Raw genomic sequence first — 57,671 nt, forward strand, 5'->3', positions numbered from 1 at the left:
AATAATTTCTCTCTGAATGCAGGCGTTTCTTTTATGGGGATTTCTCAGGAGTTAACAGCAGGAAATATCACCTCACCAGACGATTACAATTTTTATGCAGAAGCCAATTTAGCTGCTAATTATACGCTTCCTAAAACAAATACTCTGTTTGCTCTTTATTATAAATATACAGGATCAAGAAAACAGTTTGTTCAGGAATCAAATATCGATCTTTCGGCACCGCCAAAATTTATACTCGGTGAAGTTGGAAGTTTCAGTATGTTAAACTTTACGGTTTCCCAGCCATTCTTTAACAATCATTTTGAAATTGCAGCCGGTATCAAAAATATATTTGATGTCAGCAGTCTGAGAAACTCAATTATACAGAGTGATGCGCACAGTGCAGCAGCAGGAAACCAGAACCTTTTCTATGGCAGAAGCTACTTTGCCAGATTAAATTATAACTTTTAAAATATCGAAAATGAAAAAAATACTTTTTGGATTATTAATGGGAACTCTCACAGTTTCTCAGTCTTGCATCAATGACAACGAAGATATTGTTGCTGTAGCACCAATTGACGGAGATTTAGTGAATGTAAGCGTAGGCGGTGCCACCCAACCCAATCAGGTTTGGTTTGATTTAAGTGAAAATAAATTTGTCTCTACCAAAAGAACAGATTGGGATCTTGCATTTTATTCCGGCAGCCAGTTCAAAGTAGTTTTAAATTCATCCATCATGATGGCAGCAGCTAAAATTCCTAATGCAACCAATATTGATGCTGTAACTCCTGCAAGTGTTCTGTCTCTGCAGACTCAGGTTCAGGTAGCCAATTTTAATCCTGCTAACGAAGTATATATTGATGATGTAAAAGGTGATTTTCCTTCAGGTTATACTGCCATCGGAGAAGTGAAATCTATGGATGCAGACAACGGAATCTATCTCCTTAATTTAGGGAAAGATGTTTATAATGGTCCCGTAGCATTGGGCGCCGTTACATATAGCGGTGATGCCAGAGGTTGGATGAAAATTCAGGTAACCAGATCAGGAGAAGGATATAAGATTAAATATGCTGAGCTTGGTGCAACAAATCACAAAGAGCTTACAGTGGCAAAAAATACTGCTTACAATTACAGTTTTGTAAGTCTTAAAAATAATAAAGAGGTCCTTATTCAGCCTGAAAAAAAGAAGTGGGATCTGTGCTTTTCAGTATTTACCAATATGATACCGGGAGCCGGCAGCTATGCCTACGCAGATTTTGTTAATAACAATAATGTAGGAAATGTTGGTGCTTACGAAGTTACGGTAGCAGCTCCGGCAACAGGTGTAGATGCTTACAACAGCTTTAAAGCTTCAGATATTGATCAGTCTAAATTTATCTTTAACGATCACAGAATTATTGGTTCAAACTGGAGAGGCACCGCTACGGGTCCTGAAATTTTTGGAGACCGTTTTTACGTGATTAAAGATTCAGACGGATATTATTTTAAACTCAGATTTACAAGACTTACAAAAGAAAAAGCAGATGCACAGGGTCTTGCCGGCGAAAGAGGTTTCCCTTCATTTGAATACAAACCTTTGTAATATATAAAAACGATTTAGGAAGCGGAGGCGTTAACATAATTGAACAATAATAAATTAAAATAAAAATGAAAAAATTCATAGTAGCAGCATCCATGCTCATTGCAGTCTATTCTTGCAAAAAAGAAGATACAAAATCAACTGAAAACAATACCGAAGCAAAAGCAGAAGCGCCAAAAACCAACCATAAAATTGTAACCCTAAACGGTGGAATTACAGAAATTGTTGCCGCTTTAGGGCATGAAAAAGAAATCGTTGCAACTGATGTTACCAGCACTTATCCGGAAGGTTTAAAAACTTCTGCTGAAAATTTAGGTCACGTGAGATCAATTACAATTGAGCCAATCATGGCTGTTTCTCCAACTTTGATCTTAGCATCAGACAAAGACATCAACCCTGATTTAATGGGGAAAATAAAGTCTTCAGGAATCAAAACTGAAACTTTCAAGCAGGAATATTCTGTGGAAGGAACCAAAAAATTAATCGCTGACGTGGCAAAAGCCATCGGAAATAATGATTATCAGAAATTAAATGATAAAATCGATTCAGATTTAGCTCAGGTTCAGACGCTGACTAAAAAACCAAAAGTTCTTTTCATCTACGCAAGAGGAAATATGATGATGGTTTCAGGTAGAAATACACCGATGGCAGCACTGATCGGTATTGCAGGCGGTGAAAACGCCGTGAATGATTTTGAAGATTTCAAACCATTGACTCCGGAAGCTGTAGTAAAAGCAAATCCTGACATATTGTTCCTATTCTCAAGCGGACTGGAAAGCTCTGGTGGAATTGAGGGTGTTTTGAAAGCTCCGGGAGTTGCGCAAACCAATGCCGGAAAAAACAAAAAAGTAATTGCTATGGATGGAGGCCTGATTTCAGGTTTCGGACCAAGACTGGGAGAGGCTGCAGTTTCATTAAACAAACTTCTGATTGAAAACGCAAAGTAAACTATATTTTTACATCACACTAAGTACCATACTGCTTGCCTTGATAGCAGTATGGTCTCTCGGCACAGGAGTTTATGATTTCGGAGGGAAATCTGCTTTTGAAGTTTTGGGAAAAGTCATCACCGGAGATTCCACCGTGTCACTGAGCGATAAATATGTAGTCTGGGACGTTCGGGCAGCGAGAATTGTTATGGCAATTCTTATCGGAAGTATGCTTTCGGTTTCAGGAACAAGTCTGCAGGGATTATTCAGAAATCCACTGGCAACAGGAGATTTAATCGGACTTACGGCGGGAGCAACTTTAATGGCAGCCATCACAATTGTTTTAGGAGGATATTTCAAAGACTATCTTCCTGAAGCAGTACAGTTTTCGCTCGTCGGAATTTCGGCTTTCATCGGTTCACTGCTCGCCATGCTTTTGGTGTACAGGATTTCCACCACCGGAGGCAAAACCAATGTAGTGATGATGCTCCTCAGTGGTGTCGCTATTTCTGCCATCGGATTTTCCATTGTTGGTTTTCTTATTTATATTTCAAAAGACGATCAGCTAAGAGATTTAACATTCTGGAACATGGGAAGCCTCGCCGGCGCCACATGGACTAAAAATGCAATTCTGACTACAGTACTTTTATTTTCATTCAGCATCCTTCTTCCGAAAGGAAAGGCGCTCAACGCAATGATGCTGGGCGAAAGAGATGCACAGCATTTGGGAATCAATGTTGAAAGATTAAAAAAGCAGATTGTTATCATCGTTTCATTAATGGTGGGAACATGTGTTGCTTTTTCAGGAACCATAGGGTTTGTTGGCTTGATTGTACCTTATATCCTGAGACTTATATTTAAATCAAATTACGGATTTATAATGCCTTTGTCATCTGTTTTCGGAAGTATTTTGTTGCTCACGGCAGACACTCTTAGCAGAAGTATCGTGGAACCATCTGAATTGCCGATCGGAATTCTTACTGCAATGATGGGTGCACCTATTTTCATCGCCATTTTAATGAAATTTAAAAAGTCAATCTAATGATTAAGGCACAGCAGATCAGTTATAAACACAAAGAATTTCATATTCTCAATAATGTGGATGTGTCTTTGGGCTTTGGCGAATTTTTAGCCATCGTCGGACCCAACGGAGCCGGAAAATCAAGCCTTCTGAGTGTTTTGGCAAATGAAGTGAAGAGTGCACAACAGATTTTATTTAAAGATAAAAACATCACCGACTGGAAAATTACAGAACTTTCTAAACATAAAGCTAAATTTTCCCAGCACAATTCAAACGACATTCCTCTGGAAGTGAAAGATGTAGTGATGATGGGGCGTTATCCCTATTTTGATGCCCAGCCGAAAGAGGAAGATCTTCAGGCAACAGACCAAATGATGCATCAGACCGACGTTTATCATTTAAAAGACAGAGAATACAACACTTTGTCCGGCGGCGAAAAACAGCGTGTTCATTTGTCGAGAGTTTTGGCTCAGTTGCAAAATGAAATCACCCAAAAGCTTCTTTTTCTGGATGAACCTTTGAATAATCTGGATGTAAAACACCAATACAAGGCTCTGGAAATCATTAAAAATTTCACTCAGAATGAAAATTCGGCAGTAGTAGTTCTTCACGATTTAAATTTAGCGGCTCAATACGCAGACAAGATTTTACTGATGAAATCCGGAGAAGTAGCAGCTTACGGAACACCGGAAGAAGTGTTCACAGCAGAAAATATCAGTGAAGCGTACAATTTTCCCTGTACGATTTGCGACCATCCAATCACCAGCAACCCAATGATTATTTTTGGATAATATGGAAGAAAAAGATTTAAAAATATTAGCACAGAATCTCGCCAATCCTGAGGGCGAAACCGGTTTGAAAGTTGCCGAAATGATGAATGCCACCAACATCGGAATGACGGTTGAAAGTATACAAACGCTTTTGATTGAAGATGGCGAAAGCATTCTCGAAATCGGACACGGCAATGCTGCCCATGTCAAAAGCATTTTAAATTTAGCCAAAGATTTAAAATATACAGGAATCGATATTTCCCAAACCATGCACAATGAAGCCCAAAGATTAAATACTGAATTTAAAAATCAGGCAGAATTTGTTTTGTATGAAGGAACGAAATTACCTTTCGAAGATCAGACTTTCGATAAAATATTTACAGTAAATACGGTTTATTTCTGGGAAAATCCTGTAGAATATCTAAATGAAATTTATAGAATTTTAAAAGACAGCGGAACCTTCGTTCTTACTTTCGGGCAGCGTGATTTTATGGAAACTCTGCCTTTCACACAGTATGATTTTAAACTCTACAACTCCGATGAAATGGAAGAAACGGTTTCTAAAAGTCATTTCAAAAGAATGAAAATTTCAGAAAAAGAAGAGCAGGTAAAAAGTAAAGCAGGCGGAGAAACCGTCACAAGATTATACACAGTTTTAACAATCAAAAAATAAATAAATGAGCACTTTAGTTAACGAATTAAAAGAAAAATGGGAAGCTCTGAAAGCTGAAAACCCACATTTAAGAATAAGAAATGCAGCAGATCAGTTAGGCGTAAGCGAAGTTGAATTGTTGGCAACCAACGTTGGAGAAGGCGTTACCGTCCTAAAACCTGAATTTGCAAACATCTTAACCGAAGTTGAGCAGTTAGGAAAAGTAATGGCTTTAACGAGAAACGACGAATGCGTTCACGAAAGAAAAGGCGTTTACAAAAACGGAGATTTCAGCAGCCCGCACGCGCAGCTTTTCGTGAATGAAGATATCGACTTGAGAATTTTCCAGAATCACTGGAGATCTGCTTTCGGAGTAGTGGAAGGCGACAGAAAAAGTCTTCAGTTTTTCGGAAAAGACGGTTTGGCTCTGCACAAAATCTATTTAACGAAAGACAGCAATGCTCAAGCTTTCGATACAATCGTTGAGAAATTTAAAGCTGAAGATCAAAGTGCAGCTTTGGAATTTGAAACTGTTGCTCCAAAAGCAGAAGAAAAAGCTGATTCTGAAATTGATGTGGAAGGTTTCCAAAAGTCATGGACAGAATTAAAAGATACCCACGATTTCTTTATGATGACCAGAAAATTTGGTGTTTCAAGAACTCAGGCTTTGAGACTTGCTCCTGAAGGTTATGCCAGGAAAATCGACAATTCAAAAGTGGTAAATGTATTGGAAGAAGCTTCTGAAAAGAGCTTACCCATCATGATTTTCGTTGGGAACAGAGGAATTATACAGATCCACACCGGTGAAGTGAAGAAAACAATGTGGCACCAGCAATGGTTCAACGTAATGGATCCTGATTTCAATTTACACCTTGATGTAACTAAAATCGCTGAAGCCTGGATTGTAAAAAAACCAACAGAAGATGGTGAAGTTACCGCAATCGAAGTATTCAATAAAGAAGGAGACTTCATCGTACAGTTCTTCGGAAAAAGAAAACCGGGAATCCCTGAACTGCAGGAGTGGAAAGACCTTGTAGCAGGCTTAGAAAACTAAAAAGTTAGATTAATTGATAGGGTCGTCTTGTTTTTGCAGGGCGGCCTTTTTTATCTTAAACAAAATTCTTTTAACACATAGTCACATTAGTATTTAGTTTTAAATATTGAGGATATTTCAGATCACATCAGTTTAAAAATCAAAGATTTTTACGAGCAAATAATATGAAAAAAGTTCAATCATTCATTTTTGAAAATCTTTGATTTTATCTAATGTGATCTAAAATATTCTCAATCATTATCTAAAATCTAATGTGACTCATGTGTTTAAAATTTTTATGTTTAGCTCAATTGTATGATATTTGTAAAAAGCTTCTGCTGTTAAAAAATTAACAATGAAAAACATTTTCTCAATACTGCTGTTGGTTGTTTTTTGTTCGGTATCCGCGCAAAACTTCAAACCCTACCAATTCTACGACAAAAAAGGAAAAGAAATAAAAACCGAAAAGCTGATTAAAGAATTAGCTGAATACGACGTCGTTTTCTTTGGCGAAAACCACAACAATTCCATCAACCACTGGCTTCAGCTCAAAATTACCGAAGCCTTATTTGAAAAGAAAAACGGACAGCTGATTTTAGGCGCGGAAATGTTTGAAAGAGACAATCAAATTCAGTTAGATCAATATTTAAACGGAAAATTTGATGCTAAAACATTGAAAGACTCCGCAAGATTGTGGAATAATTATGCCACAGATTACAAACCTTTGGTAGATTTTGCGAAAGACAAAAAACTGAAATTCATCGCCACCAATGTTCCAAGAAAATACGCTTCCCAAACCTCAAAGGAAGGTCTCGAATCGCTAAACAGATTATCAGCAAAAGAGAAAACCTATATCGCTCAGCTTCCGATAAAAGTTACTTTGGAAACTCCCGGTTATCCAGAAATGAAAAAAATGATGGGCGATCATGCCGACGAAATGAAAGTGATGAATTTCGTCTCAGCCCAAGCCATCAAAGACGCAACCATGGCTGAATCAATTTTAAAAAATTTCCAGTCCGGAAAAACATTCATCCACTACAACGGCAATTACCACAGCAAAGAATATGGCGGCATTTACTGGTACATCAAACAGAAAAACCCAAACCTAAAAATGGCCGTAATCTCAGTCTTCGAATCAGAAGACCCTGAATTAAAAGTTCCTGCGAAAGATTATATCCCAACAGATTTCAATCTGGTTATTCCGGAAGATATGACGAAAACTTATTAGAAAGAGCCAGGTAATAAGTAAAAGGAGCCAAGTAAGAATGTCGCACAAAGTTTGTCATTCCGCAGGAATCTCGGCGTTGTACAATATGAAGAGCCAAAGCCAAAATTAAAAGAGCCAAGCGGGAATGTCGCACAGATTCCACAGATTCCACAGATTTAATCTGCTAAATCTGCCTGATCTGCGTGAGTTAAAAAATACACACAACGTTTGTCATTCCGAAGGAATCTAGGTATGGATATGAAGTTTAGATCCTTTCAGGATGACAAACTTTGTATTTAAAAAAACAGGCTCTATATTTGCTCAACATTCTTCAAAAATGAAAAAAATCTCCTTATTCTTTGTACTTTTCATCGGGTTAATCAACGCCCAGAAATTCACTCCCGATGAACTGAAAATCATCAATCAAGGCGACATTACGACCGCTTTACCTATTTACCAAACAACAGAAGATCATCAACATCAAACATTACTCAATATTTCCGCCGACATCGATCCGCTTGATAAAAATACAGCGGTTTTGGTCAGCAGAATGAAAGCGTCGCTTCAATCCACCGACGGTGGAGTAGGCATTGCCGCACCGCAAGTGGGTATCAACAGAAAAGTAATCTGGGTACAGCGTTTTGACAAAGAAGGCGAACCGTTGGAATACTTCCTAAATCCTATCATCACATGGAAATCTGAACTTCAGAATCTCGGTCCCGAGGGCGATCTTTCCATCTCCGATTTTTACGGTCAGTTTTACCGAAGCAAAGTCATCCAGCTGGAATATGTTGATTTAAAAGGTCAGAAATATACCGAAATAGTTGAAGGTTTCACAGCCGTCATCTTCCAGCACGAAATCGATCATCTTTTCGGAATTTTAATTTCAGATAAAAATGAGAAAGAAAAGAATGATGCTTATTTGAAAGTGGATGCGTTTAAAAGGAGTGATTTTAAAAAATAATTGCTTAGTTTAAAACCTGAAAATGTGAATCTTTTAAAATGAAAAGCTTATCAGATACAACATGATCTCCTTCTTTATTAATTTCGATAATTCTGTTTTTGAGCTTTTCAATATTTTCTAATTCATTACTCCCTGTTATAAAAACCAAATCTCTGGAGGGAATTGCAAGAATAATTTCTCCATTAACCGGAAAATTATCTTCGTTCCAAATGTCGAATAAAATTAAACTCGATTCATAGTTTCCTCCCGCAAGAAGCATAAAAATACCGCTATCTCCGCTTCGTTCAATTTCAAGTAAAGATTCTAAGTTATTTACTGCTAAATCTTGTAAATCTTTTACATTTAAATTTAACACTTCCAAATCATTAGTAGTTAAATAAGAAATACTATCCTCTTTATCTTCTGCGTAGAAAATGTATAAGTCTGTATTATATTTTTCAAAAACGTGATTTTTTAAAAAGTCTTCATAAAGATTAGAGCACTCATCAAAAAATCTTTTATCTTTTATGATAGGAATTATATGATTTGCATCAATTGGTGTTTTTTGATAATATAAGTTCGAAGAAGATGTTGTGTATCTGTCAATTATTTCATCAAGATCTGAAGGTTCATAATTATATTCAGCGAATGCATTATTTAAAAAATGAGTATATATTTCTCCTTCAAGATCTATTATTTTAATTTCAAGTTCTTTGATTTCAAGACAATCAATATTTTTAACTTTTGAGGTTAAATTTTCATAAAATAAATTGGTAAAATCGATTTCCGAAAGCAAATTTTTAGATTGACTCATTTTTTAAAATAAAGAAATTTAATATGAACTCAAAGATAAATTAATTCTTGTCACTATTTAATTTTCAAGTAGAAATTAATACAATAATCAAAAAAAACACGAATCAAAAAATTCGTGTTATTACCTAATTTATATTTAAATTATTCTGTAGAACTGGTTTTCTCCCCATACAAACTCGTCCTGTAATTAATTCCCCAATTCGCCACTTCATCAATAATCGGAGCCAAAGTTTTACCAAACTCAGTGATTTCGTATTCTACCGTGACAGGTTTTGTGTCCAGAACTTCTCTTGTAATCAAATGATTCATCTCCAGATCCTGAAGTTCTTTTGAAAGCATTTTTGCGCCAATTCCGTCCACTTCACGGAGCAGATCCATAAATCTCATCTTATTACTCTGCAAAAGCGTCCCCACAATATGGAATTTCCATTTGCCTGAAAGCAGTTCTACAGTATCTTTTATTGCATTCATGCGATGCTTGCAGATAGCGTTATTGTTGACGGTTGATGTTTTTTTCATATTGTTTTTATTTAGAGTTCAAAGATACAAATTTTCAGATAGGTAGTTTCTTCGAGGAAACCGGTTTCCAAAGTGAAACTCATGGTATTTTAGAATTTTCATTGTCTTAGATTTGCTGAAGTAAGAGAATTTCTAATGAGATTTTATAGAAATTTGATCATCTGCAGCCTGAGCATCCTGTCTTTATCCTGCAGTGGTCAGACCGACAAAAAAAAGAATAAGAAAATGAGTACACAGACAAACAACCCACTTCTTTGCGACCCTGAAACAGGAGTTTGTGGAGTTTCGGGAAGTGAAGAAAACGGTTCAGTAACTATTGATACAACCGAAAAATCTGTCAAAGTAATCTATTTTACAGACCCAATCTGTTCATCCTGCTGGGGAATCGAGCCTCAGTTGAGAAAAATGAAACTCGAATACGGAAAAGAAATCGACGTAGAATACCACATGGGCGGACTTCTGCCAGACTGGAGCTACAATAGTGGAGGCATCAGCAAACCGTCTGATGTCGCCCATCACTGGGATGAAGTAAGCGGTTACTACGACATGCCGATTGATGGTGATGTATGGTTGCAGGATCCTTTGGATTCTTCCTATCCACCATCGATTGCTTTCAAAGCAGCGCAGTTGCAGAGCGAGGAAAAGGCTATTCTTTTTATGAGAGAACTGAGAGAATTGGTTTTCCTAAAAAAGAAGAACATCGCCAAATGGGAAAATATGGCTTTGGCTGCTGAAAAAGTGGGCCTTGATGTAAAACAGTTAAAATCAGATTTTGAAGGTAAAGCAAAAACGCTATTTGAAGATGATCTTAAAATGGCGAGAGAATTGGGTGTAAGAGGATTTCCCACTATCTTTTTTGTGAATAATAAAGGCGAAAAACAAATGGTTTACGGTTCAAAACCTTATCCTTTTTACGAAACTGCAATTCTTACAGTTAATCCAAAAGCTGAAAAATCTGAATTTGCAAAAGACTGGAAATCGTTATTTAAAAAATACAGTTCATTAACTGCAAAAGAGTTTACAGAACTTTCCGGAAACGGAAGAAAAGACAGCGAAAAAATGCTGAACGAACTGACTTCAAAGGGAAAACTGGAGAAGACAACCACAAAAAACGGTTCGATGTGGACCATAAAATAGACCAAACATTTTATTTATATACTTACTAAAAAACATTTCTTTTTTGAACGTCGCAGTTTTTCTGCGACGTTTTTTTCTGGAAAATTGTACTGAGTTTATGTTTAAAAACCTTTTGTATCATTTGTTTTTTGCACAATGAAAACAAAGGTTTTTCACTAAGTTCACAAATTTCCAGTGTTCCTTGTGAAATTCATAGTGCTCTTTGTGGTTAAATGCGCAAAGCCTTTTCGGATATAATAATACACGCAAAAGTTTTGCACTTGCTATGTTGAAAAAATCAAAATATACATCATCTTTTCACTTAAAATTCCGCCAGTTATAGTTTTTAAAACCTCTTTCAATTCTCATCAAAAAATCTTACTTTTGCATATCTATAAAAAAGTAAAAATAAAGAATGAATTCCTACAAAAATCCTTTGGAAGAACGCTATTCAAGCGAAGAGATGTTGTTTAACTTTTCTCACAACAACAAATTCCAGAACTGGAGAAAGCTTTGGATCGCTTTGGCTGAGATTGAAAAAGACCTGGGTCTTGATATTACAGACGAGCAAATTGCAGAGTTGAAGGCCAATGTTGACAATATCGATTACGATAAAGCTGCTGAATACGAGAAGAAATTCCGTCATGATGTGATGGCTCACGTTCACGCTTATGGTGATGTCGCGCCTTCAGCAAAGGGAATTATTCACTTGGGAGCAACTTCAGCGTTTGTAGGAGACAATACAGATTTAATTCAAATCCGTGACGGACTTTTAATTTTAAAGAAAAAGTTGGTCAACGTAATGAAAAATCTTTCTGATTTTGCAATTCAGTACAAAGACCTTCCAACTTTAGGATTCACACATTTTCAGCCGGCTCAGTTAACAACTGTCGGAAAAAGAGCAACACTTTGGCTACAGAGTTTGGTTCTTGACATAGAAGAATTGGATTTTTTCTTAGAAACATTAAGATTCAGAGGGGTAAAAGGAACAACCGGAACGGCTGCAAGTTTTCTTGAGCTTTTCAACGGCGATTATTCTAAAGTAAAACATTTAGATAAAGAATTATCAAAAAGATTCGGTTTCGAAAAAGTTTTCGGAGTTTCGGGTCAGACTTACGACAGAAAAATCGATGCGAAAGTGGTGGCTTTATTAGGAAATATCGCACAATCTGCACATAAGTTTACCAACGATTTGCGTTTGCTTCAAAATTTGAAAGAAGTTGAAGAACCATTCGAGAAAAACCAAATCGGTTCATCTGCAATGGCTTACAAGCGTAATCCAATGAGAAGTGAAAGAATCGGAGCGTTGGCAAAATACGTAATGTCTTTGACAACGAGTTCCGCAATGGTCGCTTCAACACAATGGTTTGAAAGAACATTGGACGATTCTGCAAACAAAAGATTGACAATTCCTCAAGCATTCTTGGCGGTTGATGCAATTTTATTGATTTGGAACAACATTATGAATGGAATCGTGGTGTATCCAAACAGAATCAACAAACATATTATGGAAGAACTTCCTTTCATGGCGACAGAATACATCATCATGGAAGAAGTGAAAGCTGGTGGCGACCGTCAGGAAATCCACGAAGTGATCAGAGTTCACTCTATGGAAGCTTCCAAGCAGGTAAAAGAAGAAGGTAAGGAAAACGATTTGATTGAAAGAATTTTAAACGATAATTCGTTGAAATTAGACAAATCAAAATTAAAAGAAGTTCTCGACCCGAAAAACTTTATCGGTTTTGCACCAATTCAGACTGAAGAATTCATTGCCAATGAAGTTCAGCCGATTCTGGATGTGAACAGAGAATTGATTGGTTTAGAATCTGACCTTAAAGTATAAATATTGTGCAGTCTTTGGGCTGCATATTTAATTTTATAGTAAAGTCTTGTATTTTAGTTGAATAACACTTCAAAATGATAGAAAGATTATAAAGAGACTCTGACCTTAAGAAATTTATGAAAGAAGATAATCATTTGTCTGCCATTGATGAAAATCTGATTGAGAACATTAAATTTATTGTTCTCAAAGCTCGGGCAAATACTTATCAAAGAATAAATAAAGAATTGATCCTTACCTATTGGGAAATTGGGAAAGAAATTGTGGAAGCGGAAAGAAGAAATAATATTGATTATTCCACATCAAGACAGATTATTCTAAAATTATCTAAACTATTGACGAAAGAAATTGGAAAAGGGTTTTCCCGTTCTAATTTATTCAATATGAGGAAGTTTTATTTAGAATACTCAAGTGTCCAGTCAGCGACTGGACAGTCTGAAGAACTCTCATTGTCATCTATACAACTTACCTGGACGCATATTTGTGAATTACTCATCATTGAAGATAAAAACAAAAGAAGTTTTTACGAAAAAGAAACGGTGAATGCGCATTGGTCGATTCGGGAACTGAAAAGACAAATTGACAGTTCTCTTTATGAAAGACTTTTGCTGTCTCAAGGAAAGTCTAACAAAGAAAAGGTTTTTGAGCTTTCAAAAAAGGGACAGGAACTTAATAAGGCTGAAGATATTCTCAAAAGTCCTTATGTTTTTGAGTTTCTCGGAATACCGGAAAATAAACCTTTGCTTGAAAAAGATTTGGAGAAAAAACTCATTCGCCATATAGAAGATTTTCTTTTAGAATTGGGAAAAGGTTTTATGTTCGTAGGTTCGCAGCAACGAGTAACTATCAACAATACACATTATTACGTTGATATGGTTTTCTATAACAAAATTTTGCAATGCTATATTTTAGTAGAATTGAAAACCACAAAATTAAATATTTCAGACGGCGGGCAACTGAATACCTATCTCAATTATTACAAGACAGAAGTGAATGATGAAAATGATAATCCACCCATCGGAATTATTTTGTGTACCGAAAAATATGAAATTACGGCAGAATATATTTTAGGAGGGTGTGAAAATAATCTTTTTGCCTCAAAGTATATTACTGTTTTGCCTGATAAGCAGAAATTAATAGAAGAAGTTGAAAATGTGATGAATGTTACTAAATAAACTTATTTTTCATCTCAATAAAATTAATAAATCTAATAAATGATTTTAGGATGAAAACTAAAATCTCATATCTATAAAAATGAATAAAAGAATTTTCGTAGAAAAAAGAGGAATTTTCGATGTAGAAAGTCCAAAAATTTTTGATGAAGTAAAAGCGGTGGTTCCGTCAATCCAAAGCGTAAAAGTGTACAACGTTTACGATATTTTTGGTTTAAATGATGGTGAATTCGAAAAAGTGGTAAACAGCACATTTGTCGATCCGGTTACTGATATCCTGATCGAAGAAAATCCTGCAAAAGGAACTCATTTCGCACTGGAGTTTTTACCTGGACAGTACGATCAGCGTGCCGATTCTGCTCAGCAATGTATCGCTTTACTGACTGAGAATGAGAAGTCCAAAGTAAGAAGCGGTAAACTCATCGAGTTTGAAGGTGTTTCCGAATCTGACTTGATTAAAATCAAAGATCTTCTCATCAATAAAGTGGAATCTCAGGAGAAAGATTTATCAATTTTAGATATTCCTGCTGAAGAAACCCCATCTAAAGTGATTGTTCACGAAGGTTTTATCAATTTTGATGATGCTCAGCTGGAAGAATTCTTTAACAATCACGGTTTTGCTTTAGGCTTGGATGATTTAAAATTCATTCAGGAATATTTTAAAACTGAACAGAGAAATCCTACGGAAACGGAACTGAAAGTTTTGGATACATACTGGAGCGACCACTGCCGTCACACCACATTTGAAACAGAACTGTCAAATATTGAGTTTGAAGGACAGTTTAAACATACATTGGAAACGATTTTCAATGATTATATCGAAAAAAGAAAATTCTTAGGACGTGAACTGAAGCCCATTTCTCTAATGGATCTGGCAACAGTTTGCGGAAGATATTTTAGTAAAACTGGAAAGCTTGAAAATTTGGTGGTTTCAGATGAAATCAACGCCTGTACCATCCAGATCGAAGCTGAATACGATGGTAAAAAAGAACCTTGGTATTTATTATTTAAGAACGAAACACACAACCACCCAACAGAAATCGAACCATTTGGTGGTGCATCAACGTGTTTAGGTGGTGCGATCAGAGATCCTTTGTCGGGACGTTCTTTCGTTTTCCAGGCGATGAGATTAACTGGAGCTGCTGATGTTTTGGAACCGGTTGACAAAACTTTACCAGGCAAATTACCTCAGAAAACAATCACAAAACAGGCAGCAAACGGATATTCTTCTTACGGTAACCAAATCGGTTTGGCGACTACGATGGTTTCTGAGATTTACGACGAAGGCTACAAAGCAAAAAGAATGGAAGTTGGTTTCGTTGCCGGCGCCGTTCCTGTGGATTGGGTGAGACGTGAAAAGCCTGAAGCTGGCGACTCAATCATTATTTTAGGAGGTGCAACAGGTCGTGACGGTGTTGGCGGAGCAAGCGGAAGTTCAAAAGAGCAGGACGAGACTTCCATTCACACAATGAGTTCTGAAGTTCAGAAAGGAAATGCCGTTGAAGAACGTAAAATCCAAAGACTATTCAGAAATCCTGAAGTAACGAGATTAATCAAAAAATCAAATGACTTTGGAGCTGGAGGTGTTTCTGTTGCTATCGGAGAAATCGCTGATTCTTTGGAAGTTAATCTTGATGTTTTACCTTTAAAATATGAAGGTTTAAATGGAACCGAGCTTGCCATTTCTGAATCTCAGGAAAGAATGGCGGTTGTAGTTGAACCAAAAGACAAAGAACAGTTCATCAAATTCTGTGAAGCTGAAAACATTGTGGCTGTTGAAGTGGCAAAAGTGACAGATTCCGGAAGAATGCAGATGTTCTGGAAAGGAGATAAAATTGTTGATCTTTCAAGAGAATTTCTCGATACGAACGGATGTTCTAAAAGTCAGGAAGTTAAGATCACGCATCTTAATGAATTAAAAGAAGAAGCACAGACTTTTAACGAAGAGAATTTCTTAAAAATATTAAGCGATAAGAATGTAGCCTCTCAAAAAGGTTTATTGGAAATGTTCGATTCTTCTATTGGTGCGACTACGGTTGCGATGCCTTTAGGTGGGAGATACCAGCAGACTTTAATGGAAGGAAGTGCTCAGACGCTGCCGATTTTAGGCGCAAAAGATATCGAAACCGTGTCTTTGGCAAGTTGGGGATTTGATGCTGAAATTTCAAAGCAAAACTCTTTATTGGGAGCTTCTTATGCAGTCGTTGAAAGCGTTGCGAAAATCGTCGCAATGGGTGGCGATTATAAAAATATCAGATTCAGTTTTCAGGAATATTTTGAGAAACTAGGTCAGAATCCTGAAAAATGGGGCAAGCCTTTGGCGTCTCTTTTGGGTGCTTATGATGCTCAGATTAACTTCGGTTTAGCAGCAATCGGAGGTAAAGATTCAATGAGTGGAACATATCAGGATTTGAATGTTCCGCCAACATTGATTTCTTTCGCTTGTGCTAACGGAGAAAAGAAAAATGTCATCTCTCCGGAATTTAAACAGGCAGGAAACAAACTGTATTTCTTCAATCATATTCCGCAGGAAAACGGACTTCCAAACTATGATAAATTGAAAGATGTTTACGAACTTATTTTTGAAAACATCAAGGCTGGAAAAGTGGTTTCTGTGAAGACAATCAAAGAAGGCGGAGTTGCAGTTGCTTTAGCAAAAATGAGTTTCGGAAACAGGTTGGGCGCTGAAATAAATGTTACTGACAAGAGTGTTTTATTAGCTAAAAATATTGGAAGTTTAATCATCGAATCGACCGAAGAAGTTAGTTCTGTTGATCTTCAACTAATCGGTGAAGTTGAAAATTCAAATATTCTCAAAATCAGTGGTTTAAATTTTGAAGTCGAAAAATTACTTGAAGCAAATACAAAAACTTTTGAAAACCTTTTCTCAACAGTTGAAAAAGAAAAAATAACAGTTGAATTGGATTCAAAACTGAACTCAATCAACCCTAGAAATATTCAAATTAAAAAGCACGGAATTGCTCAGCCAAGAGTTTTCTTACCAATTTTCCCAGGAACAAATTGTGAGTATGACACGCTAAATGCTTTCCAAAAAGAAGGTGCAATTGTTAGCAGTTTGCCTCTAATTAATATCAATCATCAGTTGCTTGACGAAAGCATCGATGCGTGGGTAAAAGAAATTAAACAGTCGCAAATTTTAGCTTTCTCTGGAGGCTTCTCTGCGGGTGATGAACCGGATGGTTCTGCTAAGTTTATCGTGAATGTTTTGAAGAATGAAAAGATGAAAAATGCTGTTCACGAACTGCTCGACAGAGACGGAATGATCATCGGAATCTGTAACGGTTTTCAGGCTTTGGTAAAATCAGGATTGTTGCCTTACGGAAGAATTAAGGATCTGGATGAAAATTCTCCGACGTTAGCTCACAACGCGATCAGAAGACACATTTCTCAAATGGTCAATGTGAAAGTATTAAATGACGAATCTCCTTGGTTAAAAGGAATGAAAGATCAGGTTTTTACTATTCCAATTTCTCATGGAGAAGGTCGTTTTATGGCTTCGGAAGCTGAAATTCAGAAGCTGTACGAGAACGGACAGATTGCTACTCAATATTTAGATTTAGATGGAAACATTGCTCACGGAATGCCGTTTAATCCAAACAACTCCTTGTTCGGTATTGAAGGAATAACAAGTCCGTGTGGAAAAATCTATGGTAGAATGGGTCACCCTGAACGTTTTGCAGAAGGCCTAATGAAAAATATTCCATCGGCGAATTATCACAATATCTTTAAAAACGGAGTGGAGTACTTTAAGTAAGCAGACGGCTTTTGGCAATTTGCTTTTGGCTTTAAAAATACTTAGTTTAAATACAACTATCAAACCTAACGGGTTTTCAAAACCCGTTAGGTTTCCAGATAACGACTTGTTGAAATATTTATATTAATTTGGATACTTCAAATAAAAATAACAAAAAACCGGCTGTCATCAATGGCAGCCATTTTTCTGATTTATCAGGTTTCTACGAAGAAGTTTCTCAGATTTTAATAAAAGATGAAGACTGGAAAGTAGGAACGCTCGACGGATTTGATGACATTCTATATGGGTTTCAGGGAGAAATTATCTGGAAAGAATCTGAAAAATCAAAAGCTGATTTAGGTTTTGAAGCAACGAAAGAATTTTATGAAAATAAGATCAAACAGGGAAAGCCTTTCAATATCAATCTGGCTCAACAAAAACTGGATGATTTAATTGCCGGAAAAGGGCAGAGCTTATTTGAAATTTTAATTGAAATTATAGAATCACACAAAAATATTTCGCTGATTTTAGAGTGAATTTTGAAACGAATTTTACCATTTTTATAACGCGATGATCTGTGAAAATCTGTGAAATCTGTGCGACAAAACTTCACGCAAAAATATACTTCCAATACACCAAAATTCCCACAATCACAGAAAGAATAGCCATTAAAACCACTGCACCCGCAGAAATATCTTTTATAAAACCAATCCTCCTGTCAAATTCAGGTTGAATAAAATCACATATTCTCTCAATAGCTGTGTTGAAAATCTCAGCACTCAAAACCCCAAAAGAAACTGAAAGAACCAAAACAGTATCCAGATTGGAAAGTTTCAGATAAAAAATCAAAAAGATATTAATAAGCAACGCCAAAACTTCAAGCTGAAAATTTCTTTCAGATTTCAACATCAGAAAAACACCTCTGAATGCATTTGATAAACTTTTATGGACAGGAGGCTTGCGCATTATTTTAAATTTAAACAAAAATAAGAACTTTAGCCGAAGCATCGATCTTAAAACGAGTATTGCCCGCAATTCCGCATCCAATGAAAGCGAATTATTTGATGTATGTTAATAACTCTGAGAATTATTCTTTTCCATCTGTTTTCTATTTGTTATATTTGTAAAAACTTATTTTAAATCTATGAAATTGCGTTTGTTTTCTAAAATAAACTTTTGTTTTAGTTTTGCGATTACATATGACCTATTAAAAACAATAATAATCTACATATGAAATTTATTATTTCAAGTGGTGAACTTCAGAAAGCATTGCAAACTGTAAGTGGCGTAATATCAAGTTCTCAGTCGAGACCGATTTTAGAAAACTATCTTTTTGAGTTAAACGAAAATAACCTTACCATAACCGCGTCTGACGGCGAAACAACTTTGGTCACTTCATTGGATGTAAAGTCTGATGATTCAGGTAAATTTGCGGTTCCTGCGAAAATTTTTCAGGATTTTATTAAAACGTATGGCGAACAGCCGCTGACGCTTGTTGTAAAAGACAATGCAGAAGGAACTGGCAGCCAACTTGAGATTTTAGATGAGAAAGATAATTTTGCCGTTGCATTAGACAACGCAGACGATTATCCTGAACTTCCGGAATTTGAATCTGCGCAAAGCGTGACTATGCCTGCCGGAGTTTTATCTGAAGCTTTAACCAACACACTCTTTGCAACCAGCAACGATTCTCTCCGTCCGGTAATGACTGGAGTTTTGTTCCAGTTTGGTGAAAACGAAACAAATTTTGTTTCTACAGATTCCCACAGATTGGTTGTTTACAAAAGAACTGATTTGATGAATGCCGAGCCAATGGAATTCATCATGCCTAAAAAACCTCTGAATATTTTCAAAAATATTTTAGCAAGCTCTAACGGAGATGTTGTCATTGAATTTAATGACAATATGGCTAAATTTACTTTTGATAAAAATATCTGGATCTGTAGATTAATCGACGGCAAATACCCAAATTATACTGCGGTAATCCCGAAAGAAAATCCAAATTTACTGACGATCAACAGGAATCTTTTGTTAAGTGCTATCAAAAGAGCTTCGATTATGTCTAATAAATCTACAAACCAGGTTAGATTTAAACTTTCAGGTAACATTTTGCATCTTCACGCAGAAGATACAGAATATGCAAACAAAGCAGACATGCAGATTCCTTGTGACTACAATGGGGAAGACATCAATATCGGTTTCAGTTCAAAATTTTTGACAGAAATGTTGGGGATTTTAAGTGCAGACGATATTACCATGAAAATGTCGCAGCCAAACAGACCTGGAATCATCGAGCCATTGGATGGTTTGGAAGAAAACGAAAATATCTTAATGCTTTCAATGCCGGTGATCGGATTGTAAGATTAAAATTTAATTGAATATAAAAGGTTTTGGTTATCCAAAGCCTTTTTTTTTTGTGTTTTTTTATGAGTTAAATTATTTCGGCAATTCTTAAAAAAACACGATATTTGTTGACATAAAAAATGGCTTTACATTTCTTTTTTTAAAGCTTAAATTTCAAATTCATCATTAATGAAAATATCAAATAACTGGCTTAAAGATTTTATCAAAACAGATATTAAAACCGAGAGAATCGGCGAATTTCTTACCGATATTGGTCTTGAGGTTGAAGGAATAGAAAAATTTGAAAACATTAAAGGCAGCCTTGAAGGAATTGTCGTAGGAAAAGTTTTGACCTGCGAAAAACATCCCAATGCTGACAAATTAAACAAAACCACTGTAGACGTCGGAACAGGAAAAATTCTGAACATCGTTTGTGGTGCTCCAAATGTGGCTGAAGGTCAAACTGTACCTGTGGCTGTTGTGGGAACGAAAATCTACGCCAAAGACGGAAGCTTTTTTGAAATTAAAGAAGCAAAAATCCGTGGTGAAGTTTCACAGGGGATGATTTGTGCTGAAGACGAGCTGGGACTGAGCGATGATCACGGCGGAATCATGGTTTTGGATGAAGCCAAATACGAAGTAGGAAAGAAGTTTGCAGAATATTTCGATCTTGCAAATGATGAAGTTTTTGAAATCGGTTTAACGCCGAACAGAACTGATGCAATGTCACATTACGGCGTGGCGAGAGATCTTTTTGCCTACCTTTCAACCAACCAGCAGAAGTCGGAATTCAATAAAGTTTCTTCTGAAGTATTGAATAATGAAGGTTCACACAGCTTCTCACTTGAAGTTGAAAATACAGAACTCACACCGAGATACATCGGTGCTGTGATTGAAAACGTGAAGGTTGCAGAATCTCCATCGTGGCTGAAAGACAGATTAAAAGCTATCGGACTGAGCCCAATCAACAATATTGTAGATATTACAAATTATATTCTTCATGGCCTTGGACAGCCGCTTCATGCTTTTGATGCTGATAAAATTGAAGGCAAAAAAGTGAAAGTAGGAACCGTTGTTGAAGGGACAAAATTCACGACTTTAGATGGTGTTGAAAGAACTTTAAATGGCTCAGAAATCATCATCAAAGACGGAAATGATAATCCTTTGTGTATTGCCGGAGTGTTCGGAGGTTTAAATTCCGGAGTTTCCGCGGAGACAAAGACAATTTTCCTTGAAAGTGCTTATTTCAATCCGGTTGCGGTAAGAAAAGCAGCAAAAGCACACGGTTTAAACACCGACGCATCATTCAGATTTGAAAGAGGTGTTGATCCGAATATTACAAGAACTGCACTTACGCATGCTGTTAAGTTAATTACTGAATTGGCTGAAGGTAAGTTGGTTGGAGAAATTCTTGAGGAATATCCTGAGAAAATCAAAGACAGTTATGTGATCATCAGATTCTCAAAAATCGAGCAGATTTTAGGAACAAAAATTCACAGAGAAAAAGTAAAAGAGATTTTAAAAGCACTTGATATTCAGGTTTTAAACGAAATTCAGAATGGTTTTGAAGTTTCGGTACCTGCGTACAGAGCCGATGTGACGAGGGAAATCGACATTATTGAAGAACTTTTAAGAATCTACGGTTACAACAAAATTGATGCTCCGCAAAAAATTTCGTTTACTCCTGTTAAATTAAATGCAAAAGATCAGGACGAGCTTGAAAATTCGTGGGCAAGAACGCTTCAGAGCTTAGGTTTCAATGAAGTAATGAACAATTCTTTGACTTCTGTAAAAGATGAAACAGATGCTGTAAAATTATTAAATCCTCTTAGCAACGATTTGGCATTTATGAGAAAGTCTTTACTGGAAGGGCTTTTACAAAATGCAATTTACAATATCAACAGAAAAAATCAGGATATCAAGTTTTTTGAATTTGGTAAAATTTATCATAAAAAGGAGAAATACGAAGAGAGAAAACAGCTTGCGGTTTTAGTTTCGGGAAGAAATGTTGCAGAAAACTGGCTTCAGCCAAAATCAGCGACAGATTTCTATAATCTGAAAGCTTATGTAAAAGTTTTACTTGAAAAATTAGCGATTGATTACAAAGAGATTGCTTCATCTGACGAAAGATTTTCTGATGCTTTGGAATACGAGTGCAATGGCGAAACTTTGGTGAAAATAGGGAAGGTGGCTCATCAGATGCTGAAAGATTTTGATGTCGATCAGGATTGTTTCTACGCAGAAATCGAACTGGAATTGGCTCAAAAATTAAGATCTGAAAACGAACTGAAGTTTAAAGATATTCCGAAATTCAATAAAATAAGAAGAGACTTGGCTTTGCTGATTGATAAAAATGTTCAGTATCAGGATCTTTATCAGACTGCGAAAAAGAATAAGTCGCCGTACATCAAAAACATCAATCTATTTGACGTTTATGAAGGGAAAAATCTTCCTGAAGGCAAGAAATCTTATGCCATGAGTTTTGAACTTTTAAATGAAGAAAAAACTTTGGAAGAAAAAGAAATTGCTTCTGTGATGGATTCTTTAATTAAGTCTTTCCAGAAAGAATTCAATGCAGAATTGAGATCTTAGAAATAAGATTCATATTTAAATACAGGACTGTTCGCAAGAGCAGTCTTTTTTTATGACCAAACACTAAACTTTTAATTATATTTACGTTTTACAAAACTAAATGCAGAAAAAACTAAAACTTTGGGACGCCATCATGCTCGTAATGGGTTCAATGATCGGAAGCGGAATCTTTATCGTCAGCTCAGATATCATGAGAAATCTTGGCTCCGGCTGGTGGCTCGCGATCGTCTGGATTATCACCGGTGTGATGACGGTGGCGGCAGCAATCAGCTATGGCGAACTGTCAGCGATATTTCCGAAAGCCGGCGGACAGTACGTCTATTTAAAAGAAATTTTCGGAAGAAGGATTGGTTTTTTATACGGATGGGGACTTTTTTCTGTGATACAAACCGGAACAATTGCCGCAGTGGCGGTAGCTTTCGGAAAATTTACAGCGTATTTGATTCCTGCTTTAAATAACGCTCAACCCATTTTTCAGCAAGGAGAATTTAAAATCACCTTCATTCAGATTCTGGCGATTGTCGTGATTATGCTGCTCACTTTCATTAATACAAAAGGTGTGGAAAGCGGTAAATTTTTACAAAACCTTTTCACAGGATCAAAAATTTTAGCGTTAATAGGAATTATTGTGGCTGGAATTTTCTTTGTAAGCAACAGTTACTTATCAGAAAATTTCAGTGGAGGCTTAAATGCATTTAATAATTTAGAAAAAGATTCTTTAGGAAATTTTCTTCAAACAGGTTGGAAATCAGTTTCAGGTCTAACGCTTTTTGGTGGAATCGCATCGGCAATGGTGGGAGCCGTCTTCAGTTCTGTGGCTTGGGAAAGCGTGACTTTCGTTTCAGGTGAAATTGAAAATCCAAAGAAAAATGTTGTAAGATCAATGATTTTCGGAACTTCGGCGGTGATGGTGCTTTATCTGGCAGTGAACATGGTTTATCTTTCAACTTTATCACGAGATCAAATCGCTTTTGCAGCGGACGACAGAGTGGCAGTTTCATCAGCACTGGCAATTTTCGGAAATACAGGAACTTTGATTATCGCTTTGCTTGTGATGATTTCAACATTTGGCTGTAATAACGGACTTATTTTATCAGGTGCAAGAGTTTTTCAGACCATGTCAAAAGACGGAATGTTTTTTAAATCGGCTTCCGAAAACAACAAAAATCAGGTGCCGGAAAATGCTTTGTGGATGCAGGGAGTCTGGGCGAGCGTTCTTTGTCTGAGCGGTCAGTACGGGAATCTGCTTGATATGATTTCATTTGTTATCGTTCTTTTCTACATGATTACCGTTTTCGGGGTGATTTATTTAAGATTTAAAAAGCCTGAACTTGAAAGACCATACAAAACATGGCTTTATCCTGTGACACCGCTTGTTTATCTGGTGATTGGTACTGCCTTTTGTGTACTTCTTTTGTTTTTTAAAACCCAGTACACGTGGCCCGGATTGCTTTTGGTGCTGATTGGTCTTCCTATTTATTACTTCATCAATTCCAGCAAAAAGGATGTTTGATTTTTCATAAAAAATGTTTATTTTGGTATAACCAATTCCTTAATAAATATGAAGTCAGTTTATGGATAAAACCAATTACAGAATGCCCTTTTCTCCGGACAGTTTGATGGTAGAGGGCGGAAGTGTGGATACATGCGATGAAGCCGAAAGTATTGCCCACAACATCATGCTGTTGATTACTACAAAAAAAGGCGAAAACCGTTATGATGACAACTACGGAAACGAAGTCTGGAATCTTGAATTTGATAACGGCGTAAGCTCCGGAATGTGGGAAACCATTTTTATCAACAGTCTCAGACAGCAGATCAGAGTCTACGAACCCAGAATTGTAGATGCAAAAGTAGATGCTCACCTCGAATTTGTAGAGCATAATTACGATACCAAAGAGCATACAGAAATCAAAAAGAAGGTGAAAATTGCCGTCAATGCCCGCATGGAGGCCAGTGGCGAGCGCTACAGTTTTGCCACCGAAATTTTTCTCAGCCCGATGTCTATTGACTAAGGCTTTTTCTGTTTAATTATTTTTAATTTTTTTCAAAAACATTTATGAATCTGGATCAAAATATATATTCAAAAGAATCTGTAAAAGCACGAATGTTGCAGAACGCTACCAAAATCTGGGGCGTAAAAAGTCCGCAGTCTCTGGATCCTTTTGTGAAATTGCTGATCGATGCTTTCAGTACCGAAATATTTAAAACCAACAACGAAGTACAGTCGGTGAACAGCCGTATTCTAGAGAAACTTTCCAAACTTCTTACTCCAAATATTTACACCCATCCTTTTCCGGCACACGCGATTGCCTTTGTGAACCCTTCTGAAATTTCGGAAAAACTCTGGGAGCATACCGAGTTTTTTTTCAAGAAAACAATTGCTTCCAGCATCAAAGGCGAGTCTGACAGACAGGTAAGTATTCCGTTTACGCCGATAGATTCTGTTGTTTTAAACAAATTGCAGACTTCAGTGATGATTGTTGGTAACACCTGCTATGGCATCGATGAGAAGCTCAATAAAATCCCAATGGGGAGAATTCAGAGTAAGATTGAAGACTACCGAAAAATCACCATCGGAATCGATGCAAGCCATTTGAAAGGTGAGAAGTTCCCGAAACATTTGAGTCTGTACTGCTCAAATCCTTCTTTTGAGCATCTGGATTATGTTTTTAAACTATTACCGTTTACCGAAATTACTTCCAATGGAAATGAAATTGCCGTGCGTGGCGGTCTTTCCTATGAGAAGAATGTTTCGTATCAGGGTTATGAAGAAATCTTTAACGAACAGTCGATCAGAACTAAAATTAAGACTTCACTTAAGAATATTTACGAACAGAAATTTATAGAAATTATTGGACTTTCTGACAAACTTTTGCTTGAAAATGTTCTTCCTCAGGAAATTCAGCATTTATCTGAACTTGAATCTCTTCAGAATTTTGTTTCAGGTAAAAATATGCTTTGGCTGACCATAAAATTTCCACCACAGTTTACTGCTGAGATTTTAGATAATTTTTCTTTTGTTTTAAATGCTTTTCCGGTGTACAACAGAGGCTGGAAAAAAACCGAATACAGTTTGGATGTGATGGGAAACAATATTCCTCTCATTACCGATGTCGGCGAGCATTTTCTTTACGTAGATGAAGTGCAGGACGGCGATGGAAACTATTATCAGGAAATTCCGTTTACTCCGAATGATCATTTGAAAAAAGGACTTTATACCGTAAGAAAAGGCGGAATGGAGCGTTTCAACAACCGAAATGCTGTCGATATGATTGCCAATGTTCTGGAATTGACAAGAGACGAAATCACGGCATTTTCTCTTTTAAACAGAGACAATGTGAAAACGGTTCTCAATGAAATTTCCGGGCAGATGAAAACCATGATGCAGAAAATCAATAACGTAAGACAAAATACCAGACAGGATTTTAATTACGTGATTCTTGAGCCTCTGGAAAATTCAAAGCATACTTTTGCGGCTTTTTGGTACACCAACTGTACTTTGGCCAATCAAATGAGACCGGGAACAGAACTTTCAAATCAGAAAAAATCACAGTTTATGACGCTTCTCACAGAAAGTTTGGGAGGGGCAGAAGAGCAGACGGGGACAGACAGCATTCAGGCTTTTAAATTTGCTTTAACATCAACCGACAAAATTATTACCATTCAGGATGTGAAAAATTATTGCGAAATGGTATTGAAAGATGAACTGAAGGAAATTCGGGTGACGCGCGGAACGATGATCAGCAGTAAGCCAAAAGAAGGTTTCATCCGAACAGTCCAGATTACAATTATCCCACAGAATTATGCTTTCTACGGCAAAAGATATTGGGATAATATGGCGGGAGTTTTGAAAAATCAAATTATTTCCCGTGCTATCGATGGCTTGGAATACATTTTGGAAGTGAAAGACGAGGATGATTTAATCAACTAAATTTCGGGCAGACAATTTATTTTCCCTAAATTTGAATTAATAAAATTTAAAAAAATGAAAAAGTATATCTTAGGTCTTTTGGGAGCTGCGACGATTGTTTCCTGCGGAACGATGGGAGGAAGTTCTTCTTCATCGAAAGTAGGTAAAACACAGGCTTCTATCTCCAATACCAAATGGGTTTTGGCTGACAAGGTAAAAGGAACGGTGCCAACATTGAACATTGAAGGCAGCAAAATCAACGGAAACGGTGGCTGTAACAGATTTTTCGGAACTGTGGCGATGGATGCACAGTCAGGAACGTTTACACCTTCAGGAGTTGGTTCTACAAAAATGGCCTGCGAAAATATGAGTGTTGAAAACAATTACCTCGGAGCTTTGCAAAAAGTGAATAAATATGTGGTAACAGATTCCAGTTTAGAACTTTATCAGGACAGCTTATTGCTTTTAAAATTCAACAAAGCGGAGTAGGATATTTTCTTATAAAAATAAAAACCTGATTAAATCGATCAGGTTTTTCTGTTTTTATTCGGTAACAATGGCATCTCTTTCACCATCTTCTTTTTTTCCTTCTTCAATCATTTCTTCGGCTTCAGCTTTTTCTTCGGCATCTGCAGAATCAATTCTTTCTTCCTGATCATCATTCACATGATCAATTTTAAATTTACAGTAGACAGGAAGGTGGTCTGAACCAAAATTATCCAGAGTTTTTAAAGTATCAATAAAAATTTCTTCACTGTGAAACATCAGGTCAATCGGAAATCTGAAAAATCTGTATTTTGCATGAAATGTGGAAACAAAGGCGTGCCCGATTCTAGGATCCAGCAGTTCACTTGTTTTCCTGAAGAGAACGGAAGATTTAGACCAAGCCACATTATTAAAATCTCCAACCACGATGACGGGTTTGTGAATTTCCTTCACTCTTTTTGCCGTGCTGAGAAGGTCGCCATCTCTTTCTTTAGATGTTTTTTCTTCTGTAGGACTCGGGGGCGGCGGATGAACTCCGAAAAATACGAATTCAAAACCGTCAGTTGTTTTCAAATGTGCCTCAATGCTCGGAATATCGTCTGCAACAAAAAAATGTGTTTTGGATTCGGAAATTTCAAGTTTGGAATAAAAGTGCATTCCATACGTGTTTTCCAATGTTACTTTGTGCTGAAACGGATAGTCCTTTTCAAGAACTTTAAACGCATTTTCCCAGTCGCCATTGCTTTCCATGGTAAGAAAAACATCCGGTTTACAGTGGTTAATAAGATTGATAAACTGTTTAAAATCTGTATTAAACTGATACACATTTGCCGAAATAAACTGCAGTGGCTTTGAAGCTTTATCTGAAGGTTTATGGTCTTTGATAAGGTAGAGCGGCGTGTATTTAATCAGCACAATTCCGTGATAGATGATGAGAAGCAACAGAATTCCCTGAAATATTTTCCATGTTAAATCTTTTTCAAGGAAAAATCCAAATCCAAACGTGAGTACTGCGATTACAAAAACCTGAATCTTGCCAAAATCCGGAACGCGAAAAACCCAGTAGGTGCTGGGAATTTTTGGAAGAACGGAAAATAAAACGATTAAAATACTCAGTACAAAATATAGTTCCCACATAGTTCATCAAACGAAAGCACTAATTTAGATATAATTAAAAAAGTACCAAAAGAAAACGCATTACATTTAAAATAAAAAAAGCCGCCCATTTCTGAGCGACCTTAGGTATATTACCAAATCTTAATTCTTTCTTCAGGAGCCTTATATAATTTGTCTCCTTTTTTTACGTCAAACGCCTTGTAGAAAGCATCCACATTCATTAAAGGTGCAAAACTTCTGAAATATCCCGGAGAGTGCGGGTCTGTTTTTACCTGATTGATCATGTATTTTTCGCTGGATAAAGTTCTCCAAACGGTTGCCCAGCTCAGGAAAAATCTCTGATCCTGAGTGTAGCCGCTGATGGTTCCCGGATTTCCTTTATCTTTCAGATACATTTGCAATGCATCGTAAGCGATATTTACACCACCTAAATCTGCAATATTTTCACCGTTTGTAAACGTTCCATTCACGAAAGTTCCTTTTACAGGCTCGTATTTATCATATTGAGCAGCCAAAGCTTTTGTTGCTTTTTCAAAATTGGCTTTATCTTCCGGCGTCCACCAGTCTACTAAGTTTCCGTCAGCGTCAAACTGAGCACCTGAATCGTCGAATCCGTGAGAGATTTCGTGACCGATTACAGCACCAATTCCACCAAAATTCACGGCAGCATCTGCTTTAGGATTGAAGAAAGGTGGTTGTAGAATCGCAGCCGGGAAAACGATCTCATTGTTTACCGGATTGTAGTAAGCATTTACCGTTTGTGGCGTCATTCCCCATTCGGTTTTGTCAACCGGTTTTCCTATTTTCTCCAGGCTTTTCCCGTATTGCCATTCTCCAATGTTCTGAAGGTTGGCATAAAGATTTCCACCTTTTGATTCCGGAGTGATTTTCAATTTAGAATAATCTTTCCATTTATCTGGATAAGCCACTTTTACAGTGAATTTATTTAATTTTTCCAAAGCTTTAACCTTCGTTGTAGAAGACATCCAGCTTAGTCCGTTAATGTGAACTACGAAACTTTTCTTTAAATAATCGATCAGTTCAACCATCTGAGCTTTTGCTTCAGCAGGAAAATATTTTTCAACATAAAGTTTACCGAAAGCTTCACCCAAAGAACCATTGATTAATTCAAATCCTCTTTTGTTTAAAGCTCTTTGCTCCTGCTGACCTCTTAAATATTTACCATAAAAAGCAAATTTTGCATTGCCTAATTTTTCACTTAAATAAGATGCATTTCCGCTGATCATGTGGAATTTAAGATAATCTTTGATCACAGGAAGCGTCTTCGCATTTACCAGCTGATCAAAGTTTTTATAATAACCTAATTCACTGATGATTACTCTGTCTGTATTTACACCAACTTTTTTAAGATAAGCAGGAAGATCTACATTTTTTACCAAAGTTTTCAGTTCAGCCATCGTTTTAGGATTGTACTGAAGATTGTTGTCACGGCTTTGCTCGTTGGTCAGTAAGTTTTTGGCAATGCTCTTTTCATACTCCACAATTCCTTTAGCAGCTGCGTCAGCGTTGGTATAACCCAATTCTTTCAGCATGGAAGCAACATACTTTTCGTATTCTGCCAATGCTTCCGTATTTTTTGCATCTACTTTCTGGTAGTAATCTCTTCCCATTCCCAATGAAGCGTCACCAAGGTAAACAGCGTTCATATTTGAGTTTTTAAGGTCAGAATAAACGCCCCATCCGTAGAAATTATTTTCGCCCTCCTTCGTTACAGAAGTTAAATAATTCTGAAGATCAGTAAGATTTTTGATGGCGTCGATTTTAGAAATATTGGCTTGAATAGGCTTTATCCCGTCAGCATTTCTCTTCTCCATGTTCATGTATGTCGCATACAAATCCTGAATTTTTTTGCCTTCACTTCCTTCTGCAAATTTATCCTTCAAAAGAGAATTCAAAATCGTCATCGAATTGTTGTCGGTATCGTCAGCCAGTTTGTTGAAGCTTCCCCACGTTGGTTTATCAGAAGGGATTTTCGCCGTTTTCATCCAGCTTCCGTTTACAAAATTGTAAAAGTCATCCTGCGGACGAACGTTTTTATCCATATAATTCAGTTCCAAACCTGCTTCTGTAACCGGTTTGGCAGACTTCTGTGCATTTACAGCAAAAGTTCCTGCCAATAGAACTAAAGATAATGTCAGTTTTTTCATTTTTTTATAATTTGTACAATAAGTAGATTATGATTAAGAATTGTTACTTTAAAATTCAATTTTTTATTCAGAAATTAAAATTGAAACCAAATCCTGGATCACTTTCTGCGCTGTGAAATGCATAAAATCAAGCCTTTCGAGATGAGGCATAAACAGTTTTGAATTGTGAGTTTTATCGCCGATTTTTATAGAATAATAAACCAAACCAATATCTTTTCCGTCTTCACCTTTTCCCGGACCAGCAACGCCAGTCGTGGAAAGTGCGATATCTGTTTTAAATAAATTTTGGCAACCCGCCGCCATTTCCGCAGCAACTTCCTCACTCACAACGGTGTATTGATCGACAGTTTCTTTTTTTATATTTAAAATATCGATCTTTTTCTGAGTATCGTAAGGAATTATTCCACCTGAAAAGTACTTTGAACTGCCTGGATTTGAAGTGATTAGTTTTGCCAGTTCGCCTCCCGTACAGCTTTCTGCAGTAGATAATGTCAGTTTTTTTTCGTTTAAAATTTCAGCAAGAATTTTTTCAATTTTATCTTCTGAAGTGGCAATCACATTCGGTTTAATGAGAGGTAAAAGTTTTTGAATTACCTCTTCCAATTCGTGCTTTAGTAGATTTTCGTTATCGCCACTCGCAGTAATTCTCAATTTTACACGGGTTCCGACAGGAAGATAGGAAAGCGAAATATGTGCAGGCAAAGCGAGCTCCCAATCCTCTATCATATCTGCTAAAATACTTTCGGGAATTCCCACAACGGAAACGATTCTTGTCGTAAGATAATTAAGGCTGAATTTTTCCTTTAAATAAGGAATGATCTGATCTTTTATTAAAGGTTTCACTTCATAAGGAACGCCAGGCAGACTAAAAACAATTTTTCCATTTTCTTCCATCATCATACACGGAGCTGTTCCGAAATGGTTCTGGAAGACCGTAGATTTTGTAGGAACAAAAGCCTGTTCGCGGTTTCTTTCCAGTATTTCTATTCTGCCGCGCTTTTCCATGTAAGCTTTAAGATGTTCAAAAGTTTTCTCATCCAAAGCAATTTCATCATCAAAAAAATCAGCGATGGCTTTCTTGGTTTTATCGTCTCTTGTTGGTCCTAGACCTCCGGTTGTTATGACTAAATCGCCAATCCCGAATGCAGATTTCAAAGTGTTTTTAATGATTTCAATTTCATCAGAAATGGTAAAAATCTGTACCACTTTGATACCGATGTTTTTAAGTTCGGTAGCAATAAAATTTGAATTGGTATCCACGGTATTTCCGGATAAAATTTCGTCTCCGATGGTAATAAGAACTGCGTTTTGCATGCTTTTGATTTTGAAAAAAAATTCGTTACAAATGACGTGAAAATCTCTGTAGCGGGCAAAAGAAAATGATTTTTTATATCTTTGATTTCTACTGTTGATAACTATAATTACACTATGACAAAATACGATGATGCTTCTTGGCATTACGGCGGAGATTTTCCTGAAGAGCTTCCACAAAAAAACAGCGCGACCCACACGGGAATGTTTCTGAACTGGTGCATTAATCATAATCTTCATTCTCAGGAATTACAGGAAGATCATGAGAATGAAATTGAAAGCTTAAAAAGACGTGAAATCACAGGCGCTGAATTTGTGATCAGTGTTTTGGATGGGAAATTTTCTGAAGATGATCTGAATGATTTCGGAAACGCTTTTGCAAAAGACTATTACGTTGACGAAACTGATTTTGCCGCTCAATACAGTTCATTTGCCACAGATTACATCAATATTTTCGACAGCATCGCCGAAGAAAGTGATTTTGAATATGAAACTTTTTATCACATTGAAGATACTTACGAAAACTATGATATGATGAAACAGGTGATTGACCATCGCTTTCAGGAATGGAAGGAGTATAAGAATCTTAATTGAAATTTCTCGAAAAAACCTCACAGGCTTTCGAAACCTGTGAGGTTTGAGAGGTATTTGAACCGTAAGATTTATTAGCACGTTAAGGATGATTAAGTTGAGCTCTACTTTAAGCAAATACTTAATAAATCTATCTGATTTTCTTAAAAAATCTTAACCAATTAATAACCTTAATGGTTTAAAATCTTTGGTTCAAATTCTAAGAAAAAACTTTCAAAAACTGCTCTTTAAAACTCCCCGATACCTCAATTTCAGTTTGATCAGTCAGTGTTGCGGTACCGCTTTTGTGATAAGATTTTACGAATCCGGTATTGATAATATGCGAACGGTGAACTCTTACAAAGGGGTTTTCCAGCAGATCATCGAAATGTTTCAGAAACCGGCAAACCATTTTCCTGGAACCGTCTGTAAGATAAACCTGCGTGAAATTTCCATCGGCCTGAAGTCTGACGATATCTTCTGTTTTTACGACATCAAAACCCTGCAAAGTCGGGAGAATAAGTTGCTGTTTTTCCGGTTTTAATTTTAAATTTTCAAGAAGAATTTTATTTCGGTTGAGTTCTTCTTTATTTTGAATACTTTCAGCGACTTTATTTACCGCAACGATCAATTCCTGAATGTCTATCGGTTTTAAAATATAATAACTTGCAGATTTGTTTAGAGCCTGCAAAGAATATTGTGAAAACGCTGTAATGAAAATTGTTTCGTAGGAAAATTCTTTAGTTGCTTCCAACACGTCAAAAGCATTCCCGAACGGCATTTCAACATCAAGAAAAACCAGTTGTGGCCGCGTTTCAGAAATTAACGGAACGGCTTCTTTAATATTTTCCGCCTCTCCCAAAATCTCGACTTGCGGACAATATTTTGTGAGATAATTTCTAAGAACTTCTCTTGCTATTTTTTCGTCGTCTACTATTACGGATTTTATTTTCATACGGGCATGTTTAAGGTTTAAAGTTTAATGTTTAAAGTTTGAAATCAATTAGATAGTCTGAAGATTATTTTAACAAAAACACCTTGAGAATCGGGTTTATCCGTGATTTTGCACTCAATATTTTGCTTATATAAATCATTCAATAAAGCAATTCTTTCCAGAGTATTCTTCATGCCGCGACCTTTTCTTGTTTTCTGATGTTCGGTTTTTTGCTTCTTGCTTTCTTCGATACCGATGCCATTGTCTTCGATGGTAATTTTCAGATTTTCGGCGGATTTTTCAAATTTTAATTTTAAAAATCCTTTTGTGGTTCTGTACCTCAATCCGTGCCAGACGGCATTTTCAAGGAAGGGTTGTACCAACATTCCGGGAACTTTTAAGCTTTGGGTATTCAAATTCTCGTCAACTTCAATTTCATAATCAAACTTATCTGCAAAGCGTGTTTTTTCTAAAGCTAAATAATTCTGTAACAAATCCAATTCCTGCTGGAATGGAATAAAATCCTCTGTAGAATTTTCCATCACGCCACGCATCAGTTTTGAAAATTTAGTTAAATATTGATTCGCTTCCAGTTCGTTATTCGTTGCAATAAAGTGATTGACAGAGTTCAAACTGTTAAAAATAAAATGCGGGTTCATCTCACGACGCAGCGACTGTAATGCAATTTTTTTATTTTTAACCTGAACTTTTTTCAGTGTCCTGAAAATAAAAATAATTAAACCAATTAAAATAATTAAAGCTCCAATCAGGCTGTAGTTAAAAAGATTTTTCTTTCTGATCAATTCATCTTTCAGTTTTTTTTCCTGCTCCAGTTGTGAAATTCGCTGCTCGGTATCTTCCAGAATTTTTTCGTCGACCAAACTTTTATCTTTTGAAACCAAATCAGGAAGTTTCCCGAGAAAATCACGATACAGCGAAACCGATTCGTCAATATTTTGAGAAATAGCATACAAGCTGTCAAGTCTTTTTACACTTTTCTGAGCCTCCAGCGTATGACCTTTTTCCAAAGCAATTCCGTAAGATTTTTTTAAAAGGTTAATGGCTTCTTTGGGATCATCTTTTTTGATATAAATGTCAGCCAACTCCTGAATCTGTTCGACTTCCTTTTTTGAATTTTCTTTAACGAAATCCTCCTTCAAAACCTTCTTTTTAACGGCAATTGCTTTGTCGAAATCTTTGTTCACCACGTATAAATCAGTAAGTTTCTGATTGATTGCCAGTGCCTGTTGAGGAGATTCTTCTTTTGAAATATTGTAGGCCGTATTGAGATTTGCTTCTGCTTTCGGAATGTTTTTCACTTCGAGATTGGCTTCTGCCATTTGAGAATATCCTGCGGCGAGGTCTTCCTTATTATTTTCTTTTTCGCTGATCTGAATGTTGTTTTGTATAGCATCCATTCTCATCACCACAGAATTGGAGCTTAACCGTGATGCATCATTAGAATTCTGCATTTTTTTAGCTTTAGAATAGCCCACATTCGATGCTGCTTCATAATTTACTGCCGCGGCTTTTAATTTGTTCTGATTTTCCTGCGACTGTGCCAGTTTTCTGGTTACTTTTTCCAGATTCTGCTTGTCATTAAGTTTTTCGTAGATATTTTTTGATTTAATAAAATACTCTTCACTTTTAGAAAAATTGGAAGCATTAAAATACGACTCACCAATTTTAAAATACGATTCAGCTTCTGCGGATTCGTCTCTTTTGTCAACCGCTTTCCTCAAAACTTTACTTTCGCTGGAAATTTCCTCTGCAGCTTTGTTCTGAGAATAAATTTTATTCCCAAAAAATGTGAAGACAATAGCAAAAAAGAAATATTTGAATTTCATAAAACAAAGATATACATATAATTGATGTTCAAAAAATGATTCACCAAGTGAAAATCTTTATTCACCAAGTTGCAGAATTCACCTCTTTCATCGAAAATTGATTTAAAATTCCCGCGGATTGCCTTAACTGAGCAGATTTAAGGTTTAAAAATAATTAGATGTAGAAGTAAAATCCATTAGTGATCTCATAAATTTAATTAAAATTTAAAAACAATTTTGTGAGTTTTCTCTGATGATGTCTTCACCAAGCGAAAACCTCAATTGACCAAGTTGGCTTCAAAACGCTTTTGGAAGGCGGTTAAGTTTGCAGTATAATTTTAAAACTTAATCATTATGAAAAGCACTTTATGCATCATCGGACTGTTATTTTCTAATCTGCAATTTGCACAGGTTAAAGGAAATATTAATTATCAAAACCAAGCGAACCCTCAGGCTCAGTTCAGATATCCTGACACAAATATTAATGTAAACAGTCCCTCGACGAATGAAATATTCGTTAATATAAAAGGTATGGCGAATGTGAAGGCAGATCAATATGTGGCAATTTTCAGTTTAACCCAAGTTGGCGAAACTGCTGAGGAAGTCAATGAGATGATAGACAGGCGCCTTAATTCGTCGGTTTCGCAGATAAAACTTTTAAAAGGAAATGAAACTTACATTGATATGATTTCTTTTGTACCGGTTTATAACTTTGAGGTTGAGAAAAAGATATTCAGCAAAAAAACATACAATGAGGTTCCCAAAGGATTTGAATTAAAAAAGAATCTTCATGTAAAATTTTCAGATCCAAATCAACTCAATCAGTTGATAACGATTCTTTCCAAAAATGAAATTTACGATTTGGTGAGAGTCGATTATTTTGCAGGTAATCTTGAAAACGTGAAAAAAGAGTTGATGAACAAGGCAAAACTTGCTCTTCAGGAAAAGATCAAAAATTATGAATCAATGATGGGCGAAACTTTTATCAACACTGCCAAAAGTTTAAGCGATGGGTACAAAATTGTACTTCCTATCGAAATGTACAAATCTTACGAAGCTTACAACAGCTCATCGTTAACGCTGACAAGATCTGCTAATGTAAATCAGACAAATAAATCTACAACCATGTACTATCAGCCCATTTTGGATAAAGAATTTGACTTTGTGATAAACCCAACAATCTTAGAACCCGTGATTCAGGTGATGTATGAGGTCAAAATGATCATTACAAAGGACAAAAAGCAGGAAGTAAAAGATCAAAAATCTTATATTCTGATTACTCCAAATGGCGAAATGAGGGATTTGAATATTGCTAAATGAAACAATTTCACGATCTCAAACCTAACGGGTTTTCGAAACCCGTTAGGTTTTTCTGTTTACAAACTCTCACAAAAATTCACTCTCACCAAGCCAAATCCCCGTTTCACCAAGTCTACGGATTTTCAGCTTTAAATCGTAGTAATTTTACTTTAGAAATTTAAAATAAAAATTTGTTATGAAACTGAAACACCTTTTATTAGTCGGAATTTTTGCAGCAGGAAGTTTGGTGAATGCGCAGGAAATTAAAAAAAATGCAATCGAGGTAACGGGAGTTGCCGAAATGGAAGTGGAACCGGATGAAGTTATCTTTAACATTGGCATCAAGGGTGACAACAAAAACCAACTTGCCGACAACGAAAAAACGATGTATGAAATCCTTAAAAGCAACGGTGTAAAAAATGAAGATATCAAATTCAAATCGATGTATCAGAATTCCTACATCAAAACAATTAAATTTACCAAGAGCTATCAGTTTAAGGTGAATCTGAAAACCAATGTCAGTAAGCTTTTCGAAGAGCTGAATCAAAAATGGGTCAGCAATCTGAATATTGCAGAAATCAAAAACACAAAAATTGCAGATTTCAGAAAAACGGTAAAAATCAATGCATTGAAAGCCGCAAAAGAAAAAGCAGATTATCTTTTGGAAAGCATCGGGAAAAAGACAGGAACTCCTCTGGAAATCACTGAAATTGAAGATTATATGAGCGACTCTGTGATGCCGGTTGCGTACAGAAGTAAAGTAGCCAATTTACAGCTGGAAGCAGCAGATCAAACGGCAGATTTTACTTTCGACAACATCGAAAATATCAAACTTAAATTCAGCATCAAAACACGATACGAAATTCTTTAGTTTAGTAGGAGACAGTCAGAAATGGCTGTCTTTTTTTTGTCTTAAAAACTTCCACCAAGTGAAAACCTTGGTTTACCAAGTCTTCAAATTTCCGGTTTAAAATCAGAGTAATTTTACTGTAGAACTTTAAAATAATAAACAATGCGACACTCGATTTTAATACTAATGCTCTCGTTTTCTTTATTTAAATCTCAGGAAATTAAAAAGGAAATTGATGTAAAACAAGCAACTGTTTTTTTGCAGGGAGCGAAAGTTTTCGGAAGCACCAACGTCAGTCTTCAAAAAGGAAGAAATGTTGTCAAAATCATCAATCTTCCAAATGATTTAGATGAAAACACCTATAAAATCAATCTTGAAAAAAACACAACCCTTCTATCGATAACTCCGCAAAGCAATTATCTGAAAAATGATGAATTGTCTGAAGGTGAAAAAAAACTGAATGATGAAAAGAAAAAACTTCAAAGACAGGCTGATTTATTAAATATTCAGATTAAGAATCTCTCGGGCGAACAAAATATCATCAACGATAATCTGAAAGTTTCTACGAACGACAAATCGACTCCGCAGGAACAGCTGATTAAACTTACGGAATTTTACAGAAAAAGAATGCTGGAAATCGACAATCAGGTTTTTCTTTTGAATGAACAGAAATCTGTTTTAGATGAAAGTATCGCCAAAATCGATAAACAGTTTTCTGAAGAGCAGACGCATAAAAATCAGAACAAAAAAGAGCTTTTACTTGAAATTCTTGCTGAAAATGAGATGAATCTGAACTTGGGCGTAAGTTATATTGTTTCCAATGCTGGTTGGGTTCCGTCTTATGATTTGCGGGCTTTGTCCACCAAAAAACCTCTTGAAATTGTCTATAAAGGAAAAATTTATCAAAAAACCGGACAGGACTGGAATAATGTTAAACTTTTTGTTTCCACCTACCGACCTTCTTACAACCAAAACAGACCGATTTTATCTCCACTTTATGTAGCAGAATACACTGCTCACAATTCCGATGATGCAAAAATGGGTTACATGAAAAAAGCTGAAATGTCAGCTGTTAATTCTTACCAGATGCGGGCTGAAGTTGCTGCAACTAGTCAGATTCCGGTGGCAACGGTTTCGGATAACCAGATGAATGTTCTGTATGAATTGAAATTTAGCCAAACCATCGTCAGTCAGGAGAAAGAACAATATGTGATTCTGGATAAAAAAGATGTGGAGGCAACTTATAAATATCACACCGTTCCGAAGCTGAACAATCAGGTTTTCCTCATGGCTTTTGTGAAAGACTGGCAGAATTTAAATCTCATTTCAGGCGAATGCAATATTTATTTTGAAGACAATTATATCGGAAAAACCAATATCACAAGCAATTATGTAAAAGATGAATTCCCGATTTCACTTGGTGTTGATGAAAGAATTGTAGTGAAACGCATGAAAGTCGAAGATAAAACTGCTCAGAAATCACTCAGTTCAAATAAACTGGAAACAGAATCTTACGAAATATCAATCAGAAACAACACGAAAGAAAATATTGAACTTGAGATTCTGGATCAGCTGCCGATCAGTCAAACTGATAAAATATCGGTGAAAACTTTAAACATAGGTGACGGAGAATATGACGGTAAAACAGGAAGTATCCTCTGGAACAGGAAAATCAACAGCGGAGGTTCAGAGAAAATCAATTTTTCTTATGAGTTGAAATATCCTAAAGAAATGCAGATTCAGTATTACAGCAGGTGATTCGAGTTGCGGGATTCGGGATTCGGGATTGGAAAATTTTGTTCAAAAACCTATTTCAAAAATCCAAACCAAAAGTTTACGACCCGCGTCCCGATACGCTACCGTAACCCGTAACCCGAAACTCGTAACCCGAACCTCGTAACCCGAAACAATATTTAAAAACATACGATATGAACACTTTAAAATTTTTAGCATTAACAACCAGTGCAGTAGCTTTTTTAAGCGCAGGGAAAATGTCAGACATCCGTTGCAGCAGTAAAGCCAACGACAGAGAAGTGGTAGAAAGCAATATTTCTCCGGAGCCACAAATTACAGTTTCAAAAGATAACAAAATTCAGGTTGCCCTGCTTTTGGACACGTCAAACAGTATGGACGGACTTATTGATCAGGCAAAATCAAGATTGTGGAATATCGTGAATACCTTGACCACTCTCAAGTACAACGGACAGGCACCACAAGTGGAAATTGCCCTATATGAATACGGGAATGACGGTTTGCAGGACGAAAATTACATCCGACAGATCACACCGCTCACTCAGGATCTGGATTTGGTTTCAGAAAAACTGTTTGCCCTCCGAACCAATGGCGGTAGTGAATATTGCGGAGCTGTAATACGTGACGCCGCGACAAATCTGAAATGGGACGGCAATGAAAAAAGCATGAAGCTGATTTACATCGCTGGAAATGAAGCTTTTGATCAGGGTAGAGTCAGTTATAAAGAGACGGTTTCGGGAGCAAAGAAAAAAAATATTTACACCAACACGATTTTCTGCGGAAGCCGTGATGAGGGAATTCAAACTTTTTGGCAAAACGGAGCGAGTTTAGGGGACGGTAAATACTTTAATATAGACAGTGACCAAAAAGTAATCTATATTGAAACGCCATTTGATAAAAGAATTTATGAATGCAACGGTTTGCTTAATGACACATATATTTCCTACGGTCGAAAAGGCAGCGAAATGAAAAGCAAACAGTATATACAGGATTCGAATGCAGAATCGGTTTCCGCGTCAAATGCTGTGGAAAGGGCTGTGAGCAAATCAAAAAAGAATGCTTACAAAAACGACCATTGGGATTTGGTAGATAAAGTAGAGAAAGACAAAAGCTATATTTCTTCGATCAGAGAAGAAGAATTGCCAGATGAACTGAAAGGAAAAAGTAAAGACGAAATTCAGAAAATTATAAGTCAGAAATCAGCCAACAGAGATAAAATTCAAAAGGAAATTGAAGTTTTAGCAAAGAAAAGACAGGAATTCATTGATGCTGAAACTAAAAAACGGGGCAGTTCTGATGCTGATGATCTGGGAAAAGCAATTGAAAAATCAATTGCCGAGATTGCAAAGAAAAATGGATATAGTTTTTAATTTGAAATTTGAGGTTTGAGATTTGAAATTCTATTATATTTGATCTAAAGATATTTATAAGTCCCGAATGGACGATTTGACGAAGGATATGATGAAATCCTATTTAATTTTCCGAAGATCGGCTTTATGAAAATTAAAATAAACAAGTGAGTGTTAATATTGTTTATTAAGTTTGGGGTGGCAAATTGATGCTGCCCCAAACGTTTTATTTAAATGAATTTTTACAATAGTTTAAAAACAAAGGAAACATTAAATCCGCTCAATCAGCAAAATCTGCTTGAGACATTTACTGATTATGTTTTACCCAAATCAGATCATCTGTATTATAACCCAGCTTTTGAGCCTTCTCAATAAAACGAAGTCTGATGCTTTCATGGATTTCCGTAGTTCTTGATAAAATCCAGATGTATTTTAAATTGTGACCCACCACCAAAGCATACTGGTAATTTTCATCAATATCGATCACATTGTAACCTGCCCAAATGGGTTTAAAAAAAGATACTTTCAGTCGGGCTTCATTGGGTGAATTGACGAATTTTGCTTCGCCCACAGACTCTTTCCATTCTTTTTTCACATAATTGTAACCACGGTTCTGAACTTTAATATTTCCTTTTTTATTTAAAGAATAGGTCGCCGTGACATTGTCCATATCCTTTTCAAATTTATAATCGAATCTTGCAATTTCATACCATTTTCCGAGGTATTTGTCGGCATTAAAATTCTGTACAGCTACAGCGTTATCGGGAATTCCCACGGAGCATGAATTTAGAATTAAAAGTCCCAAAACGCCAGCTGCCACGGGCAATAATATTTTTTGATAGGTTTTCATAGTGAATATTTTGTGAGTTGATTTTTATTAAATTCAAAAATAATGCCTTGTAAAAGTGATGTTCTTTAAAATTAATGATACGAAAAAAAGAAATTTTGATTAAATTTCAATACTTTTTATTATATGAAAAAAATTGTTTTCCTCTTATGTGTAATACTTTTTCATTGCACAGACACAAAAATCAACCATACACATCAGAAAAATGTCATGCCAAAATCTGTTGATGGCGAATATGGAAAACTGTTTTTTGATTATGATCAAATTGAATTTTATAAGATAGACATTGAAGAGGACAGCGGATTAAATCTGTATGACAGAAAAGATCTTTCTAAATTTGATTTGCTGAAATATGGTGTTGTTATAGAGGAAATTCCAAAGGACATTAAGGATCAGGAATTCTTAAAAGACATGAGTCGGATGGGTTACAAGAAGAAAGAAATTGATTCCTCAAAATTTAAAGATTTCAACAAAATATTTGTCGAAAAACCAGAAGCTTTAGGTTCTGTTGCTGCTTGTATTCCCGTTTACCGGGATATTTTGATTTTCAAAAAAAGTAAAAAAGTCATAGGAATGGTAAAAATTTGTTTCAGTTGTCACCAATATCGTATTTTGGGAGCCAACGGAAGTACAATGAATTTTGGTTCTGACGAGGATTATAAGAAACTTTGGATTCTTTTAAACAAATACTAATGTTAAAAAAAACACTTTTGATATCGCTTTCGGCGATCATACTGATTATTTTATCCATCACAATTTACTGGAATCTTCCCATAGAAATCACAAGAAAATCTGATATTGAATCGGGAAACAAAATAATTCAGAATATTGAAAATTACCAGAAAACAAATGGTAAACTTCCTGAAGAAAACGATTTGCAAACTTTAGAAAAACTGGGTTTACAAAAAGGTAATTTAGAAAAACCAGTTTATAATAACGACCAAAATGGAAACTACGAATTGATTTATGATGACGGTTTAGGAGGTCCTTATTTATTATGGAATTCAGACGAGAAAAAATGGACGATTGATTTTCCTAAACTTTAAATAAAATGAGTAAAGTAAAAGGATTTAGTATATCAATTGTAAGTTTTCTTTTAGGATTTATTTTAAATGGTCTGGCCTGGACAATTTTGCCAGGTCCTAGCTTAAATACGATTGCACTGGTAAGTGGATTACTCTTAATGCTAATTGGAGGATGTCTATTTATTGCGAGTTTTTTCTTTAAAGACTGAAAAAGACTGCCCAAAAAGCAGTCTTCCTCAATATATTTTTAAAGATCTTAAGCAATCACTCTCACCATCGCTTTTACCTGTATCAGCTTCTCCATCAGTTCCTCGCGTGAATCTGCCAAAACATTGATGTGTCCCATCTTTCTGCCCGGTTTGGTTTCTGTTTTTCCATATAAATGAACGTAAGTTTCAGGCAGTTTTAAAACTTCTTCCATACCTTCATAAATTACTTTTCCTGAAAATCCTTCTGCGCCAACCAAATTCAACATTCCGCTGTAAATAATCGCATCCGTATCGGCTAAAGGTAGGTTTTTTACCACACGATACATTTGTTCGAACTGAGAATTGGCGTTGCCTTCCTGACTTTGATGACCGGAATTGTGCAGTCTCGGAGCAGTTTCGTTGACCCAGACTTTTCCCTCTTTATCTAAAAACAATTCTATCGCAAACAATCCTGCGGAATTTACAGCATTCAGGAATTTTTCTGTGATTGAATCAATTTGATTTTCAATGTCTTCACTTAGAAAAACCGGACAGATATTAAAATCCAAAAGATTCAATTTCGGATCGGCAACCATTTCTGTTACAGGGAAAGTCTGTGTTTCTCCGTTTTCGTTTCTGGCAACAATAACCGAAAGTTCTTTGTCGATATCCACCAGTTTTTCAAGAACAGAATCCTGAGTCCAGAGATTTTTCATGTCTTCATTGGTGCGGATCACCTGAACTCCTTTTCCGTCGTAACCGCCTGTGTTCAGTTTTTGTACGAAAGGCAAAGCAATTTTAATTTCATCTTCCGTTCCATCCATAATTTCAAATTCAGGACTTGGAATATTGTGCTCGTCATAAAACTTTTTCTGAAGAATTTTCTGCTGAATGGTCTTGATAATCGCAGAATTCGGAACGACTTTTACTCCTTGATTTTCAAGCTCTTCCAGTGCATCTGCATTCACATGCTCGATTTCAATTGTTACAACATCTTTATCTTTCCCAAATTCTAAAACGGTATCGTAATCATTAAAACTTCCCTGTGTAAAATGTGAAATATTGTGACAAGGTGCATCTGCAGCCGGATCTAAGGTATAAAATTCATCATCATATTTCAACGCTTCCTGAATGAGCATCCTTCCGAGCTGTCCGCCTCCTAAAATTCCTATTTTCATTAGTTTATTTTTTATATTTGATTTATTCTAATATGTGAATTAGTTTTAAATTTAAAGAAATCAATGGTTTAATTTACTTCACTTTATCCAGCATCAGATAACCGAGAAATGTAAAATTTTCCTGATTTTCTTCTTCAGATTTGGTGATCTTCAAAGAATATTTTTGTTTCATTTCGCTAGGAAGAATATCTGTGACACTGAAAATATCGTCAATATCTACTCCGAATTTTTCATCAATATGACTTCCGGCTCCTTTAAAACCCATCGTCTGATAAAATTCTGTCGCCTTTGATTTTTTTACCACTTCACCCAATGTTTTTCCCACCATCAAATGCTGTTCGTGAAATTCTTTAAAATGGTCTGCCTTGTACCCGCCAAGATTCACAAAAAACAGTTTTTCTTCATTCTCAAAGCTGTTTTTAGGCTCCACTGAAATTTCGTATCCATCAGCAAATTTCACTTCCTGATAGGCATCAATGTGAATTTTGCCTTTCGCTTCGGGCCAGAAATCTTTCATAGCAGGAACGAGATCTTTCAAAGTTTCCGCAATCCCGAAAAACACATCGTGCTGCTCGATATTCCGGCCTTTGGGTGTGGCTCCGAGGATGATATAGAATAATTTCATGTGTAGGTATTTTATTTTTCAAAGTTCTCCCGAACGGTGCAAAAAGTTTTCGCAAATGCCTTATTTTAAAGGTTTCTATCCGAAAAATCCTTTCATTTGCAACTTCAGATGGCTTTGCATAAGTGCAAAAATACGTCAAATTTATCTTTTATTAAATGTTTGAAATGTGACACTGAATTTGTACTGGTAATTTTAAGTTTTTAAAACTAAATAAAGTTATTTACAACAAGATGAAGATTTAAATGAAATTATTTTAAAATTTAAACAGAACTTTCACGTTAGATGGAAAACTTCTTATCAAAACCATGAAATTATCTTTTAAAACTGCTGCTGCAACGCTGTTTTTCTTTTCTATTCAATGTTTTTCTCAGTCTGACTATTCTTTGGGAATTACTGCAGGGACAGGGATGAATTTTTACAGAAACAATTTATCTGTCGACAAAAACCACTTCAGATCAAACAAACCAATATCATTTTATTTTGGAGCCAAACTGGTGAAAAATCTGGATGAAGAAAATAAACTTTTTGCTGATCTCATCATCGCCAGAAAAAAAATCCAGTATCAATATAATCTCAATGAGCCCGAAATTCCGTTTACGAATGAGGAGATTTTCGGACAGAAATATGACTGTATTTCAGTTTTTGTGGGATACAGAAGATTGTTTCCCTTGAGAGAAAGGTATATCTACATCGAGGGAAGTGTGGGTGCTGATTACAATAATAATGTAATGATTTACAACGAGGGAAATGGTCAGTCGAACGAAAACCTGACTGAAACCGTTTATTACGAAAGTTTTTACAACACGCATATTGGTGAAAAAAGTTATACTATCAGTTCAAATATTGGCTTTGGGTTAGATTTTGGGTACAGAAATCAATATGATTTGGGACTTTCAGTGAATATACCGATACAGAAAATTCAGACAAAAGAATCCGAATATCAGTCTTCTTGGAATTACAAAAATAAAACCTACGTACATCAGTTAAAATACATCGGAAATATCTACTATCCGGCTTTGAGGTTTACTTATTATCTTTTTTAGGAACTTTTTTGGATCTGATTATTGCCTGAAATCACTTCAATTAGTCAACATAATTTAAATTTTCAGGTGAATAAAAACCGTTCTAACCCCTTGAAATACGGCGAAAAATAATCTTGAACTATTGTTTGCCTGAAAACCCCAAACGTTTTATATTTGTAGCATGTCTGAAATCATTATTCTCTTCCTTGGAGCAATATCTGCAGGACTTTTGGGTTCTCTCACAGGTTTAGGAGGTGGAGTTATTATTATTCCTTTATTGACGCTGGGTTTTGGCGTTCCAATGCATTACGCTATCGGTGCATCACTTATTTCGGTGATCGGAACTTCTTCCGGAGCGGCCGTAGCTTTCGTAAAAGAAGGTTTCACCAATATGAGAATCGGAATGTTTCTTGAAATTGCCACAACAGCCGGTGCCATCGTTGGAGCGTTAGTTTCAGGAATGCTGAATCCCAATACCATCGGAATTATTTTCGCAAGTATCCTTTTGCTGACTGTTATTTTAAATTTAAAAGGAAAACCGGATCATCAGGAACCCCGTATCAAAGGAACTTTAGAAGATAAATTAAAACTATACGGAACTTTCCCCGACAAAGGCGTTCTGAAAAGCTACTCAGCACGAAATACCGTTCCCGGATTTTTTATGATGATGTTTGCAGGTGCGATGTCCGGACTTTTAGGAATCGGTTCCGGAGCTTTGAAAGTTTTGGCGATGGATAATATGATGAGGTTGCCGTTTAAAGTTTCTACAACAACGAGTAATTTTATGATTGGTGTCACTGCGGTTGCAAGTTCATTAATTTATTTTCAGAGAGGTGAGATTATACCCGTAATTGTTGCTCCCGTTTTGGTTGGAGTAGTGGTGGGAAGTTTTATCGGTTCAAAAACTTTAATGGTTTCAAAGACAAAAAAGTTAAAGACATTTTTCGCAATAGTGATTACGATTCTTTCAGTCTATATGATGTATAACGGAATTAGAAGCAACTTCTCATGAGAAAGAATTTCACTGATGTAGACCTGAACCGTTCCGTTGGAAATCTCCTTCGTCTGGGCGTAATTTTATCGGTAATCACTTCGCTGATTGGTTTTATTAAACTCTTCATGGAAGGTTTCAAAATGCCCCGAAAGTACAAACTTCTCGACATGGGAACGTCTTCAGAAAAAGTCTGGAGTCATTTCTGGGAAACACTTTGCAAGGGTGAAGGGATGGCCATTATTCAACTGGGAATTCTGATGCTCATTTTCACGCCTTTGATGAGAATTATTTTTGCTTTAATCGGATATTTGAAGGAAAAAGATTACACTTATGTAATTATTTCCTCAATTGTTCTGGCGATTATGGCTGTGAGCTTTTTCACGGGCTACGCGCATTAAAATTTGAGATTTGAAGTTTGAGATTTGAAATTTATGCAGGCTGAAAAACTCTGTCTTATTTAAGTGAAATCAAAGATTCGACATAGTCAAACGGCTTCGTGAGACTTATGGCGATATCATTTACAATAAACCTAGTGTACTCTGTGTTCAAAATACTCTTCATAAAATTCCAAAGGCAAACCATCAGGATCCTGAGTAAAGAAAAATTCTTTTCCGGTAAATTCATCAACACGGATTTCTTCGCAGTTTAAACCTTTCTGAATTAATTCTTCTCTTTTTTCGTTTACATATCCGACAGAAAAAGCCAGATGTCTCAAACCACAGGATTCCGGTCTGGAAGGTCGTTTAGGAGGATTTGGAAATGAAAATAATTCAATCACATAATGATCTCCAATCGCCAGATCCAGTTTGTAGGACCGCCTTTCTTCACGGTAGACTTCACGGAGGATGTTTAAACCTAAAATTTCTGTATAAAACTTTTTTGAGACTTCGTAATCTGAACAGATGATGGCTATGTGATGGATTTTCATAGTTCAAATGTAAAATATTTCATTTGATTTTTTGTTTTTATGGAGATGATTAATAAAAGAATATGTCATCATTTTTTCTAAGTATTCATTATATTTGATATTCTTTTAGAAATCATAAATTAAAATTTTAATGAAAAAAATAAATATTGCCGTTTTGGCATTTTCAGGTCTTGTTTTTTTGAATTCCTGCGGAACCAATAAGAAAGTAGCCGTAAACAGAGGAGAGCAACCCACTGCTGCAAAGACCGATTCTGTGTTCGTTGGAATGAAGGAAGAAGGAATAAACCTTGCCTATATGGATAAATCAGTAAGACCTCAGGACGATTTTTTTACCTACGTCAACGGAAACTGGGTAAAAGAAACCCAAATTCCATCAGACAAAGCGAGCTGGGGCTCTTTCAATGCATTGAGAGAAAATGTGGATGATGCTTCTCTGGATATTTTAAACAAAATTTTAAGTGAAACCTATCCTGAAGGTTCAGAAGGTCAGAAAATCCAGAATCTTTACGCAAGTTTTATGGATACTTCAAAACGAAATGCTGAAGGTTTAGCTCCAATAAAATCTGATCTGGCAAAAATTGATGCCATTAAAAATGTTGCAGATCTTCAGAAATATTTGCTTGAAGCTACAAAATTGGGAGACAATTCATTCTATGGATGGAGGGTAAGCGCAGATTTGAAAGATTCAAATATGAATGCCGTTTATCTTGGCGGGCCCGATCTTGGTTTGGGAAGAGATTATTACCAAAAAGTAAACGAAGCCAATACCAAAACTTTGGCAGAATATCAGAATTATATTGCTAAACTTTTTGTGATTTTAGGTTATAAAAATTCTGATGCTGTAGCTAAAAATGTGGTTGATTTTGAGAAAAAAATGGCGAACGACCTGCTGACTTTGGAGCAGAACCGCGATGCCAACCTGAGATACAATCCAAAAAAAGTATCTGAGCTTCCGGCTTTGGTGAAAAATGTAAACCTTCCGAAATATTTAAAGGATGCAGGTGTCAACACAGACCGTGTGATCATTGGAGAACTTAAATATTACCAGACTATGGATCAGATTTTTACTCAGAAAAATATTCCATTGCTGAAAGATTATCTGAAATACCATATCGTAAACGGAAATGCTGCCAATCTTGATGAAAATTTAGAAAAAATCCGTTTTGATTTCTATTCTAAATATCTGCAGGGACAGAAAGAGCAGCGTCCGATGAACAAAAGAGGTTTGGCAATGGTCAATTCTATTTTGGGGGAAGCTTTCGGAAAATTGTACGTAGAAAAGTACTTCACGCCGGAGTCTAAGCAACAAATGGAAACCTACATCGATTACATCGTAAAAGCTTTCGATAAACACATCACCGAAATCGACTGGATGTCTCCTGAAACCAAAGTGAAGGCCCACGAAAAACTTTCTAAATTCAGCGTGAAAATTGCCTATCCGGATCAATGGAAAGATTATTCTAAGTTAAAAGTTGAAAAAGGAACTTCATTGTATTCAAATCTTCAGAACGTATCAGCATGGCAATACGGAAAAAGTCTGGAGAAAGTGGGGAAACCTGTAGACAAAAAAGAGTGGGGAATGACTCCGCAAACGGTTAACGCGTATTACAGCGGTTCAAACAATGAGATCGTATTTCCTGCAGCCATTTTACAGCCACCGTTTTACAATCCAAAAGCTGACGCAGCAGTAAATTTCGGTGGAATAGGAGCTGTGATCGGTCACGAGATTTCACACGGTTTTGACGACAGTGGCTCAAGATTCGACGGTGATGGAAATCTAAATAACTGGTGGACAGCCGAAGACCGCAAAAACTTCGATGCAAAAGTGGCTCAGCTGGCTGCTCAGTACAATGCTTACGAGCCTGTGAAAGGAAGTTTCGTCAACGGTAAATTCACCAGCGGTGAAAATATTGGCGATCTTGGCGGCGTTTCTGTAGCTTATGAAGCACTTCAAATGTATCTGAAAGACAAAGGAAATCCGGGTCTGATCAGTGGTTTCACTCAGGATCAGCGGTTTTTCCTAAGCTGGGCTACCGTTTGGCGTACAAAATCCACAGAGCAGTATATGATCAATCAGGTGAAAACAGATCCGCATTCGCCGGGTGTTTTCAGAGCTTTCGGGCCTTTGGTGAATCAGGATTCTTTCATAAAAGCGTTCGATATTAAGGAAGGTGACAAAATGTATAAGGCACCATCCGAAAGAATTATGATTTGGTAAAATCTAAAAGACCTGCAGACTTTGCAGGTCTTTATTTTTATTTATTTCTATGATAATTTTTACCACAAAAGTCACAAAAGAAAGCTGTAAAAAGTCTTTTATTAAAGATCAAAATAGGTGTGTTCTGAAGAGAGTATCTTTTTTGAACTTTAATAAGTCTGTAAATATAGCTCTAAAACTTTTGTGACTTTTGTGGTTTTATCCTTTCAGAAATTTAAATAGTTTGCTCAGTTGTATAAGCTGTAAAAGCTTCTTCCAGACTGTTGAATTTACCTTTAAAATCTTCAATGGCACAATCCTGCAGAATATTTCCTTTGTGGATCAAAATTACCCTGCTGCAAAGCGCTTCCACTTCCTGCATGATGTGAGTGGAAAGAATTACCGTCTTTTTATTGCCGATTTCTTTAATCACGCTTCTTATCTCAAGAATTTGGTTTGGATCTAAGCCGTTGGTCGGTTCATCTAAAATTAAAAGTTCCGGCTGGTGAATAATTGCCTGGGCAAGACCGACTCTCTGTTTGTAACCTTTGGATAGCTGACCTATTTTTTTGGATTTTTCCGGAGTCAGGCCGACAGTTTCAATCACTTCATCTACTCTCGACATCGGGATTTTGTGGATATTTGCAACGAACTGCAGATATTCCTTCACAAACATTTCCAGATATAGCGGATTGTTTTCAGGTAGAAAACCGATTCTCTTTTTGGTTTCTATTTCGTTTTCAACAATATTTTTTCCGTCTAAAAAAATTTCGCCCTGCTCAATTTTCAAAGCACCGACGATTGATTTCATTAAGGTAGACTTTCCCGCTCCGTTGGGTCCCAAAAGGCCGATGATCTCGTTTTTTTCCGTAGAAATGCTGACGTTATTCAGAGCAGTCTGAGTTCCGAAAGTTTTGGTTAAATTATTTATGATTAATGACATGCTGATTTTGATATTTTACAAAAATAAAACAAAAAACTCATCCGTAAAGAATGAGTTTAAATATTGTTGTAGCTGTGACTATTTTCTTTTTCTGATAGGTTTTTTTGCCGGCTGCGCTGCTGGTGTATTGGGCTGCGTGTACGTCTGCTGTACCGGTGTCGCTGGCTGAGTGTTTACTGCTGTCTGCTGTTTCACAGGTTTATTGTAAAGTGCTGCCTTTGATGTTCCTACTCCGAAAATTTTATCAACTTGTTTTTTGTTTAAAAACTGGGATTTTCCAACATACTTTTTATTCTTATTGATGTACTGAATAAACTGCATCGTTGGCTGACCATAGTTTTTCTCGAAATGAAGTTCGATAATATCATTTGGAAGTTCAAGGGAGATATTTCCTGAAGGCTCATCGATAAAACCATCTGAAATCATTTTGTAAAGTCCCATCACATCGCCATTCATGTCAATAAAAGAGAATGATCTGAAAGTGTTGAGATTTGAGTTGTTGATGTCCTGATAATTGAAAGTATATCTGTTATCTTTTTTATAAAGTCCCACAGAATTGTCTTTTCCGATCTCTACCAAAGTTTCATTTTTCAGAACTTTAATTTGTGAAAATGCTGTAAAACTGAGTATTACGGCGAATAGTAAAAATATTTTTTTCATGCTTCTTCCTTTAATGTTTTGATATGGTAACGCTAAAATAGCGATAATAACAAAATTGACAATTTTTTTCTCCGGCAAAAGTAATATTTTTTTTTCAACAAGATTTTAAAACAGAACATGATATTTATTGAAGTATTAAATTACTTTAGAATTACTTTCATTTCTTTCGATCTCATTTTAAAATATTTATAGTAAAAAAATGATTATGATTAAAATAATATTAAATTTACTTCAAATATATTCGAAGGTAGTATTTCCAGTAAAATTTTCATAGTATTGCGCACAATCTTTAAACCAATTTACATAAAAAAATAAGTATTTCTAATTATTGTGACATTTTTGTTTTAAACAGCAAAAAAAAATAAGAGAAGTGATTTACTTTTCGTTAGATAACTGATGAGCTTTGTGGAATTTTATTTTTAAAACTTTAAAAGGCTAGCTTCAGAAAACTATAGTTTAATTGATAACCGGAAATGTGATTTAATTTTAAAAAACGATTCAATAATTGCTAATTTTGCCCGAAACGATTTACTACAGTGAACACCATTCTAATCATCGACGACGAGGCAAAAATAAGATCACTTCTCTCCAGAATTATCAGTCTTGAAGGTTTTGATGTCATCGAAGCAGGCAATCTGAAAAGTGGTCTGAAGAAACTCGAAACTTCAGAGATTGATATTGTGATCTGCGACGTAAAGCTTCCTGATGGTAACGGTGTGGAGTTTTCAAAAATTTTAAAAGATAAATTTCCTGTCGTGGAAGTGATTCTTCTGACTGCTTTCGGCAATATTCCGGATGGCGTTATGGCGATTAAAAACGGGGCTTTTGACTATATCACCAAAGGGGATGACAACACCAGAATTCTGCCTCTTATTTATAAAGCAGCAGAGAAAGTCGCTCTGAACAAACGCGTGCTTCATCTGGAAAAGCAACTCAACAGAAAACAGTCTTTCGACAGCATCATCGGGAAATCATCTTCAATTACGAATGTAGTAAATTCTGCCAGAAAAGTTGCAGATACCGATGCAACGGTGCTTCTGACGGGTGAAACAGGTACAGGCAAAGAAGTTTTTGCACAAGCGATTCACCACGCAAGCATGAGGAATAAAAATAATTTTATCGCGATCAACTGTTCGGCATTCGGGAAAGATTTGCTGGAAAATGAACTGTTTGGTCATAAAGCCGGCGCTTTTACGGGTGCTCTCAAAGACAGCAAAGGTATTTTTGAAGAAGCCAATCAGGGAACGGTTTTTCTGGATGAAATCGGAGAAATGCCACTGGATTTACAGGCAAAACTGTTGCGCGTCTTGGAATCGGGAGAGTTTCTGAAAGTGGGCGACAATAAGCCGATTAAAACGGATGTCAGGATTGTAGCGGCAACCAATAGAGATCTGGAAACTGAAATTGCAAACGGAAATTTCCGTGAAGACCTTTATTACAGAATCAATATTTTTCAGATTAAACTTCCTTCGCTGCGAGAAAGAACGGAAGATATAGAGTTGCTTGTCAGATTTTTCCTGAAAAGTTTTTGCCTTAAAACAGGAAAAAATATCACTTCCGTTTCTCCTGATTATTTGAAGGCATTAAAAAATCATCTATGGAAAGGCAACATCCGTGAACTTCGAAATGTGATTGAACGCAGCGTGATTCTCACAGATTCTTCGGAGCTGGATGTCGAAAGTCTGCCCTTTGATATTTCAATTCATAATGACCAAAATTCTTCTCCAACCAAAATAATGTCTGCTTTTTCTATGGCGAGTGCTGAGAAAATGCAGATTCAGAAGGTGCTTAATCATACCAAAGGCAATAAAGCCGAGGCCGCACGATTACTCGAAATCGGCATCGCCACCCTCTACAGAAAGGTGGACGAGTACAAAATTTCTTAGAAAATATTTCCATTCTGATAACGACCCTATCATTTTGATAGGGTTTTTTGTTTTTGTTTTAAATCAATATTTGGTTTAAACTACTGTAAATCAATTTATTTTAAATTTTATTTCTCACAGGGAATAAATCTTGGCATTAGAGATTCAAAACAAACCAAAATGAATTACACAGAAGCAATAAAGGAAATTGTAGAAGTAATCCCCGAAACAGAGCTTGAATTTAATGAGTCTGGCAAAGTGGCAACACCTTACAAGGTAATCAGCGTCTTTACAGGTCAAATCCGAAACCTGATCAACAGCAATGACAGGATAACGCTGATGAAATGTCTCAGAAAAATGAACAGGCTTTACAGCAAGGGCGACCAAAAGCTGAAGAATGCCATCGAAAACACATTTATCTATTCTCTAGACAGCTTTACTTTCTGTTGCGAGCCCGCTTTCAAGAAAATGATTTTCAGCAGAATGTCTTTGAGTCTTCAGAACAATTATCTGCATCAGGTTTACAAATCAGGAATTTAAAAATTAAAGAATGAAATCAAAAATCAGAAAAACCGGCGACTGGAAACTTTTGAAAGCAACCCGCGAAAAACACGATTTCGAAGTGATAACCATCAATATTGCTGTAATCCTCAGCGTTTTTGTCGCAGCTGCAGTTCTGCAGATTAACTAAAAATAAAAAAATGATAACAATTATTCTCTTACTCACTGCGATACTTCTGTTCGTATTGTTTTACCGTCTTGTTGAGTATTTCGAAACCATTTAAACTAAAAAAATGACTCTACTATTCTTATTGTCAGTAGCCATATTCATTTATATATGTTATGTGCTCGTAAAGCCGGAAAAATTTTAAACCCAAACCTTATGCAAATGAAACGTAAAATCCTGAACGAAATAAAACAGTGGGCAGTTCTGATTTTTTGGATCGCCTTCATCGTTGCTTTTCTGTATCTGTTGATTACCGTAAAAGAATTTGCACTAACTCATTAAACAAACTATGAACACTGAAATTTTAGGCGTTGTAGCGATGTTTGTCATAACATTGCTTTTAGCGATAACTTTTGGAAAGTATATTTCAAAAGTCTACACAGGAGAAAAAACATTTCTGGATCCTGTTTTTAAACCCTTAGAAAAGTTTTTCTATAAATTATCAGGTATTGATTCTGATTCTGAAATGAACTGGAAACAGCATCTGACTGCACTTTTAACCATCAATTTTCTGTGGTTTTTTATCAGCATGCTGATTCTGATGAATATGAGCTGGCTTCCGCTCAATCCCGACGGAAATCCCGATATGTCTCCGGATCTGGCTTTTAATACAACCATTTCTTTTTTAGTCAACTGTAATCTGCAACATTATTCAGGCGAAACGGGATTAAGTTATCTTGGTCAAATCTGGCTGATGTTCCTACAGTTCGTTTCCGCAGCGACGGGAATGGCTGCGTCGATTGTAATTTTTAAAGCTTTCAGAGAAAAATCTACAGAGAAGCTGGGGAACTTTTATGATTATTTCCTTAAATCAACCACAAGAATTCTCTTACCTCTCTCACTGTTGATGGGCGCTGTAATGGTATTTCAGGGAATGCCAATGACTTTCAGCGGAAAAGATAAAATGATAACGCTCGAAGGTAAAAATGTGGTAGTTTCCACAGGGCCGGTTGCCGCATTTGTTCCTATCAAACATATCGGAACCAATGGTGGTGGCTTTTTTGGAGCTAACGGAGCACATCCTCTGGAAAACCCAAGCTACTTTACCAATATGGTGGAGATGTTTGCACAATTTATCATTCCGATGGCGATGGTTTTTGCATTCGGACATTTTATCCGCAGAAAAAAGTTCGGATACATGATTTTTGGCGTGATGACAGCCGGTTTTCTCCTGCTGGCAGTGCCTACAGTCATTATGGAAATGAATGGAAATCCCGCCATCAGCCAAATGGGAATTGATCAGTCTTTGGGAGCGATGGAAGGTAAAGAAATCCGTTTCGGAGCTGCCGCTTCAGGTTTTTGGAGCATTGTGACGACGGTGATTTCTACGGGTTCTATCAATTCAATGCACGACAGTGCAATGCCGCTTTCCGGAATGACCCAGATGCTTGCCATGATGGTGAATGCTTTCTACGGCGGCGACGGCGCAGGTATTCTGAATATTTTCATCTATATTATTCTCGCCGTTTTCATCAGTGGATTGATGGTCGGCCGTACTCCGGAATTTATGGGTAAAAAAATTGAAGCCCGTGAAATGAAAATTGCCATGATTGTAGCGCTTTTCCACCCGTTTTTAATTCTTGTAGGAACTGCGATTGCGACCTATTTTCCTGAAGTCGGAACTTCTACACTCAATAATCCTGGATTCCATGGTTTCAGTGAGATGCTTTATGAATATACTTCTTCAGCTGCCAACAACGGAAGCGGTTTTGAAGGCTTGGGTGACAATAATCTTTTCTGGAATATTTCCACCGGAATTGTTCTGTTGCTCGGTCGTTTCTTGCCAATCATCGGTCCGGTAGCGATTGCGGGATTACTGGCTCAGAAAAAATACATTCCGGAAGGAGAAGGAACTTTAAAAACAGATACCTCCACATTCGGGCTGATGATTTTTGCAGTAATTGCGATTATAGCCGCACTGGCTTTCTTTCCGGCACTGGCATTGGGACCGATTGCAGAATACTTTTCAATGAAATAAAATTTAAAGGCAAAATATTTTTAAACCTCAAAAAAATCAAAGGGAATTATTGAAAAAAGTGATTAAAGTTTGCAAAATGTAAAACCTAAGTTTTGCAGGCTTTTGAAAAACTTAAAAGCATTAAAATCTTTTGTCCCTTTTGCGGTAAAAATCAAGGGTATCATAATAAAATTTAAATAACAGAAATTAAAATGGCTCAAAATAAATCTTTGTTTCAAAAAGAATTGGTTCAGGAAGCATTGAAACAGTCTTTTGTGAAATTGAATCCGAAACTGATGTTTAAAAATCCCGTCATGTTTCTCGTATGGCTCGGAACATTGGTGATGTTTTTCGTAAGCATCTGGACTTTAACTGGAGAAAAATCTCAGGGAAGTTTCGCTTACAATTTCACGGTATTCATTATCCTTTTGCTCACCGTCCTGTTTGGGAATTTCGCTGAAGCCATCGCCGAAGCAAGAGGAAAGGCTCAGGCAGACAGTTTGCGTAAAACGAGAGAGGAAACACCTGCAAAACTCCAGAATGGTGAAACAATTTCTTCCTCTAAATTACAGAAAGGTGACATTTTCGTTTGTGAAGCCGGTGATATCATCCCTTCAGACGGAGAAATCATCGAAGGTCTTGCTACGATTGATGAAAGCGCAATTACAGGTGAATCTGCTCCCGTCATTCGTGAGGCTGGTGGCGACAAAAGTTCTGTGACCGGTGGAACAAAAGTTCTGTCTGATAAAATCGTTGTACAGGTAACCACACAACCAGGTGAAAGCTTTTTAGATAAAATGATTGCGTTGGTGGAAGGTGCTTCAAGACAGAAAACGCCTAACGAAATTGCCCTGACGATTTTACTCGCAGGTTTTACTCTGGTTTTCATCATTGTCTGTGTTACTTTAAAACCATTTGCGGATTATTCTAATGTCACCATTACCATCGCATCGTTTATTTCACTTTTTGTCTGTTTAATTCCAACTACAATTGGCGGATTATTGTCAGCAATCGGTATTGCGGGAATGGACAGAGCCTTGCGCGCCAACGTGATCACAAAAAGCGGTAGAGCCGTGGAAACGGCTGGAGATATCGATGTCTTGCTATTAGATAAAACAGGTACAATCACCATTGGGAACCGTAAAGCAACAGGATTTTATCCGGCTCACGATATTGATGAAACACAATTGATCAAAGCGGCAGTTTTAAGTTCAATGTCTGATGAAACTCCGGAAGGGAAATCGATCATCGAACTGGCGGGAATCAATCCTTTAAGTTATGAAATCACTGATCCACAGTTTATCAAATTCACTGCAGAAACCAGAAGCTCAGGAATTGATTATGAAGGAAACCGCATCCGAAAGGGTGCAACAGACGCCATCAGAAAAATAGCTGAAGCGGCCGGAAATGAATTTCCACAGGAAATAGATTTAAAAGTAAAAGAAATTTCCCAAAACGGAGGAACTCCACTGGTAGTTTCGGAAAATGAAAAAGTTTTGGGCGTAATCGAGCTTCAGGACATTATCAAAACCGGAATCAGCGAACGTTTTGAGCGTCTGAGAAAAATGGGAATCAAAACGGTGGTGGTAACCGGTGATAATCCTCTCACTGCAAAATTTATCGCCGAAAAGGCCGGGGTTGATGATTTTATCGCCGAAGCAAAACCGGAAGATAAAATGAATTACATCAAAAAAGAACAGCAGGACGGTCGATTGGTTGCCATGATGGGTGACGGTACCAATGATGCTCCTGCACTGGCTCAGGCAGATGTTGGTGTTGCCATGAACAGCGGAACTCAGGCTGCAAAAGAATCCGGAAATATGGTGGATTTGGATAACGACCCGACAAAATTGATTGAAGTTGTGGAAATCGGAAAACAGTTGCTGATGACGAGAGGAACGCTGACGACATTCAGCATTGCCAATGATGTTGCGAAATATTTTGCCATTATTCCGGCATTGTTTATCACTGCAATTCCGGCTCTGCAAGGTTTAAACATCATGAATCTTCATAGTCCCGAAAGTGCCATTTTATCAGCGGTTATCTTTAACGCGATTATTATTCCGATACTGATTCCGTTGGCGTTGAAAGGGGTTGCTTACAAACCAATCGGCGCATCGGCTTTGCTGAGAAGGAATTTATTCATCTTCGGTTTAGGCGGCGTGATTATCCCATTTATCGGCATTAAACTCATCGACATTATCGTATCCTTATTTTTCTAAATATCTAAAAGGCAAAGCAGGGAGAAAGTTTTCATCACATCACTTTTCGTACAATATCTATCTCAATTCTTCCTGCATTTGTCTTTATTAAAATTATTATCAAATGAAAAAACATATTTTACCTGCAATTAAAATGACTGCTCTCTGCATCGTCCTTCTTGCGATTGTTTATCCAGTATCCATTTGGGCAATTGCTCAGCTTTCGCCTCATCAGGGAAAGGGAGATATAATTCAACATCAGAACAAAACTTATTACGAAAACATCGGACAGTCTTTCACCAGCGACAAATATTTTTGGTCAAGACCTTCAGCGGTTGACTACAACGCTGCGGGATCGGCAGGAAGCAACAAAGGTCCGTCGAATGAAGAATATTTAAAACAGGTTCAGGCTAGAATCGATACGATTTTAATGAAAAATCCAGGAATTAAGAAGTTAGAAATTCCGGCAGACTTGGTT

Annotated in this window: 53 protein-coding genes (2 of these 53 running past the window's edge); 39 read left to right on the forward strand and 14 right to left on the reverse strand. The window is 36.5% G+C overall.

The genetic code is table 11. The features are described 5' to 3' along the window. The 9 genes from NG809_RS16505 to NG809_RS16545 all read left to right on the forward strand — a co-directional run. A protein-coding gene (locus tag NG809_RS16505) for a TonB-dependent receptor plug domain-containing protein (RefSeq protein WP_262152368.1) crosses the window boundary here: on the forward strand, positions 1–450 show its 3' end. The gene continues 1,686 nt to the left of window position 1, outside the view; only the last 450 of its 2,136 coding nucleotides appear in the window; the start codon falls outside the window, past its left edge; it ends in the stop codon at positions 448–450. 10 nt (positions 451–460) lie between these two features. Next, the gene (locus NG809_RS16510) at positions 461–1,561 is read left to right on the forward strand and encodes an HmuY family protein (protein ID WP_262152369.1); all 1,101 of its coding nucleotides are present in this window, start codon (positions 461–463) and stop codon (positions 1,559–1,561) included. A gap of 65 nt (positions 1,562–1,626) precedes the next feature. After that, positions 1,627–2,505, forward strand: coding sequence for a heme/hemin ABC transporter substrate-binding protein (locus NG809_RS16515; RefSeq protein ID WP_262152370.1), 879 nt, complete (start codon positions 1,627–1,629; stop codon positions 2,503–2,505). Next, a complete protein-coding gene (locus NG809_RS16520) occupies positions 2,489–3,529 on the forward strand; it encodes a FecCD family ABC transporter permease (RefSeq protein ID WP_262152371.1) in 1,041 nt (346 codons plus the stop codon). The genes NG809_RS16515 and NG809_RS16520 overlap by 17 nt, the downstream gene beginning before the upstream one ends. Continuing rightward, positions 3,529–4,299 carry a heme ABC transporter ATP-binding protein gene (locus tag NG809_RS16525; RefSeq protein WP_262152372.1) on the forward strand — a complete coding sequence of 257 codons (771 nt, stop codon included), beginning with the start codon at positions 3,529–3,531 and terminating at the stop codon, positions 4,297–4,299. The genes NG809_RS16520 and NG809_RS16525 overlap by 1 nt, the downstream gene beginning before the upstream one ends. A gap of 1 nt (position 4,300) precedes the next feature. Next, positions 4,301–4,951, forward strand: coding sequence for a class I SAM-dependent methyltransferase (locus tag NG809_RS16530; RefSeq protein ID WP_262152373.1), 651 nt, complete (start codon positions 4,301–4,303; stop codon positions 4,949–4,951). A gap of 4 nt (positions 4,952–4,955) precedes the next feature. Then, on the forward strand, positions 4,956–5,984 hold the full coding sequence (locus NG809_RS16535) for a hemin-degrading factor (RefSeq protein ID WP_262152374.1): 1,029 nt from the start codon (positions 4,956–4,958) through the stop codon (positions 5,982–5,984). Positions 5,985–6,318: 334 nt separating this feature from the next. Next, entirely contained in the window at positions 6,319–7,191 is an 873-nt protein-coding gene (locus NG809_RS16540; protein ID WP_262152375.1) for a ChaN family lipoprotein, read from the forward strand. Positions 7,192–7,507: 316 nt separating this feature from the next. Beyond that, entirely contained in the window at positions 7,508–8,134 is a 627-nt protein-coding gene (locus NG809_RS16545; RefSeq protein WP_262152376.1) for a peptide deformylase, read from the forward strand. 4 nt (positions 8,135–8,138) lie between these two features. On the opposite strand, the gene NG809_RS16550 is transcribed toward NG809_RS16545, so the two are convergent. Together NG809_RS16550 and NG809_RS16555 are read right to left on the reverse strand one after the other, a co-directional pair. Next, positions 8,139–8,927: a DUF1444 family protein gene (locus NG809_RS16550; protein ID WP_262152377.1), complete on the reverse strand. Its 789-nt coding sequence runs from the start codon at positions 8,925–8,927 to the stop codon at positions 8,139–8,141. A gap of 140 nt (positions 8,928–9,067) precedes the next feature. After that, positions 9,068–9,445 (reverse strand): winged helix-turn-helix transcriptional regulator, encoded by a 378-nt coding sequence (locus tag NG809_RS16555; RefSeq protein WP_262152378.1) that lies wholly within the window; start codon positions 9,443–9,445, stop codon positions 9,068–9,070. Between the two features lie 225 nt (positions 9,446–9,670). Here NG809_RS16555 and NG809_RS16560 point away from each other — a divergent pair, with 225 nt between their 5' ends. The 5 genes from NG809_RS16560 to NG809_RS16580 all read left to right on the forward strand — a co-directional run bounded on the left by NG809_RS16560 (position 9,671) and on the right by NG809_RS16580 (position 17,863). Continuing rightward, entirely contained in the window at positions 9,671–10,582 is a 912-nt protein-coding gene (locus tag NG809_RS16560; RefSeq protein WP_262152379.1) for a ClpXP adapter SpxH family protein, read from the forward strand. Positions 10,583–10,976: 394 nt separating this feature from the next. Continuing rightward, positions 10,977–12,404, forward strand: a complete 1,428-nt coding sequence (gene purB, locus NG809_RS16565; protein ID WP_262152380.1) for an adenylosuccinate lyase — start codon at positions 10,977–10,979, stop codon at positions 12,402–12,404. 116 nt (positions 12,405–12,520) lie between these two features. Continuing rightward, on the forward strand, positions 12,521–13,576 hold the full coding sequence (locus NG809_RS16570) for a PDDEXK nuclease domain-containing protein (RefSeq protein WP_262152381.1): 1,056 nt from the start codon (positions 12,521–12,523) through the stop codon (positions 13,574–13,576). A gap of 79 nt (positions 13,577–13,655) precedes the next feature. Beyond that, complete coding sequence (locus NG809_RS16575; protein ID WP_262152382.1) at positions 13,656–17,348, forward strand: phosphoribosylformylglycinamidine synthase; 3,693 nt, start codon at positions 13,656–13,658, stop codon at positions 17,346–17,348. A 128-nt stretch (positions 17,349–17,476) separates the two neighbouring features. Continuing rightward, on the forward strand, positions 17,477–17,863 hold the full coding sequence (locus NG809_RS16580) for a ribonuclease inhibitor (protein WP_262152383.1): 387 nt from the start codon (positions 17,477–17,479) through the stop codon (positions 17,861–17,863). Between the two features lie 73 nt (positions 17,864–17,936). Here the strand turns inward: NG809_RS16580 and NG809_RS16585 are convergent, their stop codons facing one another. Continuing rightward, positions 17,937–18,293 carry a diacylglycerol kinase family protein gene (locus NG809_RS16585; RefSeq protein WP_262152384.1) on the reverse strand — a complete coding sequence of 119 codons (357 nt, stop codon included), beginning with the start codon at positions 18,291–18,293 and terminating at the stop codon, positions 17,937–17,939. 264 nt (positions 18,294–18,557) lie between these two features. Between NG809_RS16585 and dnaN the strand changes: the two genes are divergently transcribed. The 6 genes from dnaN to NG809_RS16615 all read left to right on the forward strand — a co-directional run bounded on the left by dnaN (position 18,558) and on the right by NG809_RS16615 (position 26,664). Beyond that, positions 18,558–19,688, forward strand: a complete 1,131-nt coding sequence (gene dnaN / locus NG809_RS16590) for a DNA polymerase III subunit beta (protein WP_262152385.1) — start codon at positions 18,558–18,560, stop codon at positions 19,686–19,688. Positions 19,689–19,859: 171 nt separating this feature from the next. Continuing rightward, positions 19,860–22,262, forward strand: a complete 2,403-nt coding sequence (gene pheT, locus NG809_RS16595; RefSeq protein ID WP_262152386.1) for a phenylalanine--tRNA ligase subunit beta — start codon at positions 19,860–19,862, stop codon at positions 22,260–22,262. A 100-nt stretch (positions 22,263–22,362) separates the two neighbouring features. Continuing rightward, entirely contained in the window at positions 22,363–23,775 is a 1,413-nt protein-coding gene (locus tag NG809_RS16600) for an APC family permease (protein ID WP_262152387.1), read from the forward strand. 61 nt (positions 23,776–23,836) lie between these two features. Then, complete coding sequence (locus tag NG809_RS16605) at positions 23,837–24,277, forward strand: GPW/gp25 family protein (RefSeq protein WP_262152388.1); 441 nt, start codon at positions 23,837–23,839, stop codon at positions 24,275–24,277. A 44-nt stretch (positions 24,278–24,321) separates the two neighbouring features. Continuing rightward, positions 24,322–26,196 carry a type VI secretion system baseplate subunit TssF gene (locus tag NG809_RS16610; protein ID WP_262152389.1) on the forward strand — a complete coding sequence of 625 codons (1,875 nt, stop codon included), beginning with the start codon at positions 24,322–24,324 and terminating at the stop codon, positions 26,194–26,196. A gap of 54 nt (positions 26,197–26,250) precedes the next feature. Further along, on the forward strand, positions 26,251–26,664 hold the full coding sequence (locus NG809_RS16615) for an META domain-containing protein (RefSeq protein WP_262152390.1): 414 nt from the start codon (positions 26,251–26,253) through the stop codon (positions 26,662–26,664). Between the two features lie 54 nt (positions 26,665–26,718). On the opposite strand, the gene NG809_RS16620 is transcribed toward NG809_RS16615, so the two are convergent. The 3 genes from NG809_RS16620 to NG809_RS16630 all read right to left on the reverse strand — a co-directional run bounded on the left by NG809_RS16620 (position 26,719) and on the right by NG809_RS16630 (position 31,259). Beyond that, positions 26,719–27,798, reverse strand: a complete 1,080-nt coding sequence (locus NG809_RS16620; RefSeq protein ID WP_262152391.1) for an endonuclease/exonuclease/phosphatase family protein — start codon at positions 27,796–27,798, stop codon at positions 26,719–26,721. A 110-nt stretch (positions 27,799–27,908) separates the two neighbouring features. Next, on the reverse strand, positions 27,909–29,945 hold the full coding sequence (locus NG809_RS16625; protein ID WP_262152392.1) for a M13 family metallopeptidase: 2,037 nt from the start codon (positions 29,943–29,945) through the stop codon (positions 27,909–27,911). Positions 29,946–30,008: 63 nt separating this feature from the next. After that, a complete protein-coding gene (locus NG809_RS16630) occupies positions 30,009–31,259 on the reverse strand; it encodes a CinA family nicotinamide mononucleotide deamidase-related protein (protein WP_262152393.1) in 1,251 nt (416 codons plus the stop codon). Positions 31,260–31,373: 114 nt separating this feature from the next. Between NG809_RS16630 and NG809_RS16635 the strand changes: the two genes are divergently transcribed. Next, positions 31,374–31,850 (forward strand): DUF7832 domain-containing protein, encoded by a 477-nt coding sequence (locus NG809_RS16635; RefSeq protein ID WP_262152394.1) that lies wholly within the window; start codon positions 31,374–31,376, stop codon positions 31,848–31,850. Between the two features lie 196 nt (positions 31,851–32,046). Here NG809_RS16635 and NG809_RS16640 read toward each other — a convergent pair whose 3' ends face one another. Both NG809_RS16640 and NG809_RS16645 read right to left on the reverse strand, forming a co-directional pair. Next, entirely contained in the window at positions 32,047–32,781 is a 735-nt protein-coding gene (locus NG809_RS16640; RefSeq protein ID WP_262152395.1) for a LytR/AlgR family response regulator transcription factor, read from the reverse strand. A 44-nt stretch (positions 32,782–32,825) separates the two neighbouring features. Further along, complete coding sequence (locus tag NG809_RS16645) at positions 32,826–34,607, reverse strand: tetratricopeptide repeat-containing sensor histidine kinase (protein WP_262152396.1); 1,782 nt, start codon at positions 34,605–34,607, stop codon at positions 32,826–32,828. A 333-nt stretch (positions 34,608–34,940) separates the two neighbouring features. Between NG809_RS16645 and NG809_RS16650 the strand changes: the two genes are divergently transcribed. The 4 genes from NG809_RS16650 (at position 34,941) to NG809_RS16665 (ending at position 39,857) form a co-directional block, all read left to right on the forward strand. Then, complete coding sequence (locus tag NG809_RS16650) at positions 34,941–35,906, forward strand: SIMPL domain-containing protein (protein WP_262152397.1); 966 nt, start codon at positions 34,941–34,943, stop codon at positions 35,904–35,906. A 175-nt stretch (positions 35,907–36,081) separates the two neighbouring features. Beyond that, positions 36,082–36,756, forward strand: a complete 675-nt coding sequence (locus NG809_RS16655; RefSeq protein ID WP_262152398.1) for an SIMPL domain-containing protein — start codon at positions 36,082–36,084, stop codon at positions 36,754–36,756. A gap of 141 nt (positions 36,757–36,897) precedes the next feature. Beyond that, positions 36,898–38,493, forward strand: a complete 1,596-nt coding sequence (locus tag NG809_RS16660) for a DUF4139 domain-containing protein (protein ID WP_262152399.1) — start codon at positions 36,898–36,900, stop codon at positions 38,491–38,493. A gap of 170 nt (positions 38,494–38,663) precedes the next feature. Then, on the forward strand, positions 38,664–39,857 hold the full coding sequence (locus NG809_RS16665; protein WP_262152400.1) for a vWA domain-containing protein: 1,194 nt from the start codon (positions 38,664–38,666) through the stop codon (positions 39,855–39,857). 286 nt (positions 39,858–40,143) lie between these two features. Here the strand turns inward: NG809_RS16665 and NG809_RS16670 are convergent, their stop codons facing one another. After that, on the reverse strand, positions 40,144–40,686 hold the full coding sequence (locus NG809_RS16670) for a lipocalin family protein (RefSeq protein ID WP_262152401.1): 543 nt from the start codon (positions 40,684–40,686) through the stop codon (positions 40,144–40,146). A 207-nt stretch (positions 40,687–40,893) separates the two neighbouring features. Between NG809_RS16670 and NG809_RS16675 the strand changes: the two genes are divergently transcribed. The 3 genes from NG809_RS16675 to NG809_RS16685 are packed head-to-tail and all read left to right on the forward strand — an operon-like array spanning position 40,894 to position 41,917. Beyond that, a complete protein-coding gene (locus NG809_RS16675; RefSeq protein WP_262152402.1) occupies positions 40,894–41,376 on the forward strand; it encodes a hypothetical protein in 483 nt (160 codons plus the stop codon). Continuing rightward, positions 41,376–41,729, forward strand: coding sequence for a hypothetical protein (locus NG809_RS16680; RefSeq protein ID WP_262152403.1), 354 nt, complete (start codon positions 41,376–41,378; stop codon positions 41,727–41,729). The genes NG809_RS16675 and NG809_RS16680 overlap by 1 nt, the downstream gene beginning before the upstream one ends. A gap of 5 nt (positions 41,730–41,734) precedes the next feature. Continuing rightward, positions 41,735–41,917, forward strand: coding sequence for a DUF1616 domain-containing protein (locus NG809_RS16685; protein ID WP_262152404.1), 183 nt, complete (start codon positions 41,735–41,737; stop codon positions 41,915–41,917). Between the two features lie 47 nt (positions 41,918–41,964). Here NG809_RS16685 and NG809_RS16690 read toward each other — a convergent pair whose 3' ends face one another. Beyond that, positions 41,965–43,074, reverse strand: coding sequence for a 5-(carboxyamino)imidazole ribonucleotide synthase (locus NG809_RS16690; RefSeq protein ID WP_262152405.1), 1,110 nt, complete (start codon positions 43,072–43,074; stop codon positions 41,965–41,967). A 73-nt stretch (positions 43,075–43,147) separates the two neighbouring features. Further along, positions 43,148–43,699, reverse strand: a complete 552-nt coding sequence (locus NG809_RS16695) for a DUF1543 domain-containing protein (protein WP_262152406.1) — start codon at positions 43,697–43,699, stop codon at positions 43,148–43,150. 305 nt (positions 43,700–44,004) lie between these two features. On the opposite strand from NG809_RS16695, the gene NG809_RS16700 reads away from it, so the two are divergent. The 3 genes from NG809_RS16700 (at position 44,005) to NG809_RS16710 (ending at position 46,113) form a co-directional block, all read left to right on the forward strand. Then, positions 44,005–44,742 carry a hypothetical protein gene (locus NG809_RS16700; protein WP_262152407.1) on the forward strand — a complete coding sequence of 246 codons (738 nt, stop codon included), beginning with the start codon at positions 44,005–44,007 and terminating at the stop codon, positions 44,740–44,742. Positions 44,743–44,902: 160 nt separating this feature from the next. Beyond that, positions 44,903–45,733 (forward strand): sulfite exporter TauE/SafE family protein, encoded by an 831-nt coding sequence (locus NG809_RS16705; RefSeq protein ID WP_262152408.1) that lies wholly within the window; start codon positions 44,903–44,905, stop codon positions 45,731–45,733. Then, the gene (locus NG809_RS16710; protein ID WP_056078532.1) at positions 45,730–46,113 is read left to right on the forward strand and encodes a DUF1634 domain-containing protein; all 384 of its coding nucleotides are present in this window, start codon (positions 45,730–45,732) and stop codon (positions 46,111–46,113) included. The genes NG809_RS16705 and NG809_RS16710 overlap by 4 nt, the downstream gene beginning before the upstream one ends. Before the next feature lie 131 nt (positions 46,114–46,244). Here the strand turns inward: NG809_RS16710 and gloA2 are convergent, their stop codons facing one another. Beyond that, entirely contained in the window at positions 46,245–46,643 is a 399-nt protein-coding gene (gloA2, locus tag NG809_RS16715) for an SMU1112c/YaeR family gloxylase I-like metalloprotein (protein WP_262152409.1), read from the reverse strand. Between the two features lie 130 nt (positions 46,644–46,773). Between gloA2 and NG809_RS16720 the strand changes: the two genes are divergently transcribed. Further along, on the forward strand, positions 46,774–48,861 hold the full coding sequence (locus tag NG809_RS16720) for a M13 family metallopeptidase (protein ID WP_262152410.1): 2,088 nt from the start codon (positions 46,774–46,776) through the stop codon (positions 48,859–48,861). A gap of 214 nt (positions 48,862–49,075) precedes the next feature. Here the strand turns inward: NG809_RS16720 and NG809_RS16725 are convergent, their stop codons facing one another. Together NG809_RS16725 and NG809_RS16730 are read right to left on the reverse strand one after the other, a co-directional pair. Next, the gene (locus tag NG809_RS16725; RefSeq protein WP_262152411.1) at positions 49,076–49,783 is read right to left on the reverse strand and encodes an ABC transporter ATP-binding protein; all 708 of its coding nucleotides are present in this window, start codon (positions 49,781–49,783) and stop codon (positions 49,076–49,078) included. Positions 49,784–49,861: 78 nt separating this feature from the next. Further along, positions 49,862–50,443 carry a hypothetical protein gene (locus tag NG809_RS16730; protein ID WP_262152412.1) on the reverse strand — a complete coding sequence of 194 codons (582 nt, stop codon included), beginning with the start codon at positions 50,441–50,443 and terminating at the stop codon, positions 49,862–49,864. 536 nt (positions 50,444–50,979) lie between these two features. Between NG809_RS16730 and NG809_RS16735 the strand changes: the two genes are divergently transcribed. From NG809_RS16735 to NG809_RS16760, 7 genes are all read left to right on the forward strand, one after another. Continuing rightward, on the forward strand, positions 50,980–52,329 hold the full coding sequence (locus NG809_RS16735) for a sigma-54-dependent transcriptional regulator (protein WP_262152413.1): 1,350 nt from the start codon (positions 50,980–50,982) through the stop codon (positions 52,327–52,329). Between the two features lie 159 nt (positions 52,330–52,488). Beyond that, positions 52,489–52,848 (forward strand): DUF7674 family protein, encoded by a 360-nt coding sequence (locus NG809_RS16740; protein ID WP_262152414.1) that lies wholly within the window; start codon positions 52,489–52,491, stop codon positions 52,846–52,848. A gap of 10 nt (positions 52,849–52,858) precedes the next feature. Next, on the forward strand, positions 52,859–52,999 hold the full coding sequence (locus NG809_RS16745) for a hypothetical protein (protein WP_262152415.1): 141 nt from the start codon (positions 52,859–52,861) through the stop codon (positions 52,997–52,999). 103 nt (positions 53,000–53,102) lie between these two features. Next, the gene (locus tag NG809_RS18440) at positions 53,103–53,180 is read left to right on the forward strand and encodes a potassium-transporting ATPase subunit F (RefSeq protein ID WP_396124922.1); all 78 of its coding nucleotides are present in this window, start codon (positions 53,103–53,105) and stop codon (positions 53,178–53,180) included. Between the two features lie 144 nt (positions 53,181–53,324). Beyond that, a complete protein-coding gene (kdpA, locus tag NG809_RS16750) occupies positions 53,325–55,013 on the forward strand; it encodes a potassium-transporting ATPase subunit KdpA (RefSeq protein ID WP_262152416.1) in 1,689 nt (562 codons plus the stop codon). Positions 55,014–55,204: 191 nt separating this feature from the next. Then, on the forward strand, positions 55,205–57,214 hold the full coding sequence (kdpB, locus tag NG809_RS16755; protein WP_262152417.1) for a potassium-transporting ATPase subunit KdpB: 2,010 nt from the start codon (positions 55,205–55,207) through the stop codon (positions 57,212–57,214). Between the two features lie 103 nt (positions 57,215–57,317). Beyond that, on the forward strand, positions 57,318–57,671 hold the 5' portion of the coding sequence (locus NG809_RS16760) for a K(+)-transporting ATPase subunit C (RefSeq protein WP_262152418.1). 213 nt of this gene lie beyond the right edge of the window; the window shows 354 of its 567 coding nt (coding positions 1–354); its start codon is at positions 57,318–57,320; the stop codon falls past the right edge of the window.

The organism is Chryseobacterium foetidum, assembly GCF_025457425.1.
GTDB classification, from domain to species: domain Bacteria; phylum Bacteroidota; class Bacteroidia; order Flavobacteriales; family Weeksellaceae; genus Chryseobacterium; species Chryseobacterium foetidum.

Excerpts from the sequence above, each read along its gene's own strand:
- NG809_RS16510 (WP_262152369.1), top strand. The coding sequence starts at position 461 with ATGAAAAAAATACTTTTTGGATTATTAATGGGAACTCTCACAGTTTCT.
- NG809_RS16515 (WP_262152370.1), top strand. The coding sequence starts at position 1,627 with ATGAAAAAATTCATAGTAGCAGCATCCATGCTCATTGCAGTCTATTCT.
- NG809_RS16525 (WP_262152372.1), top strand. The coding sequence starts at position 3,529 with ATGATTAAGGCACAGCAGATCAGTTATAAACACAAAGAATTTCATATT.
- NG809_RS16530 (WP_262152373.1), top strand. The coding sequence starts at position 4,301 with ATGGAAGAAAAAGATTTAAAAATATTAGCACAGAATCTCGCCAATCCT.
- NG809_RS16535 (WP_262152374.1), top strand. The coding sequence starts at position 4,956 with ATGAGCACTTTAGTTAACGAATTAAAAGAAAAATGGGAAGCTCTGAAA.
- NG809_RS16540 (WP_262152375.1), top strand. The coding sequence starts at position 6,319 with ATGAAAAACATTTTCTCAATACTGCTGTTGGTTGTTTTTTGTTCGGTA.
- NG809_RS16545 (WP_262152376.1), top strand. The coding sequence starts at position 7,508 with ATGAAAAAAATCTCCTTATTCTTTGTACTTTTCATCGGGTTAATCAAC.
- NG809_RS16550 (WP_262152377.1), bottom strand. The coding sequence starts at position 8,927 with ATGAGTCAATCTAAAAATTTGCTTTCGGAAATCGATTTTACCAATTTA.
- NG809_RS16555 (WP_262152378.1), bottom strand. The coding sequence starts at position 9,445 with ATGAAAAAAACATCAACCGTCAACAATAACGCTATCTGCAAGCATCGC.
- NG809_RS16560 (WP_262152379.1), top strand. The coding sequence starts at position 9,671 with ATGAGTACACAGACAAACAACCCACTTCTTTGCGACCCTGAAACAGGA.
- purB (WP_262152380.1), top strand. The coding sequence starts at position 10,977 with ATGAATTCCTACAAAAATCCTTTGGAAGAACGCTATTCAAGCGAAGAG.
- NG809_RS16570 (WP_262152381.1), top strand. The coding sequence starts at position 12,521 with ATGAAAGAAGATAATCATTTGTCTGCCATTGATGAAAATCTGATTGAG.
- NG809_RS16575 (WP_262152382.1), top strand. The coding sequence starts at position 13,656 with ATGAATAAAAGAATTTTCGTAGAAAAAAGAGGAATTTTCGATGTAGAA.
- NG809_RS16585 (WP_262152384.1), bottom strand. The coding sequence starts at position 18,293 with ATGCGCAAGCCTCCTGTCCATAAAAGTTTATCAAATGCATTCAGAGGT.
- dnaN (WP_262152385.1), top strand. The coding sequence starts at position 18,558 with ATGAAATTTATTATTTCAAGTGGTGAACTTCAGAAAGCATTGCAAACT.
- pheT (WP_262152386.1), top strand. The coding sequence starts at position 19,860 with ATGAAAATATCAAATAACTGGCTTAAAGATTTTATCAAAACAGATATT.
- NG809_RS16600 (WP_262152387.1), top strand. The coding sequence starts at position 22,363 with ATGCAGAAAAAACTAAAACTTTGGGACGCCATCATGCTCGTAATGGGT.
- NG809_RS16605 (WP_262152388.1), top strand. The coding sequence starts at position 23,837 with ATGGATAAAACCAATTACAGAATGCCCTTTTCTCCGGACAGTTTGATG.
- NG809_RS16610 (WP_262152389.1), top strand. The coding sequence starts at position 24,322 with ATGAATCTGGATCAAAATATATATTCAAAAGAATCTGTAAAAGCACGA.
- NG809_RS16615 (WP_262152390.1), top strand. The coding sequence starts at position 26,251 with ATGAAAAAGTATATCTTAGGTCTTTTGGGAGCTGCGACGATTGTTTCC.
- NG809_RS16620 (WP_262152391.1), bottom strand. The coding sequence starts at position 27,798 with ATGTGGGAACTATATTTTGTACTGAGTATTTTAATCGTTTTATTTTCC.
- NG809_RS16625 (WP_262152392.1), bottom strand. The coding sequence starts at position 29,945 with ATGAAAAAACTGACATTATCTTTAGTTCTATTGGCAGGAACTTTTGCT.
- NG809_RS16630 (WP_262152393.1), bottom strand. The coding sequence starts at position 31,259 with ATGCAAAACGCAGTTCTTATTACCATCGGAGACGAAATTTTATCCGGA.
- NG809_RS16635 (WP_262152394.1), top strand. The coding sequence starts at position 31,374 with ATGACAAAATACGATGATGCTTCTTGGCATTACGGCGGAGATTTTCCT.
- NG809_RS16640 (WP_262152395.1), bottom strand. The coding sequence starts at position 32,781 with ATGAAAATAAAATCCGTAATAGTAGACGACGAAAAAATAGCAAGAGAA.
- NG809_RS16645 (WP_262152396.1), bottom strand. The coding sequence starts at position 34,607 with ATGAAATTCAAATATTTCTTTTTTGCTATTGTCTTCACATTTTTTGGG.
- NG809_RS16650 (WP_262152397.1), top strand. The coding sequence starts at position 34,941 with ATGAAAAGCACTTTATGCATCATCGGACTGTTATTTTCTAATCTGCAA.
- NG809_RS16655 (WP_262152398.1), top strand. The coding sequence starts at position 36,082 with ATGAAACTGAAACACCTTTTATTAGTCGGAATTTTTGCAGCAGGAAGT.
- NG809_RS16660 (WP_262152399.1), top strand. The coding sequence starts at position 36,898 with ATGCGACACTCGATTTTAATACTAATGCTCTCGTTTTCTTTATTTAAA.
- NG809_RS16665 (WP_262152400.1), top strand. The coding sequence starts at position 38,664 with ATGAACACTTTAAAATTTTTAGCATTAACAACCAGTGCAGTAGCTTTT.
- NG809_RS16670 (WP_262152401.1), bottom strand. The coding sequence starts at position 40,686 with ATGAAAACCTATCAAAAAATATTATTGCCCGTGGCAGCTGGCGTTTTG.
- NG809_RS16675 (WP_262152402.1), top strand. The coding sequence starts at position 40,894 with ATGCCAAAATCTGTTGATGGCGAATATGGAAAACTGTTTTTTGATTAT.
- NG809_RS16680 (WP_262152403.1), top strand. The coding sequence starts at position 41,376 with ATGTTAAAAAAAACACTTTTGATATCGCTTTCGGCGATCATACTGATT.
- NG809_RS16685 (WP_262152404.1), top strand. The coding sequence starts at position 41,735 with ATGAGTAAAGTAAAAGGATTTAGTATATCAATTGTAAGTTTTCTTTTA.
- NG809_RS16690 (WP_262152405.1), bottom strand. The coding sequence starts at position 43,074 with ATGAAAATAGGAATTTTAGGAGGCGGACAGCTCGGAAGGATGCTCATT.
- NG809_RS16695 (WP_262152406.1), bottom strand. The coding sequence starts at position 43,699 with ATGAAATTATTCTATATCATCCTCGGAGCCACACCCAAAGGCCGGAAT.
- NG809_RS16700 (WP_262152407.1), top strand. The coding sequence starts at position 44,005 with ATGAAATTATCTTTTAAAACTGCTGCTGCAACGCTGTTTTTCTTTTCT.
- NG809_RS16705 (WP_262152408.1), top strand. The coding sequence starts at position 44,903 with ATGTCTGAAATCATTATTCTCTTCCTTGGAGCAATATCTGCAGGACTT.
- NG809_RS16710 (WP_056078532.1), top strand. The coding sequence starts at position 45,730 with ATGAGAAAGAATTTCACTGATGTAGACCTGAACCGTTCCGTTGGAAAT.
- gloA2 (WP_262152409.1), bottom strand. The coding sequence starts at position 46,643 with ATGAAAATCCATCACATAGCCATCATCTGTTCAGATTACGAAGTCTCA.
- NG809_RS16720 (WP_262152410.1), top strand. The coding sequence starts at position 46,774 with ATGAAAAAAATAAATATTGCCGTTTTGGCATTTTCAGGTCTTGTTTTT.
- NG809_RS16725 (WP_262152411.1), bottom strand. The coding sequence starts at position 49,783 with ATGTCATTAATCATAAATAATTTAACCAAAACTTTCGGAACTCAGACT.
- NG809_RS16730 (WP_262152412.1), bottom strand. The coding sequence starts at position 50,443 with ATGAAAAAAATATTTTTACTATTCGCCGTAATACTCAGTTTTACAGCA.
- NG809_RS16740 (WP_262152414.1), top strand. The coding sequence starts at position 52,489 with ATGAATTACACAGAAGCAATAAAGGAAATTGTAGAAGTAATCCCCGAA.
- NG809_RS16745 (WP_262152415.1), top strand. The coding sequence starts at position 52,859 with ATGAAATCAAAAATCAGAAAAACCGGCGACTGGAAACTTTTGAAAGCA.
- NG809_RS18440 (WP_396124922.1), top strand. The coding sequence starts at position 53,103 with ATGACTCTACTATTCTTATTGTCAGTAGCCATATTCATTTATATATGT.
- kdpA (WP_262152416.1), top strand. The coding sequence starts at position 53,325 with ATGAACACTGAAATTTTAGGCGTTGTAGCGATGTTTGTCATAACATTG.
- kdpB (WP_262152417.1), top strand. The coding sequence starts at position 55,205 with ATGGCTCAAAATAAATCTTTGTTTCAAAAAGAATTGGTTCAGGAAGCA.